This window comes from Streptomyces sp. NPDC000229 (genome assembly GCF_040300825.1).
Classification (GTDB): Bacteria; Actinomycetota; Actinomycetes; order Streptomycetales; family Streptomycetaceae; genus Streptomyces.
The window spans coordinates 1-57,671 of sequence record NZ_JBEPEL010000032.1 but is presented as its reverse complement, the minus strand read 5'-3'; the positions used below and the strand labels follow the sequence as shown (position 1 = coordinate 57,671).

Below are 57,671 nucleotides of genomic sequence, written 5' to 3'. Positions count from 1 at the left end.
CGTCCGGCCGGGCCACGCCCCACACCCCGCCCTCACCGTCCGCGAGCGCCTTGCGCGAGGCGGTGGTGCCGGGCAGCCGGTAGGGGTCGACGGTCGGCCAGAAGCCGTCGCTGTACTGGCCGTTGGCGAAGTCGGCGCCCCACCAGTAGAGCATTCCGGAGCCGCTGTGCCAGGCACGGAGGTTCTCGCCGTTTCCGTTCTCGTAGTACGTGATCCGGTTCGACGCCATGGACAGGGCGGCCGCCCAGCCCGGACGGCGGTGGACGGCCCGGTCCGTGCCGGGGAAGAGGCGGTGGCCGACCGGTTCGGCACTCGGCGCGGCCGGACCGTCGGCGACGGCCTTGAGACGGGACAGGGCGGCGACCCCCAGAGCCGGGCTGCTGAGAACCGGGCTGTAGTAGTCGCGGGCGATCCAGCCCTTGACCATCCCGTCCCAGCGGGCCTTCTCGGCGGCGGACGCGCTCCGCGCGAGCAGCGCGATGCAGGCGATGATCCCGTGCCCGCGCAGGTGGTCGTCCTGGCGGATCCCGTCCGTGTCCGCCTTCTGCACTCCCCGGCTCACGGCACGCCCGGAAATGCCGTCCATGGCGAGGCCGTTGAAGACGAAGGGGGCGTACGCCTTCTCGACCGAGTCGAGGACGATCTGGCGGCCGGGGTCGGTGACGGCCCAGGACGAACCGGCCAGCAGGGCGAAGAGCAGCGACAGTCCGCCGAGCATCACGGCTCCGTAGGACCCCGCGTACGGCACGTAGAGGTGCTGGATGAAGCTGCCGTCGGCGTAGAGCCCGTCGCCGGAGGTGACGTACGGGAAGACGGGCGAGAGCGCGTCCCGCGCGAGTTCCAGCTTGGCCGGGCTCTTGCCGATGACGCCGCGCAGCGCGAGGACACGGCAGAGGTCGACGCGGTTGGCGCCGGTGGAGATGCCGGTGTAGTTCGCGACCGCACTGTCCGGGACGAAGTGGTCGACGGCGGCGCAGTGTTCGGCGATGCGGGCGGCGCCGAGGTGGTCGTACAGCAGGACGTCGACGTCGAGGAGGGCCTGCGGGATGCCGATCTGCCAGTTGTACCAGTTGCCGTAGCGGGCCCGGGAGGCGTTGTACGCCTGGTCGTGGAGGTGGTCGAGGCCGGTGAGGATCTCGGCGCGCAGCGCGGTGTTGCCGGTGAGGCCGGTGCCGGGCTGGGCGTACGCCTCGGCCATCGTGCGGAGCCGGTGGTAGCTGGTGCCGAGATGGCCGGAGTACGTGTACGACTCGGCGTCCGTGTCCGGTTCGGGGTCGGCGTAGGGGAGGTCGGGCCACAGGGAGCCGGGCGCCGGGGCCATGGTGGCGCGCAGGTCGGCGGCCGTGGCGCCGAGGGCGGCGAGCTTGGTGGCGTACGGCTCGGCGGTGGGGGTGAAGCCGGTGCCGATGACGAGGTCGCGCCAGGTGAGGCGGAGGGTGTCGTAGGAGTCGGCGGCGTGCGCGGGGAAGGCCGACAGGGTGAGGGGGGAGGCCGCTGCGGCGAGCAGGAAGGCGCGGCGGGAGGGGACGGGAGGCATGGCGGAGTGACCTCCGGAGGGGGAAGAGGGCTCGCAAGGGCTCACGAGTGGCTCACGAGGGCTCATCGAGGGCTCACGGTGAGCGGTTTCTCTCACACGAACGCACAAACAGTCAATGAATCGCACATGACGTCCATGAATTGATCGTTCGATCGCGGGAGCCCTCTCCCCCCGGGTGCCTCAGCCGCCGCAGTGGAAGCGGGCGTTGCCCCAGTCGGCGTGGTCGTTGCCGTTGCCGTCACCGCCGTCGCCGACGACCAGGTCGACGTACGACGCGCCCGTCACGTCCGCGTTCAGCGGCCAGGCGGCGTCGCTCGCCTTCAGGACCGGGGACTTCGCTTTCTCGGCCCCGTCCGCCGTGACGGCGAACTCCACGGTCCCGCGTGTGGCCTGGGCGTCGTCCACGCCCACCTCGGCGGTGAAGGAGGTGCACCGGCCGCCCAGGTAGTAGCGCACGGTCGCCGGGGCGTGGGTGCCCAGGCCCTTGGCGTACGCCACTCCCCCGATCCGCAGCGGGGTGCCGTCGCCCGCCGCCGTACCGCCGTTGGACATGTCCCGCTCGACCGGCCCCCAGCCGCTGTGGGCCGACGCCCAGTCCAGGTCGCTCGCCCAGGCGTCGGCGGCAGGCGGGGGCGGCAGGGTGCGCACCGAGGTGGCGGCGGTGAGCGTCCGGGGACCGCCGCCGCCGACCGTGTACGAGGCCGACGCCCCGAGCTCGTACGTCCGGTGGGCGGCGTCCGCCGGCGGTGTCACCCGCCAGGTCGCGGTCGTCCGGCCGCCGGGCGCCACCGTGCCGGGCGTGAGTGGACCGGACGGCTCGGCGGTCCAGCCCTCCGGGAGGGTGAGCGTGACGGAAGGGCTCACGGTGGCCGTCTCGTCGTTGGTGAAGGTCGCCGTGACGTCGTTGGCCCGGCCCGGTTCCAGGGTCTCGCCGGCGGCGAGGGCGAGCGTGCCACAGGCCGGGCGCCCGGTGGCCGGGCCGAGGTCGGTGACGGTGAACCGGTCGAGCACGAAGTCGGCGCCGTCCGGGGCGTCGGCGCGCTTGCGCAGCCCGGTCCAGGTGTCGCCGCACCCGGCCGTGACGGTCTCGCTGAAGTGACCGGTGGTCCGTTGTTGCCCGATGGGGGTGCGGCGGGTCTCGACGGAGTGCGTCCCCCGGTCGTACCCAGTCACCCACTCGTACGCGCCCGCGTGGCTGGACTGGTGGTCGTACTCGACCCGGTAGGTGTGCCCGTCCTTCATCGGGACGGTCCAGGGCGCGGTGCGGTAGACCAGGCCGGTGTTCTCGTCGTGGGCCTTGAGGGACTCGCCGCCCTCCAGTACGTCGTCGATGAGCTTCCCGTTCCAGCCCGCCTGGGTGTACGGGGCGTGCAACTGGCTCACATGGGTGCGCGGGTCGTTGGCGCCGCCCGCGTCGCCCTTCAGGAACGGCCCCCAGCCCTGGTCGACGGCCTCGAAATCCTCGTACACCCCTTCCTTCACCGTGGGCGCGTTCTCGACGAGGCGTACGTCGTCCACACGCACCCTCGCCGCGCTGCCGCCCTCGGCCGTGACCGACAGGGTCGCCTCGCCACTGCCCGGCGCGATGAAGTGGACCTTGGCACGCTGCATGGACGTGCCGTGCCAGTCGGAGGCCGCGATCCGGTTCGGCACCGTGGAGCGCTCCACGTCCACGGCCGCGCCGCCCGCCGCCAGCGTCGTACGCCGGGACGCCCCCGGCTCGACCTCGATCCAGGCGGAGGCGCTGTACCGCTGGCCCGGGGTCAGCCCCGTGATCCGCTGGGCGATCCCGGCGCGGGCCTGCCCGGTGAGCACCGCGCTGTTGCGCCCCTGCTCGTCGGTGTCCCGCGCGACCGTCCCGGTCCTGGTCCAGGCGCCGAGTCGCGCGTCGTTGAAGCCCGGGTCCCTGACCGGTGTGCCCTCGCCCCACGCCGGGGCGACCGGGGCGGGCACCCGGTCCCGATACAGGACGTACGCCTGCCCGGCGGCGGCGGTGAGCGTGATCCGCCCGTCCGTGGCGGGTCGTACCGTTCCGACGCGGACCCGCCCGTTGTCGGTGAGCTTGTGGACGGTGTACGTGCCCCCGGGCACCGCCCAGGTGCTCGTGCCCCCGCCCTTGTTGTAGTGGTACAGCTTGCCGTCCCAGGGCAGCAGGTAGCGGTCCCCGTCCAGGACCTTGCGGCCGTTCTCGTAGAAGGTCCGCCTGCCGCCCTCGACGGTGCCGCGCACCCCGCCGGTGAAGGTGAGGTCGTTGCCGTTCCAGCGGAGGATCTTCTGCCGCTGGAGGTACTTGGCGGGCAGGTTCTTCTGCCAGATGTTGGCGAGGAAGGCGGTGTAGTCGGTCTCGCCGGTCCAGCCCTCGAAGTCCTCCAGGGCGGTCTGGCCGAGGACCGGGTGGTTGTTCCAGACGTCCTTCTCGCCGTTGCGGATGAACCGGATGATCTGCGAGTTGAGGCCCTTGTTCGTCGCGCCGCCGTAGTCGAGGTCGTTGGCCCAGTGCGACCACAGGGAGGCCCTCTCGAACTTGTCGGCCCACTCTGTGCCGACGTTCCAGCCCTGCGCCTGCACGGCCCGGACGGTCTTGTCCGCGATCCAGCCGTGCGTGTAGTAGACGTCGATGTAGAGGAAGCTCAGATTGCGGTCGGTCTCGTCCCTCAACCGCTGGAACCGGCGGGCCAGATCACCGCTGTTGATGTCCCGCCGCTGGTCGATGTAGTAGCTCTGGTTGAGCCAGTTCCAGCCCGGTTTCGTCTTGTCGACGAGGGTTTCGCTGAAGTTGTGGGCCTCCGGGTACGACTCGGTGGCGTTGACGTGGACGCCGAAGGTGGCGCCCCACTTCCTGCCGTCGCGCAGCAGTGCGTTGAGGTCCTTCAGGCCGCCCGCCCGCTTGTTGTAGTTGCCTCCGTAGTCGGGATGGGCGGAGTCATGGCCCTCGGAGCCGTACCCCTTCAGCAGCGCGAGCTGTCCGAGGCCGTCCGTGGACAGCGACACCCGCTTCACGTCGTCGAGCGTGCGGGCGAAGGGGTGGGTGGCCTGGCTGGCGAAGTTGAACGGGATGTGCGTCACGACCCGACCGGGTGTCTGCGCGCTGCCGAGCGCCGTGATCCCGATCGTGCGGAAGGCGATGGCGCCGTCCTGCCAGTCGACCCGCCCGTCCCCGTTGGCGTCGGGCGTGACGACGACCTTGGCCCACGGCAGGCTGCCGCCGCTCTCGGGCTGCGGCGCGCCCGCGCCCCGGTAGGTCCACTGCCCGGACCACACGCCGACGCGTACGCTGCCGTCCGCCGCCTTGCGGGCCTGGTGCCAGAAGCGGGCGTCGTCGCCGTTCGTGGGCCCGGCGGGCCTGTCGTAGCTGGAGTTCGACTCCACGGCGGCGGCGAGCGCGCCGGTGTTGAGGATCGCGTACGAAGCACCCACCGGCGCCGGATCGGCCGCCGTCCCCTCCGTCACCGTGCCGAAGACGTCGGCGGTACGCGTCGAGTCGGGGTCGAGCCGGGTGAACGCGGTGGCGGCACCGGGCTCGGTGGAACCGACCGACACCAGGTCGTGCCCGGGTATGTCGATGGTCCCGACCCGGAAGGCCTCGGTGTCGCGGACGGCCGTGACCCTGAAGGTGGTGGTCCGCCCGGAGACGGTGAGCGTGGCGTCGGCCTCGACCCCCGGCAGGCCGGGGAAGGCGAGCGTGTAGCGGGCGCTCGTGGCGGTGACGACCGGCTCGGCCGTGAGCCGGACCGCGTACGCCGTGCCGTTGAGGGTGACGGCGGTGACCGGACTCGTACTGCCGAGGAGCCGCGCCCCGGTCGCGCGGTCGGTGTACGACACGACGCGCGGGAAGTCCCGGGCGACGGCGACGGACAACTGGGGCGAGCCGATGAGCAGCGTCTCGGGGGAGACGGGTGGCGGTGGTCCGGCGGTGGCCGGTGCCGGCAGGGCGAACACGGCGGACGAGGCGGCGGCGAGCGCGCACACCGCAGGCCGGAAGCGGAATCGTGGCGACATGACCACTGGCGTAACGGTCACCTCACAACACCGTCAACGAAACGGACCCGGTGCGGCGACGCCAGTCCAACAACGCCCTCCGGTTAATCCAAGTCCGGTTAGCCACCGCCAAGTTGTGAAGGATCCAAAAATCTGAGAGCGCTCTCAGCCACAACTCTTGACGCCCGTTCCGGGCAGCGCGAGAGTGACGGCAGCCATCCCCCACCGCTCCTCTCCCCCACACCAGGAGTGCACCCATGTCCTCACGCATGTCCTCACGCATGCCCCGCCGCGCCTTCCTCGCCGCGACGGCGGCGGTCGCGGCGGCGACCGTCCTCGGCAGCCGTGCGTCCGGCGCGTCCGCCGCGCCCGCGACCTGCGAACTGGCCCTGGAGAACCGGTCCCTGCCCGGCACCGTCCACGCGTACGTCACCGGCCACGAGCAGGGCACCGGCCGCTGGGTGCTGCTGCGCCCGGGCGGCGGCGTCTACCGCCCCGAGTCCCCCGCCTCCCCGCTGACCCCGCTCCCCGTCGACTGCGCGATACCGTTGCGCCCGGCAGGCAGCGGCCCGGTCGTTCTGACGCTCCCCCAGATGTACGGCGCCCGCGTGTACTTCGTCCGGGACAACAAGCTCGACTTCTTCCTCAACCCCGGCCCCGCCCTTGTCGAGCCCGCCTTCGCCACGCCCGCCGACCCCAACTACGGCCGCGTCTGGTCGTTCGCCGAATTCACCTTCAACCCGCAGCAGTTGTACGCCAACATCAGCTACGTCGACCTGGTCACCGCCCTCCCCATCGGCCTGACACTCACCGGGGACGCCACCCACACCGTCGCCCCGCTGCCAGCCGGCGCCCTCCAGCGGATCGCGGACGGGCTCGTCGCCCAGGCGGCCCGGGACGGCCGGCCGTGGGACAAGCTCGTCATCCGCGCCTCGAACGGCTCGGTCCTCCGGGTGATCTCGCCGCAGAACCTCATGGCGCCGTACTTCGACCGCCCCGACCAGATGCCGTTCCGCGACGCCTTCACCGGCTACATCGACCGCGTCTGGCAGAAGTACCGCACCACTGATCTCCGCATCGACCTCCAGGGCGGGCGCGGCGTGCGGGTGGGCCGGGTGAACGGGGACGTCCTGACGTTCACCGGCGGCCACAGCTTCACCCGGCCCACCTCCCGGGACGTCTTCACCTGCAACCACGGCCCGTTCACCAACAACCCGGGGTTCAACCGTACGACCCTGCTCACCCACCCCGACCAGCCCAACGGCCCGGCACCGTCGGACTACTACCGGGACCCGTCGACCAACCACTACGCGCGCGTGGTCCACGCGAACACGCCGATCGGGTACGCATTCCCGTACGACGACGTCCGGACGGACGGCCGACCGGACGTGTCGGGCGCCGCACACGACGGCAACCCGCGCCGCTTCACGGTGTCGGTCGGGTCGTGACCCGGCCGACCGGGGTGGGTCGTGACCCGGTCGGGTCGTGACCCGGTCGGGTCGTGACCCGGTTCTCAGCCGATGGTGACGACACGCGCCCAGGGCGGCGGGGCGTCCGGGACGTAGTCGGGGTCGCTCTCGTTGACGCCGGCGGCCGGGCGGGGGAAGAGACCGACGACAGTGCGGCAGGGCGGTTGCGCGGAGGGCCACGGCGTCTGACCGTCCGTCAGGGCGACGATCACATCCGGGCGTGGCCGGGAGCGGAGCGCCCGGGCGAAACCCGAGCGCAGGTCCGTTCCCCCGCCGCCGACCAGCTCGATGTTCTCGGCGCGGCAGATCGGGACGGCGACCCCGGCCGCCGCGTCGCAGGAGATCACCGAGACCAGGTCGCGCCGCCCGCCCACCGCCCGTGAGATCGCCGCCACCTCCAGCAGCGCGCTGCCCAGCTCGGCGTCGCTCACCGACCCGGAGGTGTCGATCACGATGCAGACCCGGGGCGGCGTACGGCGCAGGCTCGGCAGCACCACCCCCGGCACACTGGCCGAGCGCCGGGACGGACGCCGGTAGCTGTGGTCCTCGCCCACCCCCGGCGCACCGGCCGCCGAGCGGACCGCCGCCCCCAGCAACTGCCGCCACGGCTGCGGCGGGTGGAACGCCTCGTCCGCCCAGCGGCGCCACCCCTCCGGCGCGTCGCCGGGCCTGCCCTTGATCCCCTCCGCGACCCGGAAGCGGACCGCGTCCCGCTGCTGGCGGCTCAGCCCGTGCGCCCCGTCGGGCCCGAGCTCCCACGGCCGCTCCTGCCCGTCGGCGCCACTGCCGCAGTCCAGCCAGGCCAGGTCCGCGGCGAGCCCGGACATCGATGCCCTCCGCAGGTACTCCTCCATCAGCAGGCCGTCGGGCAGCCGCAGCAGTGACGGCAGCACCGCCCCCTTGGGCAGGGGCAGACCGTCACCGTAGATGTCGTCGTTGATCTCGAAGTCGGCGGCGATGTTCCGCCGCAGTCTCTCCCCCGGCCCGTACGCCTCGTGCTCCCGTGCGTACCGCTCGCCCCGCCCGTGGTGGTCCCGGAGCAGGTGGGAGACCTCGTGCACCCAGACGCCCGCCAGCTCCTCCACCGGCATGCGCGCGACGAAGCCGGGCGAGACGTAGCAGCGCCAGTACGCGTCCACCGCCATCGTCGGCACCGACCGGTCCTCCACCACGTGCAGCGCGAACAGCGCGTCGGCCAGGTAGGGCCGGACCTTCACCGCGTGCAGCCGGGCGGCCATCAACTTCTCCATGTCCAGCGGGAGTCCGGGCGGGTCGGCCGGCCGACGGGTGCCGGCCGGCCCGCCCGTGCCGACCGGCGGCTCCGGCACAGTGGCCCGCACCGGGCGCGGTGGCGCGGGCGGGGCCATCGGACGCGGCAGCGGGCGCGGCCCGGGGTGCCGCTGGGCCCTCGTCATCGGCGCGCCCCCGTCGTCCGACCGGCGCCGGCCGCCGCCGCGACCCGTCCCACCGACCGGTCCGCGCGCCGGACGAGGCCGATCACCCCGGCCAGCCGCTCCACCGCCTCCGGCACCTCCCAGTCGTCGCGCCGCAGCCCGGCCAGTGCCGTCGCGGGCGCGACCAGCAAGTCGGGGGCGCCGGTCTCCAGCGCCCGGACCAGCACCGCCCAGCCCGCCTCCCAGCGCTCCCGCTCGGGCCGTGCCCCGACGGCGGCGACCACCGCCTCCAGGGCCGCCTGCCGCAGGTCGCCCCGCTCCGGCAGCTCGGCGGAGGCCGGGTCGGCCAGCAGCGACTCCGGGTCCGGCAGGTCCATCCGGTCCAGGTGGGCGAGGAGTTCCAGCCCCGGCCCGTCGCCCACCGCGCCCCGCACCAGCAGGGCCAGCACGTCCCGGGAGACGGAGGCCGCCGTGCCGAAGGCCAGCAGGGTCAACGCGGCCTCCCAGCTCCGGGGCGAGGGCCAGGCGCCACCGCGCCGCGTCTCGCTGCTCGGCAGCCGGTGGATCAGCGTCGGCCGGGCCCTCAGGAAACCGCAGACCGCCCGCCGGGCGAGGGCGACCGCCTCCGGGAGCCGCTCCGCCTCCAGCCGGGGCAGCTGCGCCCGGGGCCAGACCCCGCCCAGCCCGCGCACCACCACCTCCCGGTCGTGCACCCAGTGCAGGTGCACGAAACGGTTGGCCAGCGGCGGGCTCAGCTCCCACCCGTCCGCCGCCGACGCGCGCGGATTGGCGGCGGCCACGATCCGTACGCCCGGCGGCAGTTGCAGTGCACCGACCCTCCGCTCCAGGACGACCCGGAGCAGGGCGGCCTGGACGGCCGGGGTGGCGGTGGACAGTTCGTCCAGGAAGAGCAGCCCGCGCCCGGCCCGCACGAGCTCCACGGCCCACTGCGGCGGCGCCATCGGCACCCCCTGCACGGCGGGATCGTCGCCCACGATGGGCAGCCCGGAGAAGTCGGACGGCTCGTGGACGCTGGCGATCACGGTCGTCAGCGGCAGGTCGAGGGAGGTGGCGAGCTGGGTCAGGGCCGCGGTCTTGCCGATGCCCGGCTCGCCCCAGAGCAGTACGGGCAGGTCGGCCGCGACGGCGAGAGTGAGCGCTTCGAGCTGCTCGTCGGGGCGCGGCTCGGTGGTGGTCGTGCGAAGGAGGGTGAGGAGGTCGTCGGCGAGGGCGAGCTGGGTGTGGGAAGTCATGGGCATCACCTGGGTGTGTGGGTAGGCGGTGGGGGACGGCTCGTCCCCGAGGTCATGGAGTGCGCGGCGCTCGGCGCGGCGCCGGGTGGTTGGTGGGGCGAGGCCCCTCCGGGCTCGCCTCCTCGCGGTCGGCGGGGTGCCCGAACGGTTTGGTGGCCGGGTCAGACGGGCAGGCCGGCGCGCGGCCGGCCCCGGCTGCTCCGCTTGCGGCGGATGACAAGAGGGGTACGGCGGTCGAGCCGCGGACGGTGACCACGGGCGGCGGGATGCTCGTCGACCAGTCCCGAGCGGAAGAGCCCGTGGTCGATGCGGCGGCTCGCGGCCGACTCCAGTTCGTCCCGGAGCGGCCCGTCGCGCAGGACGGCAGCCGGACCGAGCAGCCCCTCGACCACGGCCAGCGCCCCGAGGACGTCACCGTGGCGGAGCCGCTCCCGGACCGCGGGCAGGGCCTGCGGGTCGCGGTGTACCGCGTCGATCGCCCGCAGGCAGGGCAGCGGCGGCCCGCCGAGCGCCACCAGCAGGTCTTCGCGCCGCAGCTGGGCCGGTTCGTGGTCGATCGCCGTCAGCACCCCGTCCCGCAGGGCGATCCGGTGGACCTCGCCCCGGCACTCCACCCGGTGCGGATCACCGGGCTCGGGTACTGGGCCGGATGCCGCTACGGGGGCGGACACCGCCAGCGCCGCGGCGACGAGCGGATGCAGCCGCCCGGCCGCGACGAGCCCGGCCCGCAGCAGCTCCAGGTCCGGAAGGACCCGGGCCGCCGCCTCCGGCAGCACCGGGAGCGCCGCGACCTCCTGCGGCGGCAGCGCCTCGGGCAGCGGCCGGTACGTCGGGGCATGGCTGTCGTCGGGGGCGACGAGCTCGAGCACGGCGCGGCTGCGTGCACCGAGCCGCACGGTGAAGGCTCCGCGAGGGAGCCCCTCCGCCCGCAGCAGCAGCTCGGCCTCGTCGGCCCAGCGCGCCACCGCCCAGGGGCCTTCGGATCCGCCGCACCGCCGGGCCAGTTCGCCGCTCAGCCCGGCGTCCCAGAGGTGCCGGTGCAGGTCGAGCCGGAAACGCCGGTCGGGATGCGGGTGCGGGTGGTGCCCGGGGGCGTCGCCGCCGGGCCCGTCCCACAGCGCCAGGGACATCCGCTGTCCGGCGTCCGCCCGGGCCGGCGGCGTCCGCACCACCAGGTGGACCGTGCCGGCGCCGGACCTCCGATAGGAGGCCAGAGACAGGGTGAGACCGGGCCGGAGCCGCCCGTCGGGGGCGATCCGGGGCATGTGCCAGCGGAGGAGATCCGGCGCCAGTCGGCGCAGGTCGGCACGGAGGCGGGTGGCGAATTCGGTGCCGTAGCGGTCGCGCACGGCGCGCAGATCGAGGTCGACGTCGATCCGGGCGGCGGCGCAGGCCCCCGCCCAGTCACCGACCGCCCGCCGAGCGGTCGCGGTTTCGATCATGGACGGTGGCACGGCGTACTCACGTACGCGTTGCCACATCAGGAGGTGGGTCGGAATCCCGTTCGTGGAGTGAGGTGCCATCAGCACTCACCCGAGGCGAACGATTCCCCCAATCCGTACGAGGAGTTGTTCATCATCGCGGAGATCTTAACCACGCCGATCGTGATCTGTCAGCGCTGTTATGGCGACAGCCGGGGACCAGGTGGTTGAAAGTTGAACTGAATGGGTCTACAGTGGGTCTCGTTGAAGGTTCAACCAATCACTCCAGGGAGCACGTCATGGGTCTCTTCAGCCGCAGCACCACCGCTACCGCGCCCGCCGCCGTCACCGCCGTGGACCCGGCTCTGGCCGCCCTGACCGGGACGTACACGATCGACCCGTCCCACAGCGGCATCGGCTTCACCGCCCGCCACGCCATGGTCACCAACGTGCGGGGCGCCTTCACCGAGTACGAGGGCACCCTGGAGCTCGACGGCACCGACCCGGCGGCCTCCAGCGCCTTCATCGACGTGAAGATCGCCTCCGTCGACACCGGCAGCGCCGACCGCGACGGCCACCTGCGCAGCGCCGACTTCTTCGACGCCGAGCAGTTCCCGCTGATGACCTTCCGCTCCACCAGCGCCGAGGCGCTGGGCGGCACGGACTACCGCATTACCGGTGACCTCACCATCAAGGGCGTCACCAAGCCGATCACCATCGGCCTGGAGTTCAACGGCGCCGCCAAGGACCCGTTCGGCAACGAGCGCGTCGGCTTCGAGGGCAAGGCCGAGCTGCTCCGCTCCGAGTGGGGCCTGACCTGGAACGCCGCGCTGGAGACCGGCGGCGTCCTGGTCAGCGACAAGATCAAGCTCACGTTCGAGATCTCCGCGATCAGGAACGCCGAGTAAGGGGCTTACGGGCCTCGATGAGCGTCCGGCACGAGTGAGCGACAAAGGGACCTTCGGCCTCGATGAGGTCGTGCAGGTCCCTCAGTCGTTCCCGGTACGCGTCCACCGTGAAGCCCGGCACGGTCCAGATCACCTTGCGCAGGAAGTAGACGACCGCGCCGACGTCGAAGAACTCCATGCGGAGCCGCTCCATGCGCACGTCGACGATCTCCAGGCCGGCCGCCCTCGCCTCCGCCGTCTCCTCGTCCGGGTGCCGCTTGCGGCGCAGCTCGTCGGAGAGCGGCCCGAGAAAGAACTCGATCAGCTCGAAGACGGTCTCCGGCCCCACGTGCTGCGCGAAGTACGTCCCGCCCGGCCGGAGCACCCGGGCGATCTCGGTCCACCACACCGTCGCCGGGTGCCGGCTGGTGACCAGGTCGAACGCCCCGTCCGCGAACGGCAGCGGCGGCTCGTCCGGATCCGCGACCACCACGACGCCGCGCGGGTGCAGCAGCTGAGTGGCCTTGGCGACGTTCGGCGGCCAGGACTCCGTGGCGGCCATCGTCGGCGGGTACGTGGCGACCCCCGCCAGGACCTCCCCGCCACCCGTCTGGACGTCCAGCCCGGCGGACGCGGCCGCCAGCCGCTCGCCCAGCAGGCGCTGGTAGCCCCACGAGGGCCGCTCCTCGGTCGCCCGGCCCTCCAGCCAGGAGAAGTCCCAGCCGGAGACGTCGACCGCGTCGGCCCCGGCCACAAGATCCTCGAACGTACGTGACATGGCGTCACTCTACGAACTCGCACCACACGACCTTGCCGGGACTGCGCCCGCCCACCCCCCACGTGTCGGACAGCGCCGCGACGAGGACCAGCCCGCGCCCGGACTCGGCATCAACCCCCGGAGCCTCCGCCCACACCTCCCCTCCCCCACTGTCGTGCACCTCCACGCGCAGCAGCCCACCGTCCCGCTCCCGTCGCAGATGCAGGCGGAACCCCCGCCCCGGCGGCACACCGTGCACCAGCGCGTTCGTCGCCAACTCGCTCACGCAGAGCAGCACGTCCCCGGCCCGCTCCCGCACGCCCCACTCCGCGAGTGCCGCGGCCGCGAACCGCCTGGCCGCCGGGACGGACCGGCGCTCCCGCCGGTAGAACGCCTCGAAGAGGTAAGGGAGTTGAAGTTCCTCATTCATGCACGACATGTCACCGTGCGTGACTAGAGTGGGGCCAGCAGCACAGGCCGTACAAACGCTTTGTACGGCTTGTGCAGGGATCAGGTACTTCGCCGGGTGGGAAGAGGGCGAGCATGCACCCTTCGAGCAGGCCCCACAAGAACACGTCCTGGCACCTCATCGGCGCCCAAGTCGGCCAACTGCGCCGGGCGGCAGGGCTCACCCAGCCGAAGCTCGCGCACAAGCTGAGCATCCACCAGGAGACGATCGCCTCCATCGAACAGGGCCGCAGACCCCTCAAGTACGACCTGGCGCTCCAACTGGACGAGGTGCTGGAAGCGAAGGGCGTACTGGCGGCCGGGGTGGCGCGGGTGCCGGAGAGGGAGCGATATCCGGCGTTCGCACGGGACTTCATCGAGCACGAGCAGGAAGCGGTGACGCTGCTCTGGTACGAGACGCATGTCGTCCCCGGCCTCCTCCAGACCGAGGACTACGCCGCAGGTGTCTTCTCGTGCCTGGTCCCGCCCATCAGCCCGGAGGAAGCCGAGGAACGACTGTCGGCCCGCCTCGACCGGCAGAAACTCTTCGAGCGCAAAACCTGGCCGCCGATGATGAGTTTCCTCATCGAGGAGTCGGTCCTGCACCGACCGATCGGCGGTCGAGCGGTGCTCCGCAACCAGCTCCGCCACCTGCGCCAGTGCGCCGAACTCCCGTACATCGGCCTACAGATCATGCCGACGAACCGCGAGAAGCACGCGGGCCTCAACGGACCGATGATTCTGCTGGAGACGCCCGACCACGAGCACTTGGCCTATATCGAAGGCCAGCGCGTCAGCTTCCTCGTCGACGACCCCGACGAGGTCAGTGTGCTCCAGCAGAAATATGGGATGCTCAGGTCACAGGCCCTGACCCCGGAGGAGAGCATGGGTCTGCTGGACGATCTGGCAGGAGAGGCATGACACCCGTAGCGCTCACGTGGTTCAAGTCCAGCTACAGCGGTGACGAGGGTGGCGCCTGCGTCGAAGTTGCCTACGACTGGCGCAAGTCCAGCTACAGCGGCAGCGAGGGCGGCGCCTGCGTCGAAGTCGCCGCGCACCCCACCGCCGTCCACGTCCGGGACTCCAAGAACCCCACCGGCCCGGTCCTCACCATCTCCCCCACCGCCTGGGAAGCCTTCCTGGTCGGACGATGACGAAGACAGCCGCCGCATAGGCCGCCCCGGACCCGACCTCTCCCAATCACCGCGGGGCCGAGCGGCCGCCGCGCTGTACACGGCCGTCCGCCACTACCGCGTCACTATCAGCCCCACCCGGCCCGCGCTCCACCACTCCGACGCCCTGCGCGGCTCGCTGCTCACCGCCACCGGCTTCCGTGACCCGTTCCGCACAGGACCCAGCTCGGGCTGCGGCGCCCGCAGAATACTGAAGGCCCACCAGACGCTGTCTGGTGGGCCTTCACATTTACGGACGCTCTACATCACCAGCGCAGACCCGCCGAAGATGCCACCTTTTTGACGTTCCTGTTCTTCCTCAGGTCAGGGTATCTGTTTCCCAGATCCACGAGAAGCTTCGCAAGGAACTCACGACTGGCTGAGGTGATCTCGGATTTGAGCACCTCGACGCCGTCCTCCGTGTAGGACGAACTCACCCTTACCGACTCACCGGATGGGACCAGGTAGATCTCGTCAGACATTCCAGCGAATGTGACCTGGGCACTGTCGCCCGACTTCAGCGAACTGCCAGCCGTGAAGAATTCCAAGGCAAAGTCGAGGATCTGCACTCCACCCCCCGTCACGATGCTGAAATCGGCATCGTTCACCTTCAGCGTGAGATCCCCGCCGAAGCACGAGTAGCAGAGGTCGACCAGGTCGGCTTTTGCCAGATTGACCGACTGTTGTTCACGGAGCACAACAGGGTCACTGGAGAGAACGTAGCTTACTACTATCATGGAACGCCCGGGGTTCCCATCTTGATCGGAAATGCGGTCACGATTCTCTTGTTACGGACGACGACTCTGACCCCGTTGAGTGGCTTACCGTTTCGGTCGTATCCGACAGTTTTGCCGAAGTCGTACTCGTGCAGGTGCCCGCCCTTGAGTCCGTTGGGCTTCCGGTTGCCACGCTGCAGAGCTTCCTCAACCAGGCTTCCGCGGTGAGCGGGAGATCGAGGATGAGACCCTTGCCACGGCGTGGTACCTGCACGGGCTCGCCGCGCTCGCCCCGGAGACTCCTGGCTACGACGCGGTGCGGGTGCGGCGAGCCTTCGCCACAAGCGCGCACCTGATGGACCTGGCCCTGGGCGACGAACGCCGACCCGAGGCTGAGCGGCTCCAGATCGCCTTCGCCGCCCAAGCCGGGTACCGGCGCAGCGAGCAGGACCCGAACGCCACCGCCGTCTACCGGCAGGTTCGCGCTCTCGTCGACATCAGCGGTGAACTGCGCGGGCACATCGGTACCCTGGCGGTGGAGGCTGGCATCGTCTTCCTGGGCTTCGACCGCCCGGAGCTGGGCCGGGCGGTGCGTGCGTGGCGGCGGCAGCTGCGCGGGGTGCGGGCGGTGATGCGCCGCGAGTCCCTGGCGGGGACCATGTACGGGCCCGCAGAGGCCGTCGTGGAGGCCGTTGTCCACCTGTACCAGTTCCTGGGGTTCGGCGAGGAACGGGACCTGCTGGCGGCGCAGCGGCTGCTGCGGGACGTGATGACGCAGACGGCCGGCCGAGGCGACCGGCTGGCGCGGTGGGTCGCCGCGCACCTGTTCCAGCTGAGCGGGGAGATGGCGGCCAGCAGCCTGTACCGGCTGCTCCCCCCGGGAACTCCCCCAGAAGTGGCGCGGAGCTTCGCACTGTCGAAGCCGCCGGTGATGACGCTCTGGCCGCCGCAGCGCCAGCTCCTGAAGCTCGAGCTTGGCAACCCGCTCGACCCGGCGACGTCACGAAGCCTGATCAGCGTGCCGACCAGCGCGGGCAAGACGCTGATGGCCCAGCTGGTGATCTGCTCGCACCTGGCGCAGCGCCCCGGGCGCGTGGTGTACGTGTCCCCGATGCGTAGCCTGGGGCGGGAAATGCGCGGGACGCTGCGAGGCCGGCTGCGGGTGCTCGGGCGGCGCCTGGCCGCAGAGCAACCGGAGTTCCCGCTGGGCCCCTGGACCTCCCCGGCCGAGCCGGACGGCGGGGACGTGGAGATCGTCACTCCCGAGCGGCTCATGCACATGATCCGCAACAACCCCGGCGAAGCACTGGCGGAGGTCGGGCTGGTCGTCGTCGACGAGGCCCACCACCTGGGCCAGGGGCGGCGCGGCTTCGTGCTGGAGAGCCTGCTCACGCTGCTGCAGGCTCGCAGCGACATCCGACTCGTGCTGCTGTCCGCGGCAGTCGGCAACAAGGGCGACATCGCCTCGTGGCTCGACCCGCATCGCCCCGAACGAGAGGTCTACTTCACCGACAACTGGCGGGGCCCGCGCCGGATGCACGGGCTCATGTACCCGAACCTCATGGCGGAGCACGCCGAGCTGACGGAGCGACGGCCGACCGCGAAGCACGCCTCGCCGGTGCTCGCCACCGTGCCCGTCGAGACCCTCCTCGATGTCCGGCCGACCGCCTCCTCCGCCATCGCCCGGCTGACTACCGGCGAGGTGGGCACGCGGCGCTTCGCCGGCTCCGCAGGCCGGTGGAACGCGCGGACCCGTCTGCCAGGCGGGATCGCCGACTACCAGGTCTTCGCCGCCGGCGCCGCGGAACTCACCGCGAACGGCAGCGTCCTGATGGTCGTCGGCACCCGGCGGGCAGCCCGTGACGCGGCACTTGCCATCGCCGAACGCCTGCCCGAGCGGCCCGAGTCCGCGGCCCTGACCGACTACCTCGCCGACACCCTCGGCGCGGAGCACCCGCTGGTGCGCTGCACCCTGCACGGCGTCGCCTACCACCACGGCGCCCTGCCCGAAGACGTCCTCCACGCTGTCGAGGGCGCGCTGCGCCGCGACGAGCTCTTGGCGATCGCCAGCACCAGTACCCTCACCGACGGCGTCAACCTGCCCGTGCGCACCGTCATCGTCCACCACAAGGTCGACGGCGACCCGCTTACCTACGACGGCCAGCGCGCTCTGTCCCCCGCTGAACTCCTCAACGCCATCGGCCGCGCCGGGCGGGCCGGCCGGGAGAGCGAGGGGTGGATCTTCCTGACCCGCCCCTACCCGCCCCGCCCCGCCGAGTTCGACTCCCTCAACCCCGACCCAGAGCAGTTGCGCGTCGTCTCCGCGCTGCTGACCGGCGAGGCCCTGGCCGAACTCGCCGCCGCCGAGGACACCCTGCGGCAGGACGCTGACGGAGTCTTCGCGCTGGCGGACGGCATCGCCGCAGATTTCGCCTCGTTCGTCTGGCTCGTCCTGCAGCTCCACGCCACCTCGCCGGCGCCGCAGGGCAATCCCATCGACGCCCTGGACGCACTGTTCGCCCTGTCCCATACCGGCAACGGGCGGCACACCAGCCGGTGGCTCACCATCGCGGACAAGGTCGCCACCGTGTTCGAGAACACCGACCCCACCCAGGCCGGCCGGTGGGCCGCCACCGGCACCAGCCTGGGGTCGGCCCGCTACCTCGACTGGCTCGCGAAGCAGCTGGCCGTGCTGCTCGAGCGGCACACGGTGGACGACGCCACCGGAACCACCGGGGGCGACCGGCTCGCCGAGCCGGAGGAATGGCCGCTGCAGCGCACCCTCGATTTCCTCACCGAGCACCAGGTCTTCGACCGTCTGCTCGACCACGTCCCGGAGGTCACCAAGACCTGGAGCTTCAAGGACAAGGAGACGCGGGGCACTCAGATGAACGTCCCGATCGCCCCCGCGCTCCGCGAGTGGATCTCCGGCACCACGATCCCCGACCTCGCCCGTTCCTGGCAGCCCGGCGTCGCTGCCGGGTGGGCGCTCGAACAGGCGGTACGCAACATCAGCACCGCCTTCGGGCACGCCCTGAGCTGGACCGTCGGCGCCCTGATCAACCTGGTCAACACCAGCCCCGCGCTCCCTCCCGGCGCACCCAGGCTCAACACACACACTGCCTGGCACATCCGCCACGGCGTCGACACCGAGCAGGCCCTGACCCTGCTCACCTCCGGCATCACCTCCCGACGCATCGCCCACCTCCTCGGCCGAGACGCCGCCCGCCTGGGGCACCGGTCGGCCGGCCTGCGGCAGTGGACCGCCCAGCACCACATCGACGGCTGGACACGGCAGTATGGGGCGATCGACTACGAGGTCCAGGACCTCCTCGACTACGTCCGCACTCCCTCCGACCCGATCAACCAGCTCCTCGACAACCGCGCAGCCACCACTCCACTCACCCGGCTGGTAGCAGGGACACCCGACGGCCCGGTCAACGTCGCACGGCCCAGCGAGCGCCACCCGACCATCCGCCTGACCTTCGACCGCCACCGGGTGGCGACCGTGCCGGCCGACCGCCACCTCGATGTCCTCGCGATGCTCGACAGCGGCCTCGACCTCAACCACCGCCTCCACAACGGCCAGCTCATCACCACCCGGCGCGCCCGGTAGCGCCTGGCCCTGTCGTAGGGGACCAAGCGCGGGACTGCGGCTCAAGAGGGGGCGATGCACCGCAGAGTCACCGACTTGCCGCCGCCCGTGGAGGCGTTGACCAAGACGCACGGGACCCCGCGTCCAGGTCGACTGAGACGACCCGCCCGGCGGAGCCGATCCCGGTGATGGGCGCGGACTCCTTGGCGGCGGCCACCATCTTGCGCACCTTGGGGTTCTACCTTCGCCGGTCTCATCGGGTTCGGCATCGCCCGCCTGGTCTCGCAGTGCCCGCTGACCGTGCCGCACACGCTGGGCCCGGTCCTTCCGTCGGAGGGCCGGACCCAGCAGTCTCCGAGTGCCCGACAGACATGCGGGACGGAGTCGAGTACGGACGGCTAATGTGTGCGCAGCCGCTTGAGGAACGTCCTGACCAGGGCGTCCAACTCAGAGTCCTTGGCCGTTTCTTCCACCAGGATTCGTTCGATGTGAACGAACCCGCTGTTCCGCCAGTGCCGATCCCTGGTCCCGTCAGCCGCCAGTCGGCCGCGGTGATGGGGTCCGTCGACCTCGATCAGGCCCGCTCTGCCTTCGCGAACGACTAGGAAGTCGGGCGTCCATGTGTTGCCGACTCCTACGCGTCCCAGCGGCAGAGGAAAGATGGAGATGGTGGCATCGGCGGGGAGGGCAGCCTGGGCGCGCTTGAGCGCCTCATAGACCCGTACCTCCTCGCGGGAGTCAAAAACGAATCCGTCGCGTCGCAGTTCCGGTTTCGGATCGGTGACACGCGGGGCGTGGTTCGTTGTGGTGTCGGCGGTGAGCCGCCCCTGAAGAGCTGACCTCCAGTCCGCGGCCACGTCTGGGAGCGCTGGCCCGACGTAGACAGAGTGTCCTTCGACGCCGTTCCGTTCAGCGATCGGCAGGAGGGCGTCCCGGATCCGCGCAAGCAAGTCCTCAGAGAACCGGTCCATCAGCCATCCGGGAACCAGAAGGCGGGCATCCATCCAGTCGCCGAACCTGTTGCCGGGAGACCACTCGATTCCTTCAACATCCAGTAGAAGGGCTGCCGCCTGAACGTCTCCTCGCTCATGAAGGAACCAGGCAGTCTGCGCGAGGATGGTCTCCTCTACAGATAGCGCTGCCTCTTCGCTTGAGACCTTGCTGACGTCTGAAGTCACCGTTCCACACTAAAACCTCGGTCTGACAGTCGAACCCCGTTGACCAGAATGATCGCGGCGACATCTCCGCCCCGGTCCGCCATTTACTCGTGGGGCCGTGACGACGCCCTCCGGCGACACTGCCGGGACCGGCCAGGGCACGGGCCGTACGGTAAGGAGTGTGTGGCGCGCGATGGGGGACTGTAAGACGTTCGGCCCTGACCCGTAGTCGGTGGTGACGCCGCAGCAGATCACGACTTCCGTTCGTCGCCCATCGGCGACCCCGGTACAGGGTGTCGAAGCGCTGTCTGGACGGCGGGCTGTGCCGACCCGATCGCTGAATGGGAAGGAGCAGGTGCTTAGAAGAAGCCTGCTCTATTCCGGCGTTCGGCTCGTTCAGATCGACCGCTCGGTGGCTGGGCGTCAGCGATTTTGGGTCGGCATGGTGATTCGCTCACGGCAGACGCATTGAGCCCGGAAGGGACTGGAATTGCGCGGCGAAGCAAGTGAACCTAGAGCAGCTCACGGAAGATCGTCTGTGTGGTCGGCGGAACATAGCACGGGATCGCCGGTTACCCAAACCGGCGATGCTCCGGACTATTGGAGAGGTTCGGTCGCCGTGCGATTCACAGGCGGTGCCCGGACTGCCGTGCCTACCCCCACGCCTCACCCCAAGGAGCTCACACATGGCCGCAGCTGTTGGCGCCAAAACGCTTCATCTGACCGATCGGCAGTGCTTTTCGATCCTGGACTGGGCCGCCGAGCAGCCGCAGAACGGTCTCGTACTGCGGGCCTTCCTGGCGTCCATCGCCCTCACGGCGCTGCAGCCGAAGGAGGCCCTGGTGCTGCGTGTCCGAGACGTGGAACTCGCGGACGACGGCAGTGGTTGGCTGCTGATCCACCCTCAGGGACAAGAGCGCCGCGAGACGGATTCGGAGCGCGCGGGCGCCGAACGGCGTGTTCCCGCCTGCCGGGAGTTGGTGGCGCTCCTGAAGGCGGAGATCACCCGGCGCGATCTCCGTCCCGATGACGCGATATTCGTTCTCGACGACGGGCGACCGCTGACCGCCCCGGTCTACCGGAAGATTTGGCAGCAAGCGCGGGCGGCGGTTCTGGAAGCGCACGAGGCCGACTCGTCGCCCGGCAGGAATATCTCCGCTCTGCGTGACGCGTGCATCGCGGCGTGGCTGAAGAACGGTGACCAGAGCGCGACGCATATCTTCGTGGTGGCCGAGTGCGCCGGAATGAGCGCTCCTCGCCTCGCCGAACGCTTCGCGCACTGCCTTCGTAAGCCGACACGAGATGAAATCCCTTGGGACCGGCTCGAAGCTGTCCTCGCCCTTCCTGGCCTGTCGAGTGAGCCGGCCCTGACCGCCGTGCGCCGTCCGTAGCGCTGTTCCGCGTTGCGGATCGTCTGCGATTCACTTCCTGCCGCATGACAAGGCGACGGGTGGGCGGAATTGAATTTCCGCCCACCCGGGCTCACTCCTCCCCTACCTCACAGAGAACCACCGATGTCTGGACGATCTTCGCTTGCCGCTACCGCTTCCTCAGGCGCCATATGTGCCGCCTTCCTGACCGTGAAGGACGCCGCCGACTATCTCGGCCTCTCACCCCACACGCTCTACGTCTGGCGCCATCGTCGCCAGGGGCCCCCGAGCTTCCGTATGGGACCCCGTGGTCGCGTTATGTACCGGCTCGAAGCGCTCGACGCCTGGGTCCGCGAACAGGAACAGGCCGACTCCCGCTCCAACCCGGCCCTCAACCCGCTCAACACTCCTCCGCAGGACCGGTCGAGTCGCTTCCTCGGCGCCTGAACCCCCAAGCGTCGTAGAGCGTTGCCTCCATCCCCATCACCAAGGAGTTCCACCTGGCCGGCTACATAGAAGACCGATGGCTGAAGAAGCGCCCCAACCCGAAGACCGGCAAACGTGACCGTACCGCCATGTACGGCAAGTGCACCCGCTATCGCGTCAAGGGCATCCCCGGTGTCAAGGACCGTTCCTTCGACGCCCTCCAGGACGCCAAGACCTGGCTCGCCCAGGCTCAGACCGACGCTCGCCGTGGCGAGTTCGTCGATCCGCGCGATGGGGCCGTCTCCCTCAAGGACTACATCGCGACCCACTGGTGGCCCACCCAGAGCGGTGACCCGTCCACGATCGAACGGATCGAGCAGAGGGTACGCCGGCACATCGTTCCCCACCTGGGCGCTCAGCCGCTCAACGCTATCGGCACAGAAGTCCTGCGCCACTGGAAGAAGCGGCTGGAGAAGGACCTCGGTCCGACCTCGATCCGTCTCGTCTGGGCGACGCTCTCCAGCATCCTCCAGGCCGCCGTCGAGGACCGTCGCCTCGGACGCAACCCGTGCCGCTCCAGCACGGTTGGCCCTCCGGCCGCCACACCCGGCAGGGTCGAGGCGTGGCCACCCGAACGGGTGCTGGCGGTACGGGCGGCCCTGCCCGACCGCTACCAGCTCCTCCTTGTGATCGGAGCGGGCCTTGGGCTCCGGCAGGGGGAGGCGCTCGGGCTTGCTCTGGAGGACATCGACTTCGCCAAGGAAGTCGTCCACGTCCGGCGGCAGGTCAAGATGGTGCGGGCGAGGCTGTGTTTCGCCCTCCCCAAGGGCCGCAAGGCACGGGACGTGCCGCTGCCATCCAGCGTGGCTCGGGCCATCCAGCAGCACACGGAGCAGTTCGCGCCGATCCCGGTCACGCTGCCTTGGGACGACCCGACTCCTGCCGAGACGCCGGTGGAAGCCAAACACCGGCGGCCGAGGACCTACAGCCTCTTGGTGACAGGACGCGAACGGAAGGCCATCAACCGGAACTACTTCAACTCCTACGTGTGGAAGCCCGCTCTGGCTGAGGCCGGTGTGATCGCTCCGCTGGAGGAGGGCAACACAAACGGCGCTCGCGTGTGGGAGCCATCCCGGGAGCACGGCTTCCACGCCCTGCGCCACTTCTACGCCTCCGAGGAACTGGAGGCTGGCGAATCGGTCGTCTCCCTGGCACGCTGGCTGGGGCACTCCGACCCAGGGTTCACGTTGCGGAAGTACTCCCACTTCCTGCCCCGCGCGGGCGCACGGGGCAGCGCCGCAATCGACGCGATTTTCGCGTAGCCGTGGCCGGTCGGCAGGACCTGTGGAGCGTGGCTCGTAGCCCACCGCGGGCCCAAAGTCCCAGAGAAGTCCCAGAGATGCCGCCGCACCCCTTCCTGACCCGCTAAGCCGCAGGTCAGACGGGGTGTGATGGCATCCTCATATCAAATGTCGCGGAAGATCTCGATCTGCGCGCCCACCGAGTTGAGCCGCTCGGCCAGGTCCTCGTAGCCGCGGTTGATGACGTAGACGTTGCGCAGGACGGACGTGCCCTCGGCCGCCATCATGGCGAGGAGCACGACCACCGCGGGCCGGAGGGCGGGCGGGCACATCATCTCGGCGGCGCGCCAGCGGGTCGGGCCCTCCACCAGGACGCGGTGCGGGTCGAGGAGCTGGAGGCGGCCGCCCAGGCGGTTGAGGTCGGTGAGGTAGATGGCGCGGTTGTCGTAGACCCAGTCGTGGATGAGCGTCTGGCCCTGGGCGGAGGCCGCGATGGCCGCGAAGAACGGCACGTTGTCGATGTTCAGGCCGGGGAACGGCATCGGGTGGATCTTGTCGATCGGCGCCTCCAGCTTGGAGGGCCGTACGGTCAGGTCCACCAGCCGCGTACGGCCGTTGTCGGCGGCGTACTCGGCCGTCCGGTCGTGGTCGAGGCCCATCTCCTCCAGGACCGCGAGCTCGATCTCCAGGAACTCGATCGGTACGCGACGGATCGTCAGCTCCGACTCGGTGACGACCGCGGCCGCCAGGAGGCTCATCGCCTCGACCGGGTCCTCGGAGGGCGAGTAGTCGACGTCCACGTCGATGGACGGCACGCCGTGCACGGTGAGGGTGGTCGTGCCGATGCCCTCGACCTGGACGCCCAGGGTCTCCAGGAAGAAGCACAGGTCCTGCACCATGTAGTTGGAGGAGGCGTTGCGGATGACGGTGACGCCGTCGTGGCGGGCGGCGGCCAGCAGCGCGTTCTCGGTCACGGTGTCGCCGCGCTCGGTCAGCACGATCGGGCGGTCCGGGGTGACCTGGCGGTCCACCTCCGCGTGGTACAGCCCCTCGGTGGCCGTGATGTCCAGACCGAAGCGGCGCAGCGCGATCATGTGCGGCTCGATCGTGCGCGTACCGAGGTCGCAGCCGCCCGCGTACGGGAGCTTGAACTGGCGCAGCCGGTGCAGCAGCGGGCCGAGGAACATGATGATGGACCGGGTGCGGCGGGCCGCGTCCGCGTCGATGGCGGCCATGTCCAGGTGCGCGGGCGGGACGATCTCGAGGTCCATCCCGTCGTTGATCCAACGGGTGCGTACCCCGATGGAGTTCAGCACCTCCAGCAGCCGGTAGACCTCCTCGATCCGGGCGACGCGCCTCAGCGTCGTACGGCCCTTGTTGAGGAGCGACGCGCACAGCAGCGCCACGCACGCGTTCTTGCTCGTCTTGACGTCGATGGAGCCGGACAGCCGGCGCCCGCCCACAACTCGGAGGTGCATGGGACCCGCGTACCCGAGTGACACGATTTCACTGTCGAGCGCCTCGCCAATCCGGGCGATCATCTCAAGGCTGATGTTCTGGTTGCCGCGCTCAATGCGGTTGACGGCGCTCTGACTTGTGGCCAGCGCCTCGGCGAGTTGTGTCTGCGTCCAGCCGCGGTGCTGCCGGGCGTCACGGATGAGCTTGCCGATGCGTACGAGGTAGTCGTCTGCCATGGGGGCAGGTTATCTCAGATATGAGATGAACCTCGCGTCGGGGTCGGCCGTCAGGGTGACAGGCTGTGCGCCGTGGGGTGCCGGGGCTCGTAAAGCGGCAGTTCACCACCGCTCGGCAGGCGCACGGCCGCCAGCAGCCCCCACCCCTGGTCGCTGACCGGCCGCGAGACCTCCGCGCCCCGCTCCGCCAACTTCCGGAGGGTGCCCTCGATGTCGTCGCACATCAGGGAGAACTCGTGGCGCGGCTCACCGGGCGTCGGGTGTACGGCGACCTCGGCGGGCGGCAGCTTGAAGATGAGCCGGCCGCGCCCGGCGTCGACGTTGTCGAAGCCCAGCACGTCACGGAGGAACGCCCGGTCGGCGTCGGCGTCCTTGGTGTAGAGGATGACGTGCGCGCCACTGAACATGCTCCGATGCTCGACACCCCGCCCCGCCCCCGCAACTCCGGCTGCGCCGTCCGGGTCCGCCGTCCTCACGCACGGGGCAGCGGGGCGCCGATGTCCAGGTCCCGGGCGAGCCTCGCGACCAGGTCGGCGGCGAGCGAGGGGGCGCACCGGTCCGCCCACCGCTCGACCGCTGTCAGAAAACCGGTCAGTTTGCCCAGTATGTCGGCCAGGAGGTCCGGCAGCACGGCCACGGGGATCTCGACGGGGCCAGGTGTCAGGCGCGCGCTCGCCCCCAGGTGCTCGACGCCCGGCGCGGTGTCGTGGCCCAGCCAGGGCGAGCCCTGTGAGCAGGGCGAGGGCATCCCTCTGCTCTCCGCCGTTGTACGTGGCCAGGGCCGCGAGCGCCGTCCCGGTCTCCCGGGGCGACAAGGTGCCGGAGAGGGCCGGCAGCCCGTCCGCCTGCTGCGCCGCGACCGGCCAGGCCGTGAACGCGGCGGCCCGGCACGTCTCCAGTACGGCGTCCATGATCAGCGTCCCGTCGTTGTCGCCCCACGAGGACATCTCCGGACGACCGGCGGGCACCGCCCCCGGCACGAACTCGGCGACTACCGTGAGCGGATGACCCAGACCTGGAACGACACCGAGCCGGGTGTCCTGCGGCTTCCCTCCGGGCGCATGGTCCGGGGCCGCGCTCTCCGCCGACCTCTTCCGGCGGGCCCCGCGCCCGATTACGCCGTGTACCTGCTCGCCAAGCGGCCGCCCGACGTCCCGTGGGAGGCCCGGTGGCTGCGCTGGCCGGACTTCCGGCTGCCCAGCAGCCCGGCGGACGCCCGTACCGTCCTCCGTGAGGCATGGGAGCGCGCCGCCGCCGAACGCGTCGAGCTCGCGTGCGGCGGCGGGCGCGGCCGGACCGGCACGGCCCTGGCCTGCATCGCCGTCCTGGACGGGGTTCCGGCGGACGAAGCGGTGCGATTCATCCGTCGGAACTATGACCGTCACGCCGTCGAGACCCCCTGGCAGAGACGTTTCGTCCGCCGTTTCACCGCATGACACGGCAGCTCGCCGGGCGTGCCTCGTCGCAGGGCGCGGTCATGTACTAGAGTTATCTCGACATCGAGATATCTGCCGAAAGACGCACCGCAGCCGCGCCAGCCGGTAAGGGTTACCTAACTAAGTCTTACCTTAGCGGATCGGCGAGGAGCCCACGCGGCAGGATGCGGTTGGAACGCGCACATTGATGAAGGAGACTGTCGTGTCGGCGAACAGCTTCGACGCCCGCAGCACGCTGCGCGTGGGCGACGAGTCGTACGAGATCTTCAGGCTGGACAAGGTCGAGGGCTCCGCACGCCTGCCTTACAGCCTGAAGGTGCTCCTGGAGAACCTGCTCCGCACCGAGGACGGCGCGAACATCACCGCCGACCACATCCGGGCCCTCGGCGGCTGGGACTCGCAGGCTCAGCCGAGCCAGGAGATCCAGTTCACGCCGGCCCGCGTGATCATGCAGGACTTCACCGGTGTGCCGTGTGTCGTCGACCTCGCCACCATGCGGGAGGCCGTCAAGGAGCTCGGCGGCGACCCGGCAAAGATCAACCCGCTGGCCCCGGCCGAGCTGGTCATCGACCACTCCGTCATCGCCGACAAGTTCGGCACCAACGAGGCGTTCGCGCAGAACGTCGAGCTGGAGTACGGCCGCAACAAGGAGCGCTACCAGTTCCTGCGCTGGGGCCAGACCGCCTTCGACGAGTTCAAGGTCGTCCCGCCCGGCACCGGCATCGTCCACCAGGTGAACATCGAGCACCTGGCGCGCACGGTCATGGTCCGGGGTGGTCAGGCGTACCCCGACACCCTCGTCGGCACCGACTCCCACACCACCATGGTCAACGGCCTCGGTGTGCTCGGCTGGGGCGTCGGCGGCATCGAGGCCGAGGCCGCGATGCTGGGCCAGCCGGTCTCCATGCTCATCCCGCGCGTCGTCGGCTTCAAGCTCACCGGCGAGCTGCCCACCGGCACCACCGCCACCGACCTCGTGCTCACGATCACCGAGATGCTGCGCAAGCACGGCGTCGTCGGCAAGTTCGTCGAGTTCTACGGTGAGGGCGTCGCCGCCACCTCCCTCGCGAACCGCGCCACCATCGGCAACATGTCGCCGGAGTTCGGCTCCACCGCCGCGATCTTCCCGATCGACGACGAGACGCTGAAGTACCTCAAGCTCACCGGCCGCTCCGAGCAGCAGGTCGCGCTGGTCGAGGCGTACGCCAAGGAGCAGGGCCTCTGGCTGGACCCGGCCGCCGAGCCGGACTTCTCCGAGAAGCTGGAGCTGGACCTCTCCACGGTCGTCCCCTCCATCGCCGGCCCGAAGCGCCCGCAGGACCGCATCGTCCTCGCCAACGCCGCCCAGCAGTTCGCCCAGGACGTCCGCAACTACGTGGACGACGTCGACGAGGCGGGCAAGGAGTCCTTCCCGGCCTCCGACGCCCCGGCCAACACGCCGAACGGCGCCCCGTCGAAGCCGGTCCCCGTGACCGCCCCCGATGGCTCGACGTACGAGATCGACCACGGCGCCGTCACCGTCGCTGCGATCACCTCCTGCACCAACACCTCGAACCCGTACGTCATGGTCGCCGCCGCGCTGGTGGCCAAGAAGGCGGTCGAGAAGGGCCTGACCCGCAAGCCGTGGGTCAAGACCACCCTCGCCCCGGGCTCGAAGGTCGTCACCGACTACTTCGACAAGGCGGGCCTGACCCCGTACCTCGACAAGGTCGGCTTCAACCTCGTCGGCTACGGCTGCACCACCTGCATCGGCAACTCCGGCCCGCTGCCGGAGGAGGTCTCCAAGGCCGTCAACGAGCACGACCTCGCCGTCACGTCGGTGCTCTCCGGCAACCGCAACTTCGAGGGCCGGATCAACCCCGACGTCAAGATGAACTACCTGGCCTCCCCGCCGCTGGTCGTCGCGTACGCCCTCGCCGGCTCCATGAAGGTCGACATCACCAAGGACGCCCTGGGCACCGACCAGGACGGCAACCCGGTCTACCTCAAGGACATCTGGCCCTCCGAGGCCGAGGTCAACGACGTCGTCGCCAACGCCATCGGCGAGGACATGTTCTCCAAGTCCTACCAGGACGTGTTCGCGGGCGACGCCCAGTGGCAGGCGCTGCCCATCCCGACCGGCAACACCTTCGAGTGGGACCCGCAGTCCACCTACGTCCGCAAGCCCCCGTACTTCGAGGGCATGACGATGGAGACGACCCCGGTCGAGGACATCACGGGCGCGCGCGTGCTGGCCAAGCTCGGCGACTCGGTCACCACCGACCACATCTCCCCGGCCGGTGCCATCAAGGCCGACACCCCGGCCGGCAAGTACCTCACGGAGCACGGCGTCGAGCGCCGCGACTTCAACAGCTACGGTTCGCGCCGCGGCAACCACGAGGTCATGATCCGCGGTACGTTCGCCAACATCCGCCTGCGCAACCAGATCGCGCCGGGCACCGAGGGCGGCTACACCCGCGACTTCACCCAGGACGGCGGTCCGGTGTCGTTCATCTACGACGCCTCCCGCAACTACATCGAGCAGGGCATCCCGCTCGTCGTCCTGGCCGGCAAGGAGTACGGCTCCGGGTCGTCCCGCGACTGGGCCGCCAAGGGCACCGCGCTCCTCGGCGTCAAGGCCGTCATCGCCGAGAGCTACGAGCGCATCCACCGCTCGAACCTCATCGGCATGGGCGTCCTGCCGCTCCAGTTCCCCGAGGGCGCGTCCGCCCAGTCGCTCGGCCTGACCGGCGAGGAGACCTTCTCCATCTCCGGCGTCACCGAGCTCAACGAGGGCACCACGCCCCGCACGGTGAAGGTCACCACCGACACCGGTGTCGAGTTCGACGCGGTCGTCCGCATCGACACCCCCGGTGAGGCGGACTACTACCGCAACGGCGGCATCATGCAGTACGTGCTGCGCAACCTGATCCGCAACTAAGGACCAGGCGCACGGCACAAGGGCCGCATCCCGTCCGGCGACGGGATGCGGCCCTTCCGCGTCGGGCCTCACGCCCGCACGTCCGGACACGGACGGCGACCCGGCGCGCGGGCGCTCCCGCGCACGCCGGGCCGGACATCCGCGGGCTCAGCGCAGCAGCTCCACCTCCGCCAGCGTCGACACGGCGCTCGGCACCAGCCGGTACCTCTCGTACGTACCGGGCCGCGCCACCGTGAACACCCGTGTCTGCCGGTCCCAGGCGAACGACTGCCCCGACCGCCGGTCCAGGTCCGCCCACGCCGTACCGTCCCGGGAGCCCTGGAGCACCCAGCCCGTCGGGGCGGCGCCCCGCGCCGACGAGGTCAGCGTGTACTGCACCGCCCGCGTGCCGCCCGCCGGGACCGGCAGCTCAACGGCCTCCACCGAGGCCGCCGTCGCCGACGTGTCGTCGAACAGCTCACCCGCGCCCGCCAGGACGTCCCGCCGCGGTGAGGGCACCGAGTCGTCCCGGGTGATGGAGACGGGCGCCGCGTGCCTGCCCGTGCCCCACGCCGACGGCTTCGGGCCCATGTCGAACTCCAGCGTCCCACCACCCGCGACCACCGCGTGCGGCAGCGCGGTCGACGTCCAGCGCTTGCCGTTGACCTTCACCCCCTGTACGTAGATGTTCGCGGCACTGTTCTCCGGGGCCTTGACCACCAGCGTGCGGCCGTTGTCCATCCGCACGGTCGCCTTGGTGAAGAGCGGCGAGCCGATCGCGTACTCCCCACTGCCCATCACCAGCGGGTAGAAACCGAGCGCCGAGAACAGCCACCAGGCGGACTGCTCACCGTTGTCCTCGTCGCCGTGGTAGCCCTGTCCGATCTCGCTGCCCGTGTACAACCGCGACAGCACCTCGCGCACCTTCTCCTGCGTCTTCCAGGGCTGCGAGGCCGCGTTGTACATGTACGTGACGTGGTGGGCGACCTGGTTGGAGTGGCCGTACATGCCCATCCGCACGTCCCGTGCCTCCGTCATCTCGTGGATGACGCTGCCGTACGAGCCGACGAACTCCGGCAACGCGGTCTCGGGCGTCGCGAAGTAGGTGTCGAGCTTCTTCGCCAGACCCGCCCTGCCGCCGTACAGATTGGCCAGGCCCCGGCTGTCCTGCGGAGCGGTGAAGGCGTACCCCCAGCCGTTGGTCTCCGTGTAGTCGTACCCCCACACGCGAGGGTCGTACGACGCCGACGGCACCCGCCACTCGCCCTTCGGGGTCCGGCCCTGGAAGAAGCCGGCGTCCTTGTCGAAGAGCGTGACGTACTGGCGCGCCCGGTTGAGGAAGTACGCCGACTCCTCCTTGTACCGGGCCTTGCCCGTCTTCTTGTGGAGCGCGTCCGCCATCCTCGACAGGCCGTAGTCGTTGAGGTAGCCCTCCAGCGACCACGACAGGCCCTCGTGCGTGGCGGTGGAGGCGTAGCCCAGGAACGGTGACGTCGCCATGCCCTTGCGGCCGACGCCCGACGAGGGCGGTACCACCGTCGCGTTCTTCAGCGCCGCCTCGTACGCCGCCTCCGCGTCGAAGTCGACGCCCTTGACGTACGCGTCGGCGAACGCGACATCGGACGACGTACCCGTCATCAGGTCCGCGTAGCCGGGCGAGGACCAGCGGGAGATCCAGCCGCCGTCCTTGTACTGCTGGACGAAGCCGTCCACCAGCTCGCCCGCCTTACGAGGGGTGAGGAAGGAATACGCGGGCCAGGTCGTCCGGTACGTGTCCCAGAAGCCGTTGTTGACGTACACCTTGCCGTCGACGATCTTCGCGCCCGTCCGGGTCGGGGTGTCCGGGCCGGTCTGCGGCGAGAAGGGGCTGGCGTACCGGTCCTCGCCGTCGACCTTCTCGAAGCCGGAATTGGGATACAGGTACAGCCGGTAGAGGTTGGAGTAGAGGGTGACCAGCTGGTCGCGGGTCGCGCCCTCCACGGTCACCCGGCCGAGGAGCCGCTCCCACGCGGCCTGCGCCCGTGCCCGTACCCGCTCGAAGCCCGTCCCCGGCGGTATCTCCATGGCCAGGTTCCGCTTCGCCTGCTCCACGCCGATCAGCGACGTCGCCATGCGCAGCGTCACCGTCCGGTCCGCGCCCGCGTCGAACCGCAGGTGCCCCTTGACGCCCGCCGACGCGGAGCCGGTGACCGGCGCGTCGAAGACGCCGTACACGAACATCCGGGTCGCGCCGGTCGACAGGCCGCTCTTGACGTCCGAGAAGCCGGTGAAGGACCGGGTGGCGGGATCGAGCGTCAGCCCGCCCTCCTCCGTGACGTTGTCGAACACGACCGACGCGTCCGCGCCCGGATAGGTGAACCGCATCATCGCCGCGTGGTCGGTCGGGGTGATCTCGGCCTTGATGCCGTTCTCGAACGTCACGCCGTAGTAGTGCGGCCTGGCCGTCTCCTTCTCGTGGCGGAAGGGCAGCGCGCGGCGGACACGGTCCGTCTCCGGTGTCCCGGCGGCTGCCGAGGGCAGCAGCTGGAAGGTCTGCCGGTCGCCCATCCAGGGGCTCGGCTCATGGCTGGCGGCGAACGCCTGCACCGTGGGCAGGTTGTCGGCGTTGTTGCCACGGGCGTACTCGTACAGCCAGCTCTTGGACGCGGCATTGGTCACCGGCGTCCAGAAGTTGAAGCCATGGGGCACCGCTGTGGCGGGGAAGGTGTTGCCGCGAGAGAAGGAGCCGCTGGAGTGGGTGCCGCGGACGGTCGAGGCGTAGTCGGAGGGCCGGGCGTGCCGCTTCTCGGGCGCGGCGCGCTTGATCGTGATGTCGTCGATCCAGCCCTGGAACTTCGCAGGGCCCTTGGGGGAGTCGTACGCCACCAGGATCCGGTCCACGGTCCGGCCGGCCGCGACGGCCCCGATCCCGGACGTCACCTGGTTCCACTGGTTGACGTAGAGCCGTTTCGCCGCCCCCTGACCCTGGGGGGTGAGCGCCCCACCGTGGCTGTCCACCGCCCGCAGCTCGCTCAGATGGGTGCCGTCGGTGAAGGCCAGGTCCACGGCGACGTGGGTCGCCGGGTAGTTCAGGTCCGTCTCCGGCAGGGAGGGGAAGATCCGGTACGACAGCTCGGTGTCGCGCCGCACGGCCGTGTGGACGTCGAAGACCTTGTTGTACGAGTAGGCCCGCCCGTCCGGCTTGTGCGTGCCCGCGTACCGCAGCGCCCGCACGCCGGTGAACCCGGCGTTCGCCTTGGCGGTGGGGGAGCCGCCGGGGCCGCGGTCCACGTGGGTGCGCATGTCGGGCGGGACGGGGGCGGAGGTGTCACCGTTCGAGAACTGGACGTCGGCGAGCTGGGTGATGCCCGGCGCGCCGTTGTTCGCCGTGATCTCCAGTCGGTAATGCGCGTACTCCGTTGAATTGTTGAAGTCGTACGTCCGCGTTTCGAAGCGCTTTTCGAATGCCTGCTCCTCGCGGGTGTCCAGGACCTTCCACTCCGTGCCGTCGGCCGAGCCCAGAAGCGTCCAGTTCCTGGGGTCGCGTGGGGCGTGGTCATTGGCGGAGGTCAGCGCGTATGTCACCACCTTGACGGGTTCGTCCAGGTCGAATTCGACCCAGGCGGTGGCGGTGAACGTGAGCCATTTGGTGCTCGGCTGGAGGTCGACCAGGTTCTCCTTGGTCTCCCCGGCGCCGTCGTTCTCGCCGCTGGCGCGCAGCGCGGTGACCTTGTCGGTGACGTTCCCCGGTATCCCCGCAGTGAAGCCGCCGTCCACGCCGGACGCCCGCTTGAGGCCGTCGGCGCCCACGTCGACCGTGTGGCGCCAGTCCGGTGGGCGCTCGTCGGCCTCGAAGGACGAGTGGAACTCCCGTTCCGCCGCGACGGGTTGACTGGGCAGGGCGAGGGCGGTGGCCGTGGGGGTGGCCGCCGCGATCAGCGATACGGCCGCCACGAGGGCGGCCGTACGGGGGAATCGGTGACGGGTTCCGGTTGCGGACGTGCTGGGCTGTCTGGGCTGCATGCCGCGTCCTGCCTCCTGCCGAGAGCGCGTTGGACAACGTTGTCAGGCGATCTGCGCAGGAACCAGTAGGGAGCCAAGTGGCGTGCGGTGTCAAGGGTGTTGTCGGCGCGGGAAGAGTCGATTCAGCCGTTCTGCCGAAAGGTGTGGCCGGGGAATGCGGACCGGGGCCTTCGGTATTTCCCCCAGGTCTCAACTCGGGAAAGACTGCTGACCAAAGTTGCTTTCGATCTTGCTCATGTGACGCGAAGTGGACTATACCTGTCCGGGTCCGAGTGGCATTGCACCATCCAGCACCGCACGAACACCCAGCACCTGCACGACCCAGCAAATGACCGCGGTGGCGGGGCCCTTCGCCTCTGGCGAGCAGGACGGGCGACCGGTACACCGCCTGAGTCCTGGAGAAGGCGAGGACTTGAGCGTGACTCCACCCACGACTGAAGTCGCGGGCTTCCTGCGTCGGTGGCTAAGCCTCCGCGCAGAGGACCAGCCCGGCCCTGTGCAGGACGTTCAGCGCGCCCACGCGGTCGGCGTTCTCCACCAGGCCGCACTTGACGCACTCGAACTTTGCTTGGGTGACGCGGTTCCCCGCTGCGATGTGCCCGCACCCTCCGATCGAGGGTGGGCAGGTGCGGGAGGTGTTGCGGGCGTTCACCGGGATCACGCGGCGAGCGGCACTCTCAGCCTTCTGCGCCAGGATTCCCAGGAAGATTCCCCAACCCGCGTCCAGGATGCTGCGATTCAAGCCCGCTTTCGCGGCAGCCCCGTTCGGCAGGAAGCCGCCCGCCTGTTCGGGGTCGGGCTTGGGTGCGGGCGTCTTGGTCATGCCCGCCGTGTTCAGCTTCTCGTGCCCGATCACGTCGTGCTCACGCACGAGCGCAAGGGCCGTCTTGTGGTGGTGGTCCAGGCGCTGACGCCGGATCTTTGCGTGCAGCTTGGCGACCTTCCGGGCTGCCGCCCGGTGCTTCTTCGTCCGCCGCTTCGTGCGCTTGGGGAATGTGCTCAGGTGCTGCTGCGCGGCAGCCAGCTCCTCGCCCATCCCTTCCAGGAACTTGGGGTTCTCCTTGTGCACCCCGTCGGAGTCGGTGAAGAAGTGCACCGTGCCCATGTCGATCCCGACAATCGACCCGGTGGCAGGAAGCGGCTCGGCGGGTACTTCGTCGCAGGCGAGGACGACGTACCAGCGGCGGCCTTCCCGCTTGAGGCTGATCGTCTTCACCCGGCCCTTGACGGGCCGGTGCTGGTGCACGCGGATGTGCCCGATACCTTGCAGCCGCACGCGGGTCTGCCGGTCGTGGGGCGTGCTGTCCCAGCGGTAGCCGTCCCCGTCCTTCGGGAAGATCACCGTGTCGAAGTGTCCCACGCCCTTGAACCTGGGATAGCCGGGCGTCTGACCGGCTTTCACTCTGCGGAAGAACGCGGCAAACGCCTTGTCCAGCCGGCGCAACGTCGCCTGCTGGGAGGAGAAGGACCAACGTCCCTGACGCTCCGGGTCGAACGCCCGAATCTCCCTGAGCTGTGCGGACTGGTCCCCGTACTTGACGCTGGTCTTCGTCACGTGCCGGTAGGCGTCCCGGCGTTCCTGCAACGCCCCGTTGTAGAGCGAACAGTGATCCCGCAACATCTCGGCGAGCGCGATCGCCTGGCCCACGGTGGGTCGCATGAGGAACTTGTACGCACGTATCAACGCGGCCCACCCCCTCCACGATTCACCTGCTCAATACCGGTGCGTTCACCCTACCGGCCCCCACTGACAACGCAGGGGCTCCGCCGCTGCGCGGCTCCGCTCCAAGGATTCGATTCCCCCACCGGCTATAGCCGGTGGTCCCTCGAAAGAAGGTCTGATGGGATCCACCTCCGCCCGCAACGACGGTGACGGCCTCGGCCGTCGCGACCTGATCAAGCGGTCCGCCGCGCTCGGCCTGATCACCGTACCGACCGCGGGCTTCCTGTCCGCCTGCGCCACCGGCGGTGGCGGCGGCAGCGACAAGGAGACGAAGGCCCCCGGCGGCCCGAAGTCCGAGAAGAACCCGCTCGGTGTCGCCAAGGGCGAGCCGCTGGAGGCGTTCATCTTCAAGGGCGGTCTCGGCGACCAGTACGCGAAGGACGCCGAGGCCGACTACAAGGCGACCTACGGCGCCGAGGTCAAGCACACCGGCACCCAGCAGGTCGGCCCCAAGCTGACCCCGCGCTTCGCGGGAGGCAACCCCCCGGACGTCATCGACAACTCCGGCGCCGACCACCTCGACATGAACAAGCTGTCCACCCAGGGCCAGCTCCAGGACCTCGCCGCGCTGCTCGACGCGCCCTCCATGGACGACCCGGCGAAGAAGGTCCGCGACACGATCCACCCGAGCACCATCGAGAAGGGCAAGCACGGCGACACCTTCGACGTGCTCTACTACGCCTTCACCATCTACGGCACCTGGTACTCCCAGAAGCTGCTCGCCGACAAGGGCTGGGCGTACCCCAAGACCCTCAGCGAGATGGTCGCCCTGTGCGGCGAGATCAAGAAGGCCGGGATCGCCCCCTGGACATACGCGGGCAAGTTCCCTTACTACGTCCACTTCAACCTCTTCGCCCAGATCGCCAAGATCGGCGGCATGGAGAAGTGGATCGCGATCGACAACCTGGAGCCGAACGCCTGGACCTCCAACGACGCGGTCAAGGAGGTCGTCGAGCACTACGAGGAGCTCGCGGCCAAGAAGTACTTCCTCGAAGGCAGCCAGGGCCTGACCCACATCCAGTCCCAGACCGCCTGGAACAAGGGCAAGGCCGTCTTCATCCCCAACGGCTCCTGGGTCGAGAACGAGGCCGCTCCCACCACGCCCGCCGACTTCGGCATGGCCGTCGGCGCGCTCTTCGACGGCACCGGCGACAAGATGCCGCACGGCACGCTGCGCGCCGAGCCGAGCGAGCCGTACATCGTCGCCGCCAAGGGCAAGAACCCGGCCGGCGGCATGGAACTGCTGCGCATCATGCTCTCCAAGAAGCACGCCCAGAACTTCGCGAAGAAGGTGAAGTCCCTGACCTGTGTCATGGACGCCACCCAGGGCATGACTCTCTCGCCGGGTCTCGCCTCAGCCAGCAAGGTCTTCAAGGAGGCGGGGGACAACCTGATCAGCCTTCAGCTCCAGGAGTGGTACCCGGCGCTCACCGACGAGAAGATCGGCGGCCTGACCGGCCAGCTCCTCGCCGGCGAGCTGAGGGCCGCCGACTGGATCAGGAAGACCCAGGCGGAGTGCGACAGGGTGGCCAAGGACGACTCGGTCACCAAGTTCAAGCGCACGGCCTGATGTCCGAGGTATGGATCGCCTGACCTGACAGTTCGAGAAACGAGGGGAAGGGCCGGGGAGCACCATGCAACACGGCAAATACGGATTCATCGTGGGCTTCCTGGCCCTGCCTCTGCTCATTTACGGCGTTTTCGTCATCTCGCCGTTCGTGCAGGCGTTCCAGATCTCGATGACCGACTGGTCCGGCCTGGTGGGCACCGCGGAGTTCGTGGGCCTGGACAACTTCAGCAAGCTGTGGGAGAGCGACGACTTCTGGAACGCGCTGCGCCACAACGTCTACATGCTGGCGCTCGTCCCCGTGGTCACACTCGCGCTGGGCCTCTTCTTCGCCTTCATGCTCAATGTGGGCGGCCGCCGCCGGAAGAACGAGGTGGTCACCGGAGTCGCCGGCTCCAGGTTCTACAAGTTCGTCTTCTTCTTCCCCCAGGTCATCTCCATCACGATCATCGCGGTCATCTGGTTCAACATCTACAACCCCGATCCGAACGACGGCATGCTCAACTCCCTGCTCGGCGCGGTCGGGCTGGACAGCCTGCAGAACTCCTGGCTGGGGGAGAAGAGCCTCGCGCTGTGGTGCATCAGCGCGGTCATGGTCTGGGGCCACGTCGGCTTCTACGTGGTGCTGTTCTCGGCCGCGATGGCCTCCATCCCCCGCGACATGTACGAGGCGGCCCTGCTGGACGGTGCCAACCGCTTCCACACCTTCTTCCGGATCACCCTCCCGCTGCTGTGGGACACGGTCCAGACCGGCTGGGTCTACATGGGGATCATCGCCCTGGACGCCTTCGCGCTGGTCCAGATCATGTCGGTCAACATGGGCGGACCCGACGGCGCCACGGACGTCATGCCGCTGCGGCTATACCTGACGGCCTTCCGGGACAGCCAGTTCGGCTACGCCTCCGCCATGGGCGTCGCGATGCTCATCGTCACCATGACCTTCGCAGTGCTCACGATGCGCTTCGCGCGCCGTGAGCGGATCGAGTACTAGGGGTACGGCGGATGACGACCGAAGAGATCGAAGAGATCGACGGGGTGACCAAGCAGGAGACCGCTCCTGCCAAGGTCACCCGGCAGCTCGGCCCGACGACCGGCCGCACCTCCGAGGGCGGTGTGCTCAACGTCTTCTCCCACGGCATCCTCGTCCTGTGGGCGCTGATGGTGGGCGTGCCGCTGCTGTGGGTGCTGTGGAGCGCGTTCAAGGACAGCAACGGCATCCTGACCGACCCGTGGGGCCTGCCGACCGTCCTGCACTGGGAGAACTGGTCCAACGCGTGGAACGACGCGAACATGGGCCAGTACTTCATCAACACGGCGATCGTGGTGGGCGGGTCCGTCGTCGGCACGATGGTGCTCGGGTCGATGGCCGCGTACGTTCTGGCCCGCTTCACGTTCCCCGGCAACCGGTTCATCTACTACCTGTTCGTCGCCGGCATGTCCTTCCCGGTCTTCATGCTGGTCATTCCGCTCTTCTTCGTCATGCGGGACTTCCCCGGCAGCTCGCTGCTGGCGACGTACCACGGGCTGATCCTGGTCTACATCGCGTACTCGCTGCCCTTCACCGTCTTCTTCATGACGGCGTTCTTCCGTACGCTGCCGACCTCGGTCGCCGAGGCGGCGATGATCGACGGCGCCTCGCACACCCGGACGTTCTTCCAGGTGATGCTGCCGATGGCGAAGCCCGGCCTGATCAGCATCGGCATCTTCAACTTCCTGGGGCAGTGGAACCAGTACCTGCTGCCGATGGTGCTCAATCAGCAGGAGGACAAATACGTCCTCACCCAGGGCCTGGCGATGATCGCGTTGCAGCAGGGTTATGAGAACGACTGGGGCGCGCTGATGGCCGGAATGATGATTGCCATGCTGCCGGTGCTGATCGTGTACTCCGTCTTCCAGCGGCAGGTGCAGTCCGGGCTCACGGCCGGTGCGCTGAAGTAGCTCACGTCACCAAACGAAACGGCTCGTCGGGGGAGCGATCGCTCCCGGCGGGCCGTTTCCATGTGATCTGGCGGTGTATATCCGATTCCTCCGCATCTCATTCGCTCATCGGAGGCCTACAACGCTCAAGGTCTTGACGGGGACCAACCCAAAAGGCTCAGCTTAGAGTTCACATGTTGGAGAAAACGGCAGGAGTGAGTGAGTCGATGGAGACTCCGGGGTCGCAGACATCTCTGCATCGGGCCAATCTTGAGCGGGTCGTGCGCGCGGTGCGTATGGCCGGTTCGCTCACCCAGGCGGAGATCGCCAGGACCACCGGCCTCTCCGCCGCGACGGTCTCCAACATCGTCCGTGAGCTGAAGGACGGCGGCACCGTCGAGGTGACCCCCACGTCCGCGGGCGGACGGCGGGCCCGCAGCGTCTCGCTGAGCGGTGACGCGGGCATCGTCATCGGCGTCGACTTCGGCCACACCCACCTGCGCGTCGCCGTCGGCAACCTGGCCCACCAGGTGCTCGCCGAGGAGGCCGAGCCGCTGGATGTCGACGCCTCGTCCGAGGAGGGCTTCGGCCGGGCGGAAGCGCTGGTCAAGCGGCTGATCGCGGCCACTGGAATCGGTCAGGACAAGGTGGTCGGCGTCGGCCTCGGCGTACCGGGCCCCATCGACGTCTCCTCCGGCACCCTCGGCTCCACCTCGATCCTGCCGGGCTGGACGGGCATCAATCCGAGCGAGGAGCTCGCCGGTCGCCTCGGCGTCCCGGTGTACGTCGACAACGACGCCAACCTCGGCGCCCTCGGTGAGCTGGTCTGGGGCGGTGGCCGCGGGGTCAAGGACCTGGCGTACATCAAGGTGGCCAGCGGTGTGGGCGCCGGTCTGGTGATCGACGGGCAGATCTACCGGGGGCCGGGTGGCACGGCCGGCGAGATCGGCCACATCACGCTCGACGAGTCCGGACCCGTCTGCCGCTGCGGCAACCGGGGCTGCCTGGAGACGTTCACCGCCGCCCGCTACGTCCTGCCGCTGCTCCAGCCCAGCCACGGGGCGGACCTGACCATGGAGCGGGTCGTGCAGCTGGCGCGCGAGGGGGACCCCGGCTGCCGCCGGGTGATCGGGGACGTGGGGCGGCACATCGGCAGCGGTGTGGCCAACCTGTGCAATCTCCTGAACCCGAGCCGCGTCGTCCTGGGCGGCGACCTCGCCGAGGCGGGGGAACTGGTGCTGGGGCCCATCCGCGAGTCGGTCTCCCGGTACGCCATCCCCAGTGCCGCCCGGCAGCTGTCGGTGGCGCCCGGCGCCCTCGGCGGCCGCGCCGAGGTGCTCGGTGCGCTGGCCCTCGTACTGAGCGAAATGGGCGATTCGACCCTCCTGGAGAGCGCCCTCACGCCGGTCACGCCTGCGTTCACTTAGATAACGGATGGCACCGTTGTCATCTCGTTGTCAATTTACTCCTTGACGACGGAGGTGCGGCCGAGTTGACTTCCAGCCACCTCGGCCGCAACGTCGCGGCCTCGTCAGGGAGGCAACCCACATGAACGCAATGACGCGACGCATCGTCATAGGCACGGCAGCGGTATCGATGGCCGCTTCCCTCGCCGCTTGTGGCAAGGCGGGCGACGGTGACAACGGCGGCGGCGGAGGCGACGGCAAGACCATCGGTCTGCTGCTGCCGGAGAACAAGACGACCCGTTACGAGACGTTCGACCGCCCGATCATCGAGGCGAAGATCAAGGCACTGTGCGGCGACTGCGAGGTCAAGTACAACAACGCCGCGCAGGACACCGAGACCCAGAAGAAGCAGTTCGACGGGCTCGTCACGCAGGGCGTCAAGGTGATCATCCTGGACTCGGTCGACTACAAGGCCACCAAGTCCTGGGTGCAGCAGGCCGAGAAGAAGGGCGTGAAGGTCGTCGCGTACGACCGCCTCGCCGAGGGCCCGATCTCCGCGTACGTCTCGTACGACAACGAGAAGATCGGCCGCCTCCAGGGCGAGGGCCTGGTCAAGGCGCTCGGCGCCAAGGCCAAGGAGAGCAACGTTGTCATGATCAACGGCTCGCCGACCGACCCCAACGCCCCGCTGTTCAAGAAGGGCGCCCACAGCGTTCTTGACACCGGTGTCAAGAAGGTCGTCTACGAGCAGGACATCCCGGACTGGTCCCCGGACGAGGCCAACAAGAAGATGGGTGCCGCCATCGACTCCCTGGGCAAGGACGGCTTCCAGGGCGTGTACTCGGCGAACGACGGCATGGCCGGCGGCATCATCACCGCCCTCAAGAAGCAGGGCATCAAGGTCCCGGTCGGCGGCCAGGACGCCGAGCTCGCGGGTCTCCAGCGCATCCTCAAGGGTGACCAGGCCTTCACGATCTACAAGCAGATCAAGCCGGAGGCCGAGACCACCGCGGAGATCGCGGTCCGCCTGCTCAAGGGCGAGAAGATCGACGACCTGACCCCGACGAAGGTCACCAGCCTCACCGGTGAGTTCAAGGACATCCCGGCCAAGCTGTACGACGCGCAGATCGTGACCAAGGAGAACATCGCCTCCACGATCATCGCGGACAAGGTCTACAAGGCCGCGGACATCTGCACGGCCGAGTACAAGGCCGCCTGCGCCGCCGCCGGCATCAAGTAGCCGCCCCGCCCCCTCCCGGACCGGTCCGGCGCCCGCCCCTCCACGCCCCGCAAGCGCGGTCGGGCGCCGGACTCGCCCCCGGGGCCCCGGGCGGCCTGCCGCCAAGCCCCGGCTCGGCCACCGGCCCCGGCCGCCACACCCGCCACCCGGCCACGGCCTCCGGCCTCGGATCCCGGCGGGAGGCCATGGCCACCGGCCTCCAGCGGCAGGTCACGGCCACCCGGCCACCCGGCCACTGGTCCGGCGACCCGGTCTACGGTCTCGGATCCCGACAGGAGCCCACGGCCACCCGACCGCAGCCCCCAGCCACCCGACCCCGGCACCGGCCACCGCTTCCCGGCGACCGGCCACCGCTTCCCGGCGACCGGCCACCGCTTCCCGGCCACCGCTTCCCGGCGACCGGCCTCCAGCCACCGCCACCCAGCCACACAGCCACCCAGCCACCCGGCCTTCCGCCGGCGCCGCCGGGCGGCACTCGCAGTCGCCCGTTCGGCCGCCCGGCCGGACAGGCCCCAAGCCTCTGTGCTCCACGTTCCACCATCCCCGCCGGACAGGCGGCGAAGGAGATGATTCACGTGTTCGCTACGCCCGTGCTGGCGTTGCGCGGAGTCTCCAAGCGGTTCGGCGCCGTCCAGGCGCTCACCGACGTAGACCTTGAGATTCACGCCGGTGAGGTCGTCGCCCTCGTCGGCGACAACGGCGCCGGCAAGTCGACGCTCGTCAAGACCATCTCCGGGGTTCACCCCATCGATGAAGGCGCCATCGAATGGGAGGGCAACGCGGTCCGGATCACCCGGCCGAACGACGCCCAGGACCTCGGGGTCGCCACCGTCTACCAGGACCTGGCCCTCTGCGACAACCTCGACGTCGTCGCCAACCTCTTCCTCGGCAGCGAGCTGAAGCACGCGTCCGTCCTCGACGAGATCGCGATGGAGAAGCGCGCCAAGGAGCTGCTGGACACCCTGTCCATCCGCATCCCCAGCGTCCGCATCCCGGTCGCCGCCCTCTCCGGAGGCCAGCGCCAGGTCGTGGCCATCGCCCGCGCCCTGATCGGCGACCCCAAGATCGTGATCCTGGACGAGCCGACCGCCGCCCTCGGCGTCGAGCAGACCGCCCAGGTCCTCGACCTGGTCGAGCGGCTGCGTGAGCGGGGCCACGGCGTCATCCTCATCAGCCACAACATGGCCGATGTGCGCGCCGTCGCCGACAAGGTCGCCGTCCTCCGCCTCGGCCGCAACAACGGTGTCTTCGACGTCAAGGACACCACCCACGAAGAGATCATCGCCGCGATCACCGGCGCCACGGACAATGCCGTGACCCGCCGCCAGGCGCGTACGGCCACGAAGGAGGACGCGAAGTGAGCGACCTCACCAAGACCCCCGCCCCCGACGCCACGGAGCAGTCCGCGGCGCCCGTCCCGGCCGTCGACCCGCGTCTGCTCGTACGCGAGGAGGGCCTCAAGGGCTACTGGACCGAGTTCACCCGCAAGGTTCGCGGCGGTGAGCTGGGCTCCCTGCCGGTGTTCATCGGCCTGATCGTCATCGCGATCGTCTTCCAGTCGCAGAACAGCAACTTCCTGTCCGCCAGCTCCGTCGCCAACATCGCCGTCTACACCTCAGGCCTCGGCATCATGGCGGTCGGCATCGTCTTCGTCCTGATCCTCGGCGAGATCGACCTCTCGGTCGGTTCCGTGGCGGGCGTCGGCGCCGCCGTCTGGGCGGTGCTCAACGTCAGCAACGGCATGAACGACTGGCTCGCCGTCGCCATCGCCGTCCTCTCCGGCCTCGCGCTCGGCCTCCTCCACGGCTTCTTCTTCGCCAAGATCGGCGTACCGGCGTTCGTCGTCACCCTCGCCGGCTTCCTCGGCTGGAGCGGCCTGCAGATCTGGCTCATGGGCCAGGAGGGCTCCATCAACGCCCCGACCGGCAGCCTGGTCGAGCACCTGACCGGCTACTACTTCGAGGACAAGGCCGCCGCGTACGGCCTCGCCCTGGTCGCCGTCCTCGCCTACGCCGCGTCCCTGCTGCTGGACAGCAAGCGCCGCAAGGCCGCCGCGCTGCCGTCCCGCCCGGTCAGCGAGATCGTGCTGCGCGCCGGCTTCGTCGCCGTCCTGTGCTTCGTCGTGGCGTACGTCCTCAACGAGCCCGCCGGCGCCCGCGGCCTGCCGCTCGCGCTGGTGCTGTTCCTCGCCGTCCTGGTCGTCGCCGACTTCGTCGCCCGCCGCACCACCTTCGGCCGGCAGGTCTTCGCGGTCGGCGGCAACGCCGAGGCGGCCCGCCGCGCCGGTATCAACGTCGACCGGGTCCGCATCCTGGTCTTCGGCCTCTCCGGCCTGCTCGCCGCCTTCGGCGGTCTCTTCGTGGCCAGCCTCTCCGGCGGTGCCACCAAGAGCCTGGGCGGCGGCAACACCCTGATGCTCGTCATCGCGGCCGCAGTCATCGGCGGCACGAGCCTCTTCGGCGGCCGTGGCAAGGTCTGGTCCGCGCTGCTCGGCATGATCGTGATCCAGGCGATCCAGCAGGGCCTCAACATGCTCGGCATGGCGTCCGAGATCCAGTACATGATCACCGGCGCGGTGCTCCTCGCCGCCGTCGTGATCGACTCGGTCTCCCGCCGTACGCAGAAAACCGCAGGTCGCGCGTAGCGTGACCACATCGGTGGCCGGATGTGACCACCGCGATGCCCGGCGCCCTCAACCGGCGCCGGGCATCGCTGCGTCTGAGCCACTGGCGCGACGCGTTACGCACCGCCCGATGACCACCGCCAGGGGCGGAACATTAGACTCGACCAAATCGGCAGCTCGACCAGCTCAACACGCAAGGAGGCACGGGTGGCTCTGCTGACCCGTATCACGGGCCCGCGCGATCTCGACCGGCTCGCCCCGGAGCAGCTGGACCAGCTGGCCGCGGAGATCCGGTCCTTCCTCGTGGAGGCCGTCTCCAAGACCGGCGGCCACCTCGGTCCGAACCTCGGCGTGGTCGAGCTGACCATCGCCCTGCACCGCGTATTCGAGTCCCCGAAGGACAAGATCCTCTGGGACACCGGCCACCAGTCCTACGTCCACAAGCTGCTCACCGGCCGCCAGGACTTCTCCAAGCTGAAGATGAAGGGCGGCCTGTCCGGCTACCCGGCGCGAGCCGAGTCCGAGCACGACGTCATCGAGAACAGCCACGCCTCCACCGTCCTCGGCTGGGCCGACGGCCTCGCCAAGGCCAACGAGGTCCTGGAGCGCAGCGACCACGTCGTCGCCGTCATCGGTGACGGGGCCCTCACCGGCGGCATGGCCTGGGAGGCGCTCAACAACATCGCCGAGGCCAAGGACCGCCCGCTCGTCATCGTCGTCAACGACAACGAGCGCTCCTACGCCCCCACGATCGGCGGCCTCGCCAACCACCTCGCCACCCTCCGCACCACCGACGGCTACGAGCGCTTCCTCGCCCGTACCAAGGAGATCCTCGACCGCACGCCGGTCGTCGGGAAGCCGCTCTACGAGACGCTGCACGGCGCCAAGAAGGGCCTGAAGGACTTCATCGCCCCGCAGGGCATGTTCGAGGACCTCGGGCTGAAGTACGTCGGCCCCATCGACGGCCACGACATCGAGGCGCTGGAGTCCGCGCTGACCCGGGCCAAGCGGTTCGGCGGACCGGTCATCGTGCACTGCCTCACCGAGAAGGGCCGCGGCTACCAGCCCGCCCTCGCCGACGAGGCCGACCGTTTCCACGCCGTCGGCAAGATCCACCCGGACACCGGCCTGCCGATCTCCTCCTCCGGCGCCGACTGGACCGGCGTCTTCGCCGACGAGATGGTCAAGCTCGGCCACGAGCGCGAGGACATCGTCGCGATCACCGCGGCCATGCTCCAGCCGGTCGGCCTCGACAAGTTCGCCAAGGCCTTCCCGGACCGGGTCTACGACGTCGGCATCGCCGAGCAGCACGGTGCCGTCTCCGCGGCCGGTCTCGCCACCGGCGGGCTCCACCCGGTCTTCGCGGTGTACGCCACGTTCCTCAACCGCGCCTTCGACCAGGTCCTGATGGACGTCGCCCTGCACAAGTGCGGTGTGACGTTCGTCCTCGACCGGGCCGGCATCACCGGCACCGACGGCGCCTCCCACAACGGCATGTGGGACATGTCCATCCTCCAGGTCGTCCCGGGCCTGCGGATCGCCGCCCCGCGCGACGCCGACCAGGTCCGCGCCCAGCTGCGTGAGGCCGTCGAGGTGGACGACGCGCCGACCGTCGTGCGCTACTCCAAGGGCGCCGTCGGCCCGGCCGTCGAGGCCGTGGGCCGTATCGGCGGCATGGACGTCCTGCGCGAGGCGGGCACCGACCGGCCGGACGTGCTGCTGGTGTCCGTCGGCGCGCTCGCGCCCATGTGCCTGGAGATCGCCGGCCTGCTCGACCAGCAGGGCATCTCCACCACCGTCGTCGACCCGCGCTGGGTCAAGCCGGTCGACGAGGCCATGGCGCCGCTCGCCGACCGCCACCGCGTCGTCGTCACCGTCGAGGACAACGGCCGCGTCGGCGGTGTCGGCTGCGCGGTCGCCCAGGCGCTGCGCGACGCCGGCGTCGACGTACCGCTGCGCGACTTCGGCATCCCGCCGCGCTTCCTGGACCACGCCTCCCGCAAGGAGGTCATGGCCGAGATCGGGCTCACCGCACCCGACATCGCCCGCCAGGTCACCGGTCTCGTCTCCAAGCTGGACGGCCGGTACGAGGACGCGGAGATCCAGCCCGCCCGCGACTGACACCTGGTGTCCGGATAGGGCCGGTCGGAGTACCCCGAGGGGTTTCCGGCCGGTCCTTTCGTGTGAAAGGGCCCCCCAGGGCGGGCGACGTCCCGCACCCCTCTCGATCATGGGCGGTAGAGGCCGATGGCTACGGAGGTACGCCGGTGAGTATGGGCCAGCAATCACGCGACAGCGGGATGTTCCGGACAAAAAGCATCGAGCAGTCGATCCAGGACACCGAGGAGCCCGAGCACGCACTGAAGAAGTCCCTGTCCGCATGGGACCTGACGGTCTTCGGTGTCGGTGTCATCATCGGCACGGGCATCTTCGTCCTGACCGGAAAGGTGGCCAAGGAGACCGCGGGCCCGGCCACCGCCCTGGCCTTCGTCACGGCCGGCATCGTCTGCGCGCTGGCCGCCCTCTGTTACGCGGAGTTCGCCTCGACCGTGCCGGTGGCGGGGTCGGCGTACACCTTCGCGTACGCCTCACTCGGCGAGCTGCCGGCCTGGATCATCGGCTGGGACCTCGTCCTGGAGTTCGCCCTGGGCACGGCGGTGGTCGCCGTCGGCTGGTCCGGCTACGTACGCTCGCTGATGGACAACGTGGGCTGGCACCTGCCCGCCGGACTGCAAGGGCCGGACGTGGAGGGCGGCACCTTCGACATCCTCGCCTTCCTGCTGGTCCTGGTCCTGACGGTGATCCTGGTGCTCGGCATGAAGCTGTCCGCCAACATCACGGCCATCGTCGTGGCCATCAAGGTCACCGTGGTCATGATCGTGATCATCGCCGGCCTGTTCTTCATCGTGGGCGACAACTACTCGCCGTTCATCCCCGACGCCGTGACCCCACCGACCACGTCCGGCTGGGACGCCCCGCTGGTCCAGACGATCTTCGGCTACGCGCCGACGAACTTCGGCGTCATGGGCATCTTCACCGCCGCGTCCGTCGTCTTCTTCGCCTTCATCGGCTTCGACGTCGTCGCCACCGCCGCCGAGGAGACCAAGCTGCCGCAGCGCGACATGCCGCGCGGCATCCTCGGCTCCCTCTTCATCTGCACGGTGCTCTACGTCGCCGTCTCGCTCGTCGTGACCGGTATGCAGCACTACAGCCGGCTGTCGGTGAGCGCCCCGCTGGCCGACGCCTTCAAGGCGACCGGGCACCCCTTCTACGCCGGTGTGATCAGCTTCGGCGCCGCCGTCGGCCTCACCACCGTGTGCCTGATCCTGCTCCTCGGCCAGACCCGGGTGTTCTTCGCGATGAGCCGCGACGGGCTGCTGCCGCGGTTCTTCTCCGTCACGCACCCGAAGTTCCGCACGCCGTACCGCCCGACCATCCTCCTCGGCGTGCTGATCGCCATCATCGCCGGCTTCACCAGCATCAACGAGCTGGCGACCCTGGTGAACATCGGCACGCTCTTCGCGTTCGTCGTCGTCGCCCTCGGTGTGATCATCCTGCGCCGTACCCGCCCCGACCTGCACCGCGCGTTCCGCACCCCGTGGGTGCCGTTCGTCCCGATCCTCTCGGTCGCCGCGTCGGTGTGGCTGATGCTCAACCTGCCCGGCGAGACGTGGTTCCGCTTCGCCGTCTGGATGGCCGCCGGCATCGTCGTCTACTTCGTGTACGGACGCCCCCACAGCCGCCTGGGCGGTGCCCGGCCCCCGATGGGCGCGAAGGCGCGCTAGCCGTACCAGACCGCTCGCCGCCCCGTTCGCCGTTTGGGCCGTTCGGGGCGGCCGCTCGTAGAATCGCCGGATGACTTCCCCCGGCGACGCCCACGCGGACCACGGCACCGACGACGCCCTGCGGGTGCTGGGCAAGGTCTTCGGTTACGACTCCTTCCGCGGCGAGCAGCGGGAGATCATCGAGCACGTGGTGGGCGGCGGTGACGCCCTGGTCCTCATGCCGACCGGTGGCGGCAAGTCGCTGTGCTACCAGATCCCCGCGCTGGTGCGCCCGGGCGTCGGGGTCGTCATCTCGCCGCTGATCGCCCTCATGCAGGACCAGGTCGACGCGCTGCGGGCGCTCGGGGTGCGCGCCGGGTTCCTCAACTCCACCCAGGACCTGGACGAGCGGCGGCTGGTGGAGGCCGAGTTCGCCGCCGGTGAGCTGGACCTGCTGTACCTGGCGCCGGAGCGGCTGCGGGTCGAGTCCACGCTCCAGCTGCTGCGGCGCGGCACCATCTCGCTGTTCGCCATCGACGAGGCGCACTGCGTCGCCCAGTGGGGTCACGACTTCCGCCCCGACTACCTCCAGCTGTCCACGCTCCACGAGCGGTGGCCGGACGTGCCGCGCATCGCCCTGACGGCGACCGCCACGCGCGCCACCCACGCCGAGATCGCCACCCGGCTGAACCTCGGCGACGCCCGGCACTTCGTGGCCAGCTTCGACCGCCCCAACATCCAGTACCGCATCGCCCCCAAGAACGAACCCAAGCGGCAGCTGCTGGAGCTGATCCGCGGCGAGCACCCGGGCGACGCGGGCATCGTCTACTGCCTGTCGCGGGCCTCCGTCGAGAAGACGGCGGCCTTCCTGGTGGAGAACGGCGTCGACGCCGTCCCGTACCACGCGGGCCTCGACGCCCGGACCCGCGCCGAGAACCAGGCCCGGTTCCTCCGCGAGGACGGGCTGGTGGTGGTCGCGACGATCGCCTTCGGCATGGGCATCGACAAGCCCGACGTACGCTTCGTCGCCCACATCGACCTGCCGAAGTCCGTGGAGGGCTACTACCAGGAGACCGGCCGCGCCGGGCGCGACGGGCTGCCCTCCACGGCGTGGCTGGCGTACGGGCTCCAGGACGTCGTCCAGCAGCGCAAGATGATCGACGGCTCCGAGGGCGACGCCGAGCACCGCCGCCGGCTCGCCGCGCACCTCGACGCCATGCTGGCCCTGTGCGAGACGGTCGAGTGCCGCCGGGTGCGCCTGCTGGCGTACTTCGGCCAGGAGTCCACCGCGTGCGGGAACTGCGACACCTGCCTGTCGCCGCCGAAGTCCTGGGACGGCACGATCGCCGCGCAGAAGCTGCTGTCGACGATCGTCCGGCTCAAGCGGGAGCGGAACCAGAAGTTCGGCGCGGGCCAGATCATCGACATCCTGCTCGGCCGCAAGACGGCGAAGGTCATCCAGTTCGACCACGACGCCCTGAGCGTCTTCGGGATCGGCACCGAGCTGAACGAGTCCCAGTGGCGCGGCGTCGTGCGCCAGCTGCTCGCCCAGGGCCTCCTCGCGGTCGAGGGCGACTACGGCACGCTCGTCCTGACCGACACCTCCGCCGACGTCCTCGGCGGCCGCCGCGAGGTCCTGCTGCGCAGTGAGCCGGAACGCCCGGCGCGTGCGCCCAAAACGCCCAAGCGCGCCCCGGTCGCCGACCTCCCCGAGGAGGCGCTCCCGGTCTTCGAACGGCTCCGCGCCTGGCGCGCGGCCACCGCGAAGGAGCAGGGCGTCCCCGCGTACGTCATCTTCCACGACGCGACTCTCCGCGAGATCGCCGCGGCCCCGCCCGCGACCCTCGCGGAACTCGGCACCGTCAGCGGTGTGGGCGAGAACAAACTCGCCAAGTACGGCGAGGCCATCCTCGCCGCGCTCGCCGAGGCCTGACGCCCCGGCGCGGCCCCACCTCCCTCCGGGCGGTGCCTGCCCCCTGTTGTGGGCATTCGTCCCCTGGGGCGGGACGGGTGGGCACAACGGGACCGGGGCGGTGCCCTTGTGGCGGTTCCTCCCGGGGCGGTGATCGTTCCCGGTTCGCCCAGGGGTGTGCGGGTCGGTGGCCTGCCAGGGGGCGGTGGGGGTCGGGGCACGGCCCCGGAAACGGCGACGGGCCGCAGGGGACACCCCCTGCGGCCCGTCGCCCTGTGCCGTTACGCCGGGACGCTCGCCACGCCCTGCTCCAGGAAACGCTTGCCGTTCACGCGCTCCGAGACGCCCTCGCGGTCCAGGTACGGCGTGATGCCGCCCAGGTGGAAGGGCCAGCCAGCGCCCGTGATGAGGCAGAGGTCGATGTCCTGCGCCTCGGCGACGACGCCCTCGTCCAGCATCAGGCCGATCTCCTGCGCCACCGCGTCCAGGACGCGGTCCCGCACCTGCTGCTCGGTCAGGACGACATCGCCCTGCTTCAGCAGCGCCGCGACCTCGGGGTCCAGCTCGGGCTTGCCCGAGTCGTAGACGTAGAAGCCGCGCTTGCCCGCCTCGACGACGGCCTTGAGGTTCGGGGAGACCTTGAAGCGGTCCGGGAAGGCGCGGTTCAGGGTCTCGGAGACGTGCAGACCGATCGCCGGGCCGACCAGCTCCAGGAGAACCAGCGGCGACATCGGCAGACCGAGCGGCTCGATGGCCTTCTCCGCGGTCTCGACCGGCGTGCCCTCGTCGATGACGTTCTGGATCTCGCCCATGAAGCGGGTGAGGATGCGGTTCACGACGAACGCCGGGGCGTCCTTCGTCAGCACGGCCGTCTTCTTCAGCTTCTTCGCGACACCGAACGCGGTCGCCAGCGACGCGTCGTCGGTCTGCTCACCGCGGACGATCTCCAGCAGCGGGAGGATCGCGACCGGGTTGAAGAAGTGGAAGCCGACCACACGCTCCGGGTGCTGGAGCTTGGAGGCCATCTCCGACACCGACAGCGACGAGGTGTTGGTGGCGAGGATCGCGTGCGCCGGGGCGACCGCCTCGACCTCCGCGAACACCTTCTGCTTGACCGACATCTCCTCGAACACGGCCTCGATGATGAAGTCCGCGTCCGCGAAACCGGCGGCCTTGTCCAGGACGCCCGAGACCAGGCCCTTGAGGCGGTTGGCCTTGTCCTGGTTGATACGGCCCTTGCCGAGCAGCTTGTCGATCTCGCCGTGGACGTAGCCCACGCCCTTGTCGACGCGCTCCTGGTCGATGTCCGTCAGGACGACCGGGACCTCCAGGCGGCGCAGGAACAGCAGCGCCAGCTGCGAGGCCATCAGACCGGCGCCGACGACGCCGACCTTGGTGACCGGGCGGGCCAGACTCTTGTCCGGCGCGCCGGCCGGGCGCTTGGCGCGCTTCTGGACCAGGTTGAAGGCGTAGATGCCGGAGCGCAGCTCGCCGCCCATGATGAGGTCGGCCAGGGCCGTGTCCTCGGCGTCGAAGCCCTTCTGGAGGTCGCCGTCCTTGGCCGCCTCGATGATGTCCAGGGCGCGGTACGCGGCCGGGGCCGCACCGTGCACCTTGGAGTCCGCGATGAACCGGCCACGGGCGACCGCCGCGTCCCAGCCCTCGCCGCGGTCGACGTCGGCGCGCTCGACCACGATCTCGCCCTTGAGGACGGACGCGGTCCACAGCAGCGACTGCTCCAGGAAGTCCGCGCCCTCGAAGATCGCGTCGGCGATCCCCAGCTCGTAGACCTGCTTGCCCTTGAGCTGCTTGTTCTGGTTGAGCGAGTTCTCGATGATCACCGAGACCGCGCGGTCGGCGCCGATCAGGTTCGGCAGGATGGTGCAGCCGCCCCAGCCGGGAACCAGACCGAGGAAGACCTCGGGCAGCGAGAACGCCGGCAGGGCCGCCGACACGGTGCGGTAGGTGCAGTGCAGACCGACCTCGACACCGCCGCCCATCGCCGCGCCGTTGTAGTACGCGAAGGTCGGCACGCCCAGCGCCGACAGGCGCTTGAAGACGTCGTGGCCGCCCTTGCCGATGGCCAGCGCGTCCTCGTGGCGCTTCAGCAGCTCCACGCCCTTGAGGTCGGCGCCGACGGCGAAGATGAACGGCTTGCCGGTGATGCCGACACCGACGATGGTGCCCTCGGCCGCCTCCTTCTCGACCTGGTCGATGGCGGTGTTGAGGTTCGCCAGGGACTGCGGGCCGAAGGTGGTCGGCTTGGTGTGGTCGAAGCCGTTGTCCAGCGTGATCAGCGCGAACCGGCCGGCCCCGAAGGGCAGGTCGAAGTGGCGTACGTGGGCGCTGGTGACGACCTCGTCCGGGAACAGCTCGGCCGCACCCTTCAAAAGCTCAGCGGTGGTGCTCACTTGCTGCCTCCGTCGAAGTGGGGGTTCTCCCAGATGACCGTCGCGCCCATGCCGAAGCCGACGCACATGGTGGTGAGGCCGTAACGGACCTCCGGCTGCTCCTCGAACTGCCGCGCCAGCTGCGTCATCAGACGTACGCCGGAGGAGGCGAGGGGGTGGCCGAAGGCGATCGCGCCGCCGTACTGGTTGACGCGCGCGTCGTCGTCGGCGATGCCGTAGTGGTCGAGGAAGGCCAGGACCTGGACGGCGAAGGCCTCGTTGATCTCGAAGAGGTTGATGTCCTCGATCGACAGGCCGGCCTTGGCCAGGGCCTTCTCGGTCGCCGGGATCGGGCCGTAGCCCATGACCTCGGGCTCGACGCCGGCGAAGGCGTAGGAGACGAGGCGCATCTTGACCGGCAGGCCGTTCTCGCGGGCGAAGTCCTCGGACGCGATGATCGACGCGGTGGCGCCGTCGTTGAGGCCCGCGGCGTTACCGGCGGTGACGTTGCCATGGACGCGGAACGGCGTCTTGAGGTTCGCCAGCGACTCCAGGGTCGTGCCCGGGCGCATCGGCTCGTCGGCGGTGACCAGGCCCCAGCCGGTCTCGCCGGCCTCGGCGTTGGTGCGGCGCACCGAGATCGGCACCAGGTCGGCCTGGATCTTGCCGTTGGCGTACGCCTTGGCGGCCTTCTCCTGGGAGCGCACGGCGTACTCGTCGGCGCGCTGCTTGGTGATGTGCGGGTAGCGGTCGTGCAGGTTCTCCGCCGTCATGCCCATGAACAGGGCGGACTCGTCGACCAGCTTCTCGCTGACGAACCGCGGGTTCGGGTCGACGCCCTCGCCCATCGGGTGGCGGCCCATGTGCTCGACACCACCGGCGATGACGGCGTCGTACGCGCCGAAGGCGATGGAACCGGCGACCGAGGTCACAGCGGTCAGCGCGCCCGCACACATGCGGTCGATGGAGTAGCCGGGCACCGACTGCGGCAGGCCCGCCAGGATGCCGGCGGTACGGCCGATGGTGAGGCCCTGGTCACCGATCTGGGTGGTCGCGGCGATGGCGACCTCGTCGATCTTCGCCGGGTCCAGACCGGGGTTGCGGCGCAGCAGCTCCCGGATGGCCTTCACGACGAGATCGTCGGCGCGGGTCTCGTGGTAGATGCCCTTCGGGCCCGCCTTGCCGAACGGGGTGCGGACGCCGTCGACGAAGACGACGTCCCTGACGGTACGAGGCACGATGGCTCTCCTCCAGGTGCGGGATGGCACTGCACTGCTGCGGCACGCGGCTAAGCGCGCGCTTGTACGCCCCATGCTACTTACGAGTAACCAAGCTGCACAGTCCCCCCGCCCGGAGCGGTGAACGTCACACTGCGTGGCTACGAAAGAAGGGTGCCCCCTCCGCCGGAGGGGGCACCCTTTTTCTCCTGGTCTCTCCGTTCAGGCCTTCGCGCCGTTCAGCGCCGCGACCAGCACCGGTGTGACCTGCTCGATCTGCCAGGCCCGCGCCCCGTACCCGGCGAGCGCGCCCGCCACCGACTCGGCCGTGACCTCGGCGGGCGGCTCCCAGCACACCCGGCGCACCGTGTCGGGCGTGATCAGGTTCTCCGGCGGGAGGTTCAGCGACTCGGCGAGCGCGGAGACGGCCGTACGGGCTGCGGAGAGGCGCGCCGCGGCCGCCGGGTCCTTGTCCGCCCAGGCGCGCGGCGGGGGCGGGCCCTGCAAGGGCTGGCCCGGCTGCGGCAGCTCGGCGTCCGGCAGGGCCTTCGCCCGGTCCACCGCCGCCTGCCACTGCTCCAGCTGTCGGCGCCCCATACGGTGGCCGAACCCAGGCAGCGCGGTCAGCGCGTGCACATTGGCCGGCACGGCAAGAGCGGCCTCGACGATCGCGGCGTCGCTGAGCACCTTGCCGGGCGACACATCACGCCGCTGGGCGATCCGGTCGCGGGCCGTCCACAGCTCCCGTACGACCGCCATCTGGCGGCGCCGGCGGACCTTGTGCATGCCGGACGTCCGGCGCCAGGGGTCCTTGCGGGGCGGGGGCGGCGGGGCGGAGGCGATGGCGTCGAACTCCTGGTACGCCCACTCCAGCTTCCCCTGCCGGTCCAGCTCCTTCTCCAGCGCGTCACGCAGGTCGACGAGCAGTTCGACGTCCAGCGCGGCGTACCGGAGCCAGGGTTCGGGCAGCGGGCGGGTGGACCAGTCCACCGCGGAGTGGCCCTTCTCCAGGGCGTATCCCAGCACCGACTCGACCATCGCGCCGAGACCGACCCGCGGGAACCCCGCGAGGCGGCCGGCCAGCTCCGTGTCGAACAGCCGGGTGGGAACCATGCCTATTTCGCGCAGGCACGGCAGGTCCTGGGTGGCGGCGTGCAGGATCCACTCCGCGCCGGCCAGGGCCTCACCGAGGCCGGAGAGGTCCGGGCAGCCGACCGGGTCGATCAGGGCGCTGCCCGCGCCCTCACGGCGCAGCTGCACGAGGTAGGCCCGCTGGCCGTAGCGGTAGCCCGACGCGCGCTCGGCGTCGACGGCGACGGGGCCGGTGCCACGCGCGAAGGCGGTGATCACCTCGGCGAGGGCATGCTCGTCGGCCACCACGGGCGGGATGCCCTCGCGGGGCTCGAGCAAGGGGATCGGCGTCTCTTCGACTACGCCGTCTGCGACGCCGTCGTCCGGAGGGCCGCCCCCGGTGGTTCGCAGTGCTGTCTCTGCTGCGGTCTCTTGGGCGTCGGTCACCTGTCAAGGGTATCTGTGAACGGCAAGCGCCCGCCGACGGAACGTTCCGTCGACGGGCACTGGGGTGAGGTGGACCGGTCAGTGGATGATGCCCGTACGAAGTGCCACGGCGACCATTCCGGCCCGGTCGCCGGTGCCGAGCTTGCGGGCGATGCGGGCCAGGTGGCTCTTGACGGTCAGCGCGGACAGGCCCATCGATACGCCGATGGCCTTGTTCGACTGACCCTCGGCGACCAGCCGGAGCACCTCGACCTCGCGGCCGGAGAGCTCCCGGTAGCCGCCCGGGTGGCTCGGAGCACCGGGGGGACGGCGGTGCAGCCGGGCGGCCGCGGCGCCGATGGGGGCGGCGCCGGGTCGGGTCGGGTGACCGATGTTCGTACGCGTACCGGTGACGACATAGCCCTTGACGCCCCCGGCGAGCGCGTTGCGTACGGCACCGATGTCGTCGGCCGCCGAAAGGGCGAGCCCGTTGGGCCAGCCGGCGGCACGGGTCTCGGACAGCAGGGTGAGCCCGGAGCCATCGGGCAGGTGGACGTCGGCAACGCAGATGTCGCGCGGGCTGCCGACGCGGGGACGAGCCTCCGCGATGGACGACGCCTCGATGACGTCACGCACTCCGAGAGCCCACAGGTGGCGGGTGACGGTGGAGCGGACGCGCGGGTCGGCCACGACGACCATGGCCGTCGGCTTGTTCGGGCGGTAGGCGACCAGGCTTGCGGGCTGCTCGAGGAGAACGGACACCAGGCCTCCTGGGAAGGTGCGGGACACAGCCGGCTCGGGGGAGAAGCCGGGCGAACCGTATTTGAAGGGTCACAGACCTCTTCGGCAGCCCGGGGGTCCGCCTTTAGGGGAAGATCACGATTTAGTGAGTAACAATTGGGGCAATTCGGACAGGCGATCGATCATCCTACGAGCGCCCCATCCTGCGCGGGGCGCCCGCCGCGGCCGGCGGGAGCACGCCCCCGGGCGCTGGACGGCCCCGGAAACGGCGCCCGGTCCGCGGCACGGCAGGCGCCGCAGCCTACGCGCTCGCCGCCCGGCCGCGGCGCGGGTGGCGAACCACGAGGCGCCGCCTTGACGCCCGTCGGTGCCGCCCCCGGCGTCGGTGCCGTCCCCGGCCCGGGTGCCGCCCCCGGCCCGGGTGCCGTCCCCGGCCCGGTCGCGTCCCCCCGACGGGTGCGGGCCTGGACGTCCACGCCCACCGTTGTGGGCGGTCCCGAGAGCGGGGAGGGTGGGCGCAACGGAGTCGGGGCGGTGCCTGCTAGCGGTGCCCCACGGGGCGGTGCCCCCACGGGGCGTCCCTCTCTTGGTGCCTCGCGGTGCCGGCGGGCACGCCCGGCTGTGGGGGGCGGGGCCCCTCCGGGCTCACCTCCTCGAGGCCGGCGGCCTTGGGTTACGGGTGAGGGAGCCCGGCCTTTGCCGCCAACCTCTGCGGGGGCGACCCTGCACGGCCCCACCCCGGTGGGAGGCCGGCTGCGGGTCGTGGGTGGTGGCCACGGCGCATTCCGGTGGGGGGCCGGGTGCGGGTTGGTGGGCCCTGCCCAGGTGGGAGGCCTACGGGTGCTGGGGGCCGCGGCGCTGGGGGAGGGAGACCACCGCCGCCGAGCCCGGGTCGAGCGGCCCGGGTACCGACGGCGGGAGGCCCGCGATCTGGCACAGCAGGTCGCACCAGGCCGCCAGGTGCGCCGCCGTGTCCGGCACCCCGCCGCGGCCCTCACGTGGCGTCCAGGACGCCCGGATCTCGATCTGCGTCGCCGGGCGGCGCTCCGCGAGTCCACCGAAGTAGTGAGACCCCGCACGGGTGACGGTGCCCGAGGCCTCCTCGTACGACAGGCCCCGCGCCTCCAGCGCGCCCGTCAGCCACGACCAGGACACCTCCGGCAGCAGAGGGTCGGCCGCCATCTCGGGCTCCAGCTCCGCGCGTACCAGCGTCACCAGTCGGAAGGTGCCCTGCCAGGCCTCGTGCCCCGCCGGGTCGTGCAGCAGCACGAGGCGGCCGTCCGCCAGGTCGTCGTCGCCGTCCACGACCGCCGCCTCCAGGGCGTACGCGTACGGGGCCAGCCGCTGGGGCGGACGGGACGGATCCACCTCGATCTCCGGCCGCAGCCGCGCCCCGCGCAGCCCGTCGACCGCCAGCCGGAAGGCGGGCGGGACGGACGTACCCTCCCTGTCGTCCGTTCCTTCGGCGTCGTCGGAGTGATCGGAGAACTGTCCCTGAGCCGCAGCCATGCGGGGAAGAGTAGGCGGAAGGACGGCCCCGCGCAGGGAGGGACACCCTCACCACGCCAGCCGCTTGGCCGTACATGCGAAGATTCTGGGCGTGAGTGCCATTGACAGCCCTTCGGGCCAGCAGACGAAGACCTACGACTCCGCGTTCCTGAAGGCGTGCAGGCGCGAGCCCGTGCCGCACACGCCCGTGTGGTTCATGCGGCAGGCGGGACGCTCGCTGCCCGAGTACCTGAAGGTCCGCGAGGGCATCCCCATGCTCGAGTCGTGCATGCGGCCCGAGCTGGTCACCGAGATCACCCTCCAGCCGGTACGGCGGCACAAGGTCGACGCCGCGATCTTCTTCAGCGACATCGTGGTGCCGCTCAAGGCCATCGGCGTCGACCTCGACATCAAGCCCGGCGTCGGCCCCGTCGTCGCCGAGCCGATCCGTCGTCGGGCGGACTTGGAGCGGCTGCGTGACCTCACGCCCGAGGACGTCTCGTACGTCACCGAGGCCATCGGCATGCTCACCGGCGAGCTCGGCACCACGCCGCTCATCGGCTTCGCCGGCGCGCCCTTCACCCTCGCGAGCTACCTCGTCGAGGGCGGCCCGTCCCGCAACCACGAGCACACCAAGGCCCTCATGTACGGCGACCCCGAGCTGTGGGCCGACCTGCTGGACCGGCTCGCCGACATCACCGCCGCCTTCCTGAAGGTCCAGATCGAGGCCGGCGCCTCCGCGATCCAGGTCTTCGACTCCTGGGTCGGCGCCCTCGCCCCCGCCGACTACCGCCGCTCGGTCATGTCGGCCTCCGCGAAGGTGTTCCGGGCCGTGGAGGAGTACGGCGTACCGCGTATCCACTTCGGTGTCGGTACGGGCGAGCTGCTGGGCCTCATGGGCGAGGCGGGCGCCGACGTCGTCGGTGTCGACTGGCGCGTCCCGCTGGACGAGGCCGCCCGCCGCGTCGGCCCCGGCAAGGCGCTCCAGGGCAACCTCGACCCGGCCGTCCTCTTCTCCACCCCCGAGGCGGTCGAGACCAAGGCCCGCGAGGTCCTGGACGCCGCCGCCGGGCTGGAGGGCCATGTCTTCAACCTCGGACACGGCGTCCTGCCGACCACCGACCCGGACGCCCTGACCCGGCTCGTGGAGTACGTCCACACGCAGACCGCCCGCTGACGCCTAGTGACGTGAGTCAGAGATCTTCCGGTAGTTCTCGCACGCCGTCCGGCTTGCCAGCGACACGGCTTCTCGCCGCCGGGCGCGGTCTGAAGGGG

Annotated in this window: 41 protein-coding genes (1 of these 41 running past the window's edge); 22 read left to right on the top strand and 19 right to left on the bottom strand. The window is 70.2% G+C overall.

Annotated elements, in window-relative coordinates:
• Both ABT360_RS17830 and ABT360_RS17825 read right to left on the bottom strand, forming a co-directional pair.
• Window positions 1-1,537, bottom strand: partial view of a polysaccharide lyase 8 family protein gene (locus ABT360_RS17830; RefSeq protein WP_351816681.1) — the 5' portion only. It extends 863 nt beyond the left edge of the window; 1,537 of the gene's 2,400 nt are visible here — the first part of the coding sequence; it begins with the start codon at window positions 1,535-1,537; the stop codon falls past the left edge of the window.
• A gap of 180 nt (window positions 1,538-1,717) precedes the next feature.
• The gene (locus ABT360_RS17825) at window positions 1,718-5,536 is read right to left on the bottom strand and encodes an endo-alpha-N-acetylgalactosaminidase family protein (protein ID WP_351816678.1); all 3,819 of its coding nucleotides are present in this window, start codon (window positions 5,534-5,536) and stop codon (window positions 1,718-1,720) included.
• Between the two features lie 236 nt (window positions 5,537-5,772).
• Between ABT360_RS17825 and ABT360_RS17820 the strand changes: the two genes are divergently transcribed.
• Window positions 5,773-6,963: a beta-1,3-glucanase family protein gene (locus tag ABT360_RS17820; protein ID WP_351816675.1), complete on the top strand. Its 1,191-nt coding sequence runs from the start codon at window positions 5,773-5,775 to the stop codon at window positions 6,961-6,963.
• Window positions 6,964-7,028: 65 nt separating this feature from the next.
• Here ABT360_RS17820 and ABT360_RS17815 read toward each other — a convergent pair whose 3' ends face one another.
• The 3 genes from ABT360_RS17815 to ABT360_RS17805 all read right to left on the bottom strand — a co-directional run bounded on the left by ABT360_RS17815 (window position 7,029) and on the right by ABT360_RS17805 (window position 11,154).
• Window positions 7,029-8,234 (bottom strand): vWA domain-containing protein, encoded by a 1,206-nt coding sequence (locus ABT360_RS17815; RefSeq protein ID WP_351816712.1) that lies wholly within the window; start codon window positions 8,232-8,234, stop codon window positions 7,029-7,031.
• A gap of 161 nt (window positions 8,235-8,395) precedes the next feature.
• Window positions 8,396-9,631, bottom strand: a complete 1,236-nt coding sequence (locus ABT360_RS17810; RefSeq protein ID WP_351816673.1) for an AAA family ATPase — start codon at window positions 9,629-9,631, stop codon at window positions 8,396-8,398.
• 161 nt (window positions 9,632-9,792) lie between these two features.
• Window positions 9,793-11,154, bottom strand: coding sequence for a hypothetical protein (locus ABT360_RS17805; protein WP_351816670.1), 1,362 nt, complete (start codon window positions 11,152-11,154; stop codon window positions 9,793-9,795).
• A 197-nt stretch (window positions 11,155-11,351) separates the two neighbouring features.
• Between ABT360_RS17805 and ABT360_RS17800 the strand changes: the two genes are divergently transcribed.
• Window positions 11,352-11,960 (top strand): YceI family protein, encoded by a 609-nt coding sequence (locus tag ABT360_RS17800; protein ID WP_351816667.1) that lies wholly within the window; start codon window positions 11,352-11,354, stop codon window positions 11,958-11,960.
• Here the strand turns inward: ABT360_RS17800 and ABT360_RS17795 are convergent.
• Both ABT360_RS17795 and ABT360_RS17790 read right to left on the bottom strand, forming a co-directional pair.
• A complete protein-coding gene (locus ABT360_RS17795; RefSeq protein WP_351816664.1) occupies window positions 11,944-12,717 on the bottom strand; it encodes a class I SAM-dependent methyltransferase in 774 nt (257 codons plus the stop codon). The genes ABT360_RS17800 and ABT360_RS17795 overlap by 17 nt on opposite strands.
• A gap of 4 nt (window positions 12,718-12,721) precedes the next feature.
• On the bottom strand, window positions 12,722-13,126 hold the full coding sequence (locus ABT360_RS17790; protein WP_351816661.1) for an ATP-binding protein: 405 nt from the start codon (window positions 13,124-13,126) through the stop codon (window positions 12,722-12,724).
• A gap of 113 nt (window positions 13,127-13,239) precedes the next feature.
• On the opposite strand from ABT360_RS17790, the gene ABT360_RS17785 reads away from it, so the two are divergent.
• Together ABT360_RS17785 and ABT360_RS17780 are read left to right on the top strand one after the other, a co-directional pair.
• Entirely contained in the window at window positions 13,240-14,064 is an 825-nt protein-coding gene (locus tag ABT360_RS17785) for a helix-turn-helix domain-containing protein (protein WP_351816658.1), read from the top strand.
• Window positions 14,061-14,297 (top strand): DUF397 domain-containing protein, encoded by a 237-nt coding sequence (locus ABT360_RS17780; RefSeq protein WP_351816655.1) that lies wholly within the window; start codon window positions 14,061-14,063, stop codon window positions 14,295-14,297. The genes ABT360_RS17785 and ABT360_RS17780 overlap by 4 nt, the downstream gene beginning before the upstream one ends.
• A 284-nt stretch (window positions 14,298-14,581) precedes the next feature.
• Here ABT360_RS17780 and ABT360_RS17775 read toward each other — a convergent pair whose 3' ends face one another.
• On the bottom strand, window positions 14,582-15,052 hold the full coding sequence (locus tag ABT360_RS17775; RefSeq protein ID WP_351816652.1) for a hypothetical protein: 471 nt from the start codon (window positions 15,050-15,052) through the stop codon (window positions 14,582-14,584).
• Between the two features lie 334 nt (window positions 15,053-15,386).
• Between ABT360_RS17775 and ABT360_RS17770 the strand changes: the two genes are divergently transcribed.
• Window positions 15,387-18,647 (top strand): DEAD/DEAH box helicase, encoded by a 3,261-nt coding sequence (locus ABT360_RS17770; RefSeq protein WP_351816649.1) that lies wholly within the window; start codon window positions 15,387-15,389, stop codon window positions 18,645-18,647.
• A gap of 377 nt (window positions 18,648-19,024) precedes the next feature.
• Here ABT360_RS17770 and ABT360_RS17765 read toward each other — a convergent pair whose 3' ends face one another.
• Window positions 19,025-19,804, bottom strand: a complete 780-nt coding sequence (locus ABT360_RS17765) for a hypothetical protein (RefSeq protein ID WP_351816646.1) — start codon at window positions 19,802-19,804, stop codon at window positions 19,025-19,027.
• A 665-nt stretch (window positions 19,805-20,469) separates the two neighbouring features.
• Between ABT360_RS17765 and ABT360_RS17760 the strand changes: the two genes are divergently transcribed.
• From ABT360_RS17760 to ABT360_RS17750, 3 genes are all read left to right on the top strand, one after another.
• Window positions 20,470-21,174 carry a hypothetical protein gene (locus ABT360_RS17760; RefSeq protein WP_351816643.1) on the top strand — a complete coding sequence of 235 codons (705 nt, stop codon included), beginning with the start codon at window positions 20,470-20,472 and terminating at the stop codon, window positions 21,172-21,174.
• 123 nt (window positions 21,175-21,297) lie between these two features.
• Complete coding sequence (locus ABT360_RS17755) at window positions 21,298-21,600, top strand: helix-turn-helix transcriptional regulator (RefSeq protein WP_351816639.1); 303 nt, start codon at window positions 21,298-21,300, stop codon at window positions 21,598-21,600.
• A gap of 80 nt (window positions 21,601-21,680) precedes the next feature.
• Window positions 21,681-22,901, top strand: coding sequence for a tyrosine-type recombinase/integrase (locus tag ABT360_RS17750; RefSeq protein ID WP_351816709.1), 1,221 nt, complete (start codon window positions 21,681-21,683; stop codon window positions 22,899-22,901).
• A gap of 143 nt (window positions 22,902-23,044) precedes the next feature.
• Here the strand turns inward: ABT360_RS17750 and ABT360_RS17745 are convergent, their stop codons facing one another.
• The 3 genes from ABT360_RS17745 to ABT360_RS17735 all read right to left on the bottom strand — a co-directional run bounded on the left by ABT360_RS17745 (window position 23,045) and on the right by ABT360_RS17735 (window position 25,322).
• Window positions 23,045-24,574 carry a helix-turn-helix domain-containing protein gene (locus ABT360_RS17745; RefSeq protein ID WP_351816636.1) on the bottom strand — a complete coding sequence of 510 codons (1,530 nt, stop codon included), beginning with the start codon at window positions 24,572-24,574 and terminating at the stop codon, window positions 23,045-23,047.
• A 50-nt stretch (window positions 24,575-24,624) separates the two neighbouring features.
• On the bottom strand, window positions 24,625-24,981 hold the full coding sequence (locus tag ABT360_RS17740) for a VOC family protein (protein ID WP_351816633.1): 357 nt from the start codon (window positions 24,979-24,981) through the stop codon (window positions 24,625-24,627).
• Between the two features lie 65 nt (window positions 24,982-25,046).
• Entirely contained in the window at window positions 25,047-25,322 is a 276-nt protein-coding gene (locus ABT360_RS17735) for a hypothetical protein (protein ID WP_351816630.1), read from the bottom strand.
• Between the two features lie 17 nt (window positions 25,323-25,339).
• Between ABT360_RS17735 and ABT360_RS17730 the strand changes: the two genes are divergently transcribed.
• The 3 genes from ABT360_RS17730 (at window position 25,340) to acnA (ending at window position 28,930) form a co-directional block, all read left to right on the top strand.
• Window positions 25,340-25,582 carry a hypothetical protein gene (locus ABT360_RS17730; RefSeq protein ID WP_351816627.1) on the top strand — a complete coding sequence of 81 codons (243 nt, stop codon included), beginning with the start codon at window positions 25,340-25,342 and terminating at the stop codon, window positions 25,580-25,582.
• Window positions 25,579-26,010, top strand: a complete 432-nt coding sequence (locus ABT360_RS17725; RefSeq protein ID WP_351816625.1) for a protein-tyrosine phosphatase family protein — start codon at window positions 25,579-25,581, stop codon at window positions 26,008-26,010. Before ABT360_RS17730 ends, ABT360_RS17725 begins: the two co-directional genes overlap by 4 nt.
• A gap of 202 nt (window positions 26,011-26,212) precedes the next feature.
• A complete protein-coding gene (acnA, locus tag ABT360_RS17720) occupies window positions 26,213-28,930 on the top strand; it encodes an aconitate hydratase AcnA (RefSeq protein WP_351816622.1) in 2,718 nt (905 codons plus the stop codon).
• A gap of 147 nt (window positions 28,931-29,077) precedes the next feature.
• On the opposite strand, the gene ABT360_RS17715 is transcribed toward acnA, so the two are convergent.
• Together ABT360_RS17715 and ABT360_RS17710 are read right to left on the bottom strand one after the other, a co-directional pair.
• Complete coding sequence (locus tag ABT360_RS17715) at window positions 29,078-32,911, bottom strand: GH92 family glycosyl hydrolase (RefSeq protein ID WP_351816619.1); 3,834 nt, start codon at window positions 32,909-32,911, stop codon at window positions 29,078-29,080.
• A gap of 463 nt (window positions 32,912-33,374) precedes the next feature.
• Window positions 33,375-34,595, bottom strand: coding sequence for an RNA-guided endonuclease InsQ/TnpB family protein (locus ABT360_RS17710; protein WP_351816616.1), 1,221 nt, complete (start codon window positions 34,593-34,595; stop codon window positions 33,375-33,377).
• A 157-nt stretch (window positions 34,596-34,752) separates the two neighbouring features.
• Here ABT360_RS17710 and ngcE point away from each other — a divergent pair, with 157 nt between their 5' ends.
• The 10 genes from ngcE to recQ all read left to right on the top strand — a co-directional run bounded on the left by ngcE (window position 34,753) and on the right by recQ (window position 49,084).
• The gene (ngcE, locus tag ABT360_RS17705; RefSeq protein WP_351816613.1) at window positions 34,753-36,204 is read left to right on the top strand and encodes an N-acetylglucosamine/diacetylchitobiose ABC transporter substrate-binding protein; all 1,452 of its coding nucleotides are present in this window, start codon (window positions 34,753-34,755) and stop codon (window positions 36,202-36,204) included.
• A 64-nt stretch (window positions 36,205-36,268) separates the two neighbouring features.
• Window positions 36,269-37,192, top strand: coding sequence for a carbohydrate ABC transporter permease (locus ABT360_RS17700; RefSeq protein WP_351816610.1), 924 nt, complete (start codon window positions 36,269-36,271; stop codon window positions 37,190-37,192).
• Between the two features lie 11 nt (window positions 37,193-37,203).
• On the top strand, window positions 37,204-38,139 hold the full coding sequence (locus tag ABT360_RS17695; RefSeq protein ID WP_351816607.1) for a carbohydrate ABC transporter permease: 936 nt from the start codon (window positions 37,204-37,206) through the stop codon (window positions 38,137-38,139).
• A gap of 206 nt (window positions 38,140-38,345) precedes the next feature.
• Entirely contained in the window at window positions 38,346-39,545 is a 1,200-nt protein-coding gene (locus ABT360_RS17690) for an ROK family transcriptional regulator (RefSeq protein WP_351816604.1), read from the top strand.
• Window positions 39,546-39,666: 121 nt separating this feature from the next.
• Window positions 39,667-40,764, top strand: a complete 1,098-nt coding sequence (locus ABT360_RS17685) for a sugar ABC transporter substrate-binding protein (protein WP_444852265.1) — start codon at window positions 39,667-39,669, stop codon at window positions 40,762-40,764.
• 566 nt (window positions 40,765-41,330) lie between these two features.
• The gene (locus ABT360_RS17680) at window positions 41,331-42,125 is read left to right on the top strand and encodes an ATP-binding cassette domain-containing protein (protein ID WP_351816601.1); all 795 of its coding nucleotides are present in this window, start codon (window positions 41,331-41,333) and stop codon (window positions 42,123-42,125) included.
• The gene (locus tag ABT360_RS17675) at window positions 42,122-43,408 is read left to right on the top strand and encodes a sugar ABC transporter permease (protein WP_351816598.1); all 1,287 of its coding nucleotides are present in this window, start codon (window positions 42,122-42,124) and stop codon (window positions 43,406-43,408) included. Before ABT360_RS17680 ends, ABT360_RS17675 begins: the two co-directional genes overlap by 4 nt.
• Window positions 43,409-43,594: 186 nt before the next feature.
• A complete protein-coding gene (dxs, locus tag ABT360_RS17670; RefSeq protein WP_351816595.1) occupies window positions 43,595-45,508 on the top strand; it encodes a 1-deoxy-D-xylulose-5-phosphate synthase in 1,914 nt (637 codons plus the stop codon).
• Window positions 45,509-45,660: 152 nt separating this feature from the next.
• Window positions 45,661-47,172 carry an amino acid permease gene (locus tag ABT360_RS17665; RefSeq protein ID WP_351816592.1) on the top strand — a complete coding sequence of 504 codons (1,512 nt, stop codon included), beginning with the start codon at window positions 45,661-45,663 and terminating at the stop codon, window positions 47,170-47,172.
• Between the two features lie 70 nt (window positions 47,173-47,242).
• Complete coding sequence (gene recQ, locus ABT360_RS17660; RefSeq protein WP_351816589.1) at window positions 47,243-49,084, top strand: DNA helicase RecQ; 1,842 nt, start codon at window positions 47,243-47,245, stop codon at window positions 49,082-49,084.
• A gap of 260 nt (window positions 49,085-49,344) precedes the next feature.
• Here the strand turns inward: recQ and ABT360_RS17655 are convergent, their stop codons facing one another.
• The 5 genes from ABT360_RS17655 to ABT360_RS17635 form a co-directional block, all read right to left on the bottom strand.
• Window positions 49,345-51,474 (bottom strand): 3-hydroxyacyl-CoA dehydrogenase NAD-binding domain-containing protein, encoded by a 2,130-nt coding sequence (locus ABT360_RS17655; RefSeq protein ID WP_351816586.1) that lies wholly within the window; start codon window positions 51,472-51,474, stop codon window positions 49,345-49,347.
• Window positions 51,471-52,691 carry a thiolase family protein gene (locus ABT360_RS17650; protein ID WP_351816583.1) on the bottom strand — a complete coding sequence of 407 codons (1,221 nt, stop codon included), beginning with the start codon at window positions 52,689-52,691 and terminating at the stop codon, window positions 51,471-51,473. Before ABT360_RS17650 ends, ABT360_RS17655 begins: the two co-directional genes overlap by 4 nt.
• 201 nt (window positions 52,692-52,892) lie before the next feature.
• A complete protein-coding gene (locus tag ABT360_RS17645; protein WP_351816580.1) occupies window positions 52,893-54,188 on the bottom strand; it encodes a ribonuclease D in 1,296 nt (431 codons plus the stop codon).
• 78 nt (window positions 54,189-54,266) lie between these two features.
• Window positions 54,267-54,929, bottom strand: coding sequence for a helix-turn-helix transcriptional regulator (locus ABT360_RS17640; RefSeq protein ID WP_073755186.1), 663 nt, complete (start codon window positions 54,927-54,929; stop codon window positions 54,267-54,269).
• A gap of 813 nt (window positions 54,930-55,742) precedes the next feature.
• Window positions 55,743-56,417, bottom strand: coding sequence for a DUF3000 domain-containing protein (locus ABT360_RS17635; protein ID WP_351816576.1), 675 nt, complete (start codon window positions 56,415-56,417; stop codon window positions 55,743-55,745).
• Between the two features lie 91 nt (window positions 56,418-56,508).
• Here ABT360_RS17635 and hemE point away from each other — a divergent pair, with 91 nt between their 5' ends.
• Window positions 56,509-57,573 (top strand): uroporphyrinogen decarboxylase, encoded by a 1,065-nt coding sequence (gene hemE, locus ABT360_RS17630; RefSeq protein ID WP_351816573.1) that lies wholly within the window; start codon window positions 56,509-56,511, stop codon window positions 57,571-57,573.
• The last annotated feature ends 98 nt before the right edge of the window (window positions 57,574-57,671 follow it).

Excerpts from the sequence above, each read along its gene's own strand:
- ABT360_RS17825 (WP_351816678.1), bottom strand. The coding sequence starts at position 5,536 with ATGTCGCCACGATTCCGCTTCCGGCCTGCGGTGTGCGCGCTCGCCGCC.
- ABT360_RS17820 (WP_351816675.1), top strand. The coding sequence starts at position 5,773 with ATGTCCTCACGCATGTCCTCACGCATGCCCCGCCGCGCCTTCCTCGCC.
- ABT360_RS17815 (WP_351816712.1), bottom strand. The coding sequence starts at position 8,234 with ATGGAGAAGTTGATGGCCGCCCGGCTGCACGCGGTGAAGGTCCGGCCC.
- ABT360_RS17810 (WP_351816673.1), bottom strand. The coding sequence starts at position 9,631 with ATGACTTCCCACACCCAGCTCGCCCTCGCCGACGACCTCCTCACCCTC.
- ABT360_RS17805 (WP_351816670.1), bottom strand. The coding sequence starts at position 11,154 with ATGGCACCTCACTCCACGAACGGGATTCCGACCCACCTCCTGATGTGG.
- ABT360_RS17800 (WP_351816667.1), top strand. The coding sequence starts at position 11,352 with ATGGGTCTCTTCAGCCGCAGCACCACCGCTACCGCGCCCGCCGCCGTC.
- ABT360_RS17795 (WP_351816664.1), bottom strand. The coding sequence starts at position 12,717 with ATGTCACGTACGTTCGAGGATCTTGTGGCCGGGGCCGACGCGGTCGAC.
- ABT360_RS17790 (WP_351816661.1), bottom strand. The coding sequence starts at position 13,126 with ATGAATGAGGAACTTCAACTCCCTTACCTCTTCGAGGCGTTCTACCGG.
- ABT360_RS17785 (WP_351816658.1), top strand. The coding sequence starts at position 13,240 with ATGCACCCTTCGAGCAGGCCCCACAAGAACACGTCCTGGCACCTCATC.
- ABT360_RS17780 (WP_351816655.1), top strand. The coding sequence starts at position 14,061 with ATGACACCCGTAGCGCTCACGTGGTTCAAGTCCAGCTACAGCGGTGAC.
- ABT360_RS17775 (WP_351816652.1), bottom strand. The coding sequence starts at position 15,052 with ATGATAGTAGTAAGCTACGTTCTCTCCAGTGACCCTGTTGTGCTCCGT.
- ABT360_RS17770 (WP_351816649.1), top strand. The coding sequence starts at position 15,387 with ATGGACCTGGCCCTGGGCGACGAACGCCGACCCGAGGCTGAGCGGCTC.
- ABT360_RS17760 (WP_351816643.1), top strand. The coding sequence starts at position 20,470 with ATGGCCGCAGCTGTTGGCGCCAAAACGCTTCATCTGACCGATCGGCAG.
- ABT360_RS17755 (WP_351816639.1), top strand. The coding sequence starts at position 21,298 with ATGTCTGGACGATCTTCGCTTGCCGCTACCGCTTCCTCAGGCGCCATA.
- ABT360_RS17745 (WP_351816636.1), bottom strand. The coding sequence starts at position 24,574 with ATGGCAGACGACTACCTCGTACGCATCGGCAAGCTCATCCGTGACGCC.
- ABT360_RS17740 (WP_351816633.1), bottom strand. The coding sequence starts at position 24,981 with ATGTTCAGTGGCGCGCACGTCATCCTCTACACCAAGGACGCCGACGCC.
- ABT360_RS17735 (WP_351816630.1), bottom strand. The coding sequence starts at position 25,322 with ATGCCCTCGCCCTGCTCACAGGGCTCGCCCTGGCTGGGCCACGACACC.
- ABT360_RS17725 (WP_351816625.1), top strand. The coding sequence starts at position 25,579 with ATGACCCAGACCTGGAACGACACCGAGCCGGGTGTCCTGCGGCTTCCC.
- ABT360_RS17715 (WP_351816619.1), bottom strand. The coding sequence starts at position 32,911 with ATGCAGCCCAGACAGCCCAGCACGTCCGCAACCGGAACCCGTCACCGA.
- ngcE (WP_351816613.1), top strand. The coding sequence starts at position 34,753 with ATGGGATCCACCTCCGCCCGCAACGACGGTGACGGCCTCGGCCGTCGC.
- ABT360_RS17700 (WP_351816610.1), top strand. The coding sequence starts at position 36,269 with ATGCAACACGGCAAATACGGATTCATCGTGGGCTTCCTGGCCCTGCCT.
- ABT360_RS17695 (WP_351816607.1), top strand. The coding sequence starts at position 37,204 with ATGACGACCGAAGAGATCGAAGAGATCGACGGGGTGACCAAGCAGGAG.
- ABT360_RS17690 (WP_351816604.1), top strand. The coding sequence starts at position 38,346 with ATGGAGACTCCGGGGTCGCAGACATCTCTGCATCGGGCCAATCTTGAG.
- ABT360_RS17685 (WP_444852265.1), top strand. The coding sequence starts at position 39,667 with ATGAACGCAATGACGCGACGCATCGTCATAGGCACGGCAGCGGTATCG.
- ABT360_RS17680 (WP_351816601.1), top strand. The coding sequence starts at position 41,331 with ATGATTCACGTGTTCGCTACGCCCGTGCTGGCGTTGCGCGGAGTCTCC.
- ABT360_RS17665 (WP_351816592.1), top strand. The coding sequence starts at position 45,661 with ATGGGCCAGCAATCACGCGACAGCGGGATGTTCCGGACAAAAAGCATC.
- recQ (WP_351816589.1), top strand. The coding sequence starts at position 47,243 with ATGACTTCCCCCGGCGACGCCCACGCGGACCACGGCACCGACGACGCC.
- ABT360_RS17635 (WP_351816576.1), bottom strand. The coding sequence starts at position 56,417 with ATGGCTGCGGCTCAGGGACAGTTCTCCGATCACTCCGACGACGCCGAA.